45 protein-coding genes and 1 pseudogene (1 of these 46 running past the window's edge) are annotated in these 57,671 nt (G+C 64.5%); 22 read left to right on the top strand and 24 right to left on the bottom strand.

Going from position 1 to position 57,671, the window contains the following annotated elements:
- Both HU738_RS21540 and mnxG read right to left on the bottom strand, forming a co-directional pair.
- Nucleotides 1-416, bottom strand: the beginning of a protein-coding gene (locus HU738_RS21540; RefSeq protein WP_186602959.1) for a cytochrome D1 domain-containing protein. The gene continues 1,570 nt to the left of window position 1, outside the view; the window shows 416 of its 1,986 coding nt (coding positions 1-416); its start codon is at nt 414-416; the stop codon falls past the left edge of the window.
- A gap of 12 nt (nt 417-428) precedes the next feature.
- Nucleotides 429-6,245, bottom strand: a complete 5,817-nt coding sequence (gene mnxG, locus HU738_RS21535) for a manganese-oxidizing multicopper oxidase MnxG (protein WP_186602958.1) — start codon at nt 6,243-6,245, stop codon at nt 429-431.
- A 420-nt stretch (nt 6,246-6,665) separates the two neighbouring features.
- Between mnxG and HU738_RS21530 the strand changes: the two genes are divergently transcribed.
- Nucleotides 6,666-6,953 (top strand): hypothetical protein, encoded by a 288-nt coding sequence (locus HU738_RS21530; RefSeq protein ID WP_054885289.1) that lies wholly within the window; start codon nt 6,666-6,668, stop codon nt 6,951-6,953.
- Nucleotides 6,954-7,037: 84 nt separating this feature from the next.
- Entirely contained in the window at nt 7,038-7,652 is a 615-nt protein-coding gene (locus HU738_RS21525) for a Yip1 family protein (RefSeq protein ID WP_186602957.1), read from the top strand.
- A gap of 18 nt (nt 7,653-7,670) precedes the next feature.
- Here the strand turns inward: HU738_RS21525 and HU738_RS21520 are convergent, their stop codons facing one another.
- The 5 genes from HU738_RS21520 to HU738_RS21500 form a co-directional block, all read right to left on the bottom strand.
- Nucleotides 7,671-7,931 carry a DUF1652 domain-containing protein gene (locus tag HU738_RS21520; protein WP_054885291.1) on the bottom strand — a complete coding sequence of 87 codons (261 nt, stop codon included), beginning with the start codon at nt 7,929-7,931 and terminating at the stop codon, nt 7,671-7,673.
- A 215-nt stretch (nt 7,932-8,146) separates the two neighbouring features.
- Nucleotides 8,147-9,058, bottom strand: a complete 912-nt coding sequence (locus tag HU738_RS21515) for a DNA-3-methyladenine glycosylase family protein (RefSeq protein ID WP_186602956.1) — start codon at nt 9,056-9,058, stop codon at nt 8,147-8,149.
- Nucleotides 9,059-9,196: 138 nt separating this feature from the next.
- A complete protein-coding gene (locus tag HU738_RS21510; RefSeq protein WP_186602955.1) occupies nt 9,197-10,084 on the bottom strand; it encodes a pirin family protein in 888 nt (295 codons plus the stop codon).
- A 96-nt stretch (nt 10,085-10,180) separates the two neighbouring features.
- The gene (locus tag HU738_RS21505) at nt 10,181-11,056 is read right to left on the bottom strand and encodes an alpha/beta fold hydrolase (RefSeq protein ID WP_186602954.1); all 876 of its coding nucleotides are present in this window, start codon (nt 11,054-11,056) and stop codon (nt 10,181-10,183) included.
- 21 nt (nt 11,057-11,077) lie between these two features.
- A complete protein-coding gene (locus HU738_RS21500; protein ID WP_189660613.1) occupies nt 11,078-11,698 on the bottom strand; it encodes a LysE family translocator in 621 nt (206 codons plus the stop codon).
- A 147-nt stretch (nt 11,699-11,845) separates the two neighbouring features.
- Between HU738_RS21500 and HU738_RS21495 the strand changes: the two genes are divergently transcribed.
- A complete protein-coding gene (locus tag HU738_RS21495; protein ID WP_186602953.1) occupies nt 11,846-12,325 on the top strand; it encodes a GNAT family N-acetyltransferase in 480 nt (159 codons plus the stop codon).
- Between the two features lie 15 nt (nt 12,326-12,340).
- Here HU738_RS21495 and HU738_RS21490 read toward each other — a convergent pair whose 3' ends face one another.
- From HU738_RS21490 to HU738_RS21475, 4 genes are read right to left on the bottom strand one after another with little or no spacing between them, the layout of a single operon-like run.
- Nucleotides 12,341-13,270, bottom strand: coding sequence for an aliphatic sulfonate ABC transporter substrate-binding protein (locus tag HU738_RS21490; protein WP_186602952.1), 930 nt, complete (start codon nt 13,268-13,270; stop codon nt 12,341-12,343).
- 3 nt (nt 13,271-13,273) lie between these two features.
- Complete coding sequence (mgrA, locus tag HU738_RS21485) at nt 13,274-14,317, bottom strand: L-glyceraldehyde 3-phosphate reductase (protein ID WP_176510044.1); 1,044 nt, start codon at nt 14,315-14,317, stop codon at nt 13,274-13,276.
- 8 nt (nt 14,318-14,325) lie between these two features.
- Complete coding sequence (locus HU738_RS21480) at nt 14,326-15,648, bottom strand: LLM class flavin-dependent oxidoreductase (RefSeq protein ID WP_186602951.1); 1,323 nt, start codon at nt 15,646-15,648, stop codon at nt 14,326-14,328.
- Between the two features lie 28 nt (nt 15,649-15,676).
- Nucleotides 15,677-17,881 (bottom strand): TonB-dependent receptor, encoded by a 2,205-nt coding sequence (locus tag HU738_RS21475; RefSeq protein WP_186602950.1) that lies wholly within the window; start codon nt 17,879-17,881, stop codon nt 15,677-15,679.
- 257 nt (nt 17,882-18,138) lie between these two features.
- Here HU738_RS21475 and HU738_RS21470 point away from each other — a divergent pair, with 257 nt between their 5' ends.
- The 5 genes from HU738_RS21470 (at nt 18,139) to HU738_RS21450 (ending at nt 24,264) form a co-directional block, all read left to right on the top strand.
- Complete coding sequence (locus HU738_RS21470; RefSeq protein ID WP_186602949.1) at nt 18,139-19,185, top strand: LacI family DNA-binding transcriptional regulator; 1,047 nt, start codon at nt 18,139-18,141, stop codon at nt 19,183-19,185.
- A 108-nt stretch (nt 19,186-19,293) separates the two neighbouring features.
- On the top strand, nt 19,294-20,226 hold the full coding sequence (locus tag HU738_RS21465) for a LysR family transcriptional regulator (protein ID WP_186602948.1): 933 nt from the start codon (nt 19,294-19,296) through the stop codon (nt 20,224-20,226).
- 115 nt (nt 20,227-20,341) lie between these two features.
- Entirely contained in the window at nt 20,342-21,787 is a 1,446-nt protein-coding gene (gene tcuA / locus HU738_RS21460) for an FAD-dependent tricarballylate dehydrogenase TcuA (RefSeq protein WP_186602947.1), read from the top strand.
- Nucleotides 21,774-22,934, top strand: a complete 1,161-nt coding sequence (gene tcuB / locus HU738_RS21455; RefSeq protein ID WP_186602946.1) for a tricarballylate utilization 4Fe-4S protein TcuB — start codon at nt 21,774-21,776, stop codon at nt 22,932-22,934. Before tcuA ends, tcuB begins: the two co-directional genes overlap by 14 nt.
- Before the next feature lie 37 nt (nt 22,935-22,971).
- Nucleotides 22,972-24,264 carry an MFS transporter gene (locus HU738_RS21450; RefSeq protein WP_186602945.1) on the top strand — a complete coding sequence of 431 codons (1,293 nt, stop codon included), beginning with the start codon at nt 22,972-22,974 and terminating at the stop codon, nt 24,262-24,264.
- Nucleotides 24,265-24,295: 31 nt separating this feature from the next.
- On the opposite strand, the gene HU738_RS21445 is transcribed toward HU738_RS21450, so the two are convergent.
- Nucleotides 24,296-25,420: an MFS transporter gene (locus HU738_RS21445; RefSeq protein WP_186603032.1), complete on the bottom strand. Its 1,125-nt coding sequence runs from the start codon at nt 25,418-25,420 to the stop codon at nt 24,296-24,298.
- 271 nt (nt 25,421-25,691) lie between these two features.
- Here HU738_RS21445 and mexE point away from each other — a divergent pair, with 271 nt between their 5' ends.
- The 4 genes from mexE (at nt 25,692) to HU738_RS21425 (ending at nt 32,762) form a co-directional block, all read left to right on the top strand.
- A complete protein-coding gene (gene mexE, locus HU738_RS21440) occupies nt 25,692-26,933 on the top strand; it encodes a multidrug efflux RND transporter periplasmic adaptor subunit MexE (RefSeq protein ID WP_176510036.1) in 1,242 nt (413 codons plus the stop codon).
- A gap of 12 nt (nt 26,934-26,945) precedes the next feature.
- A complete protein-coding gene (locus HU738_RS21435) occupies nt 26,946-30,125 on the top strand; it encodes an efflux RND transporter permease subunit (protein WP_176510035.1) in 3,180 nt (1,059 codons plus the stop codon).
- Complete coding sequence (locus HU738_RS21430) at nt 30,122-31,540, top strand: efflux transporter outer membrane subunit (RefSeq protein ID WP_176510034.1); 1,419 nt, start codon at nt 30,122-30,124, stop codon at nt 31,538-31,540. The genes HU738_RS21435 and HU738_RS21430 overlap by 4 nt, the downstream gene beginning before the upstream one ends.
- A gap of 166 nt (nt 31,541-31,706) precedes the next feature.
- A complete protein-coding gene (locus HU738_RS21425) occupies nt 31,707-32,762 on the top strand; it encodes a tetratricopeptide repeat protein (RefSeq protein ID WP_186602944.1) in 1,056 nt (351 codons plus the stop codon).
- Nucleotides 32,763-32,797: 35 nt separating this feature from the next.
- Here HU738_RS21425 and HU738_RS21420 read toward each other — a convergent pair whose 3' ends face one another.
- On the bottom strand, nt 32,798-34,864 hold the full coding sequence (locus tag HU738_RS21420; protein ID WP_437182036.1) for a response regulator: 2,067 nt from the start codon (nt 34,862-34,864) through the stop codon (nt 32,798-32,800).
- A 209-nt stretch (nt 34,865-35,073) separates the two neighbouring features.
- Between HU738_RS21420 and HU738_RS21415 the strand changes: the two genes are divergently transcribed.
- Together HU738_RS21415 and HU738_RS21410 are read left to right on the top strand one after the other, a co-directional pair.
- The gene (locus tag HU738_RS21415) at nt 35,074-35,760 is read left to right on the top strand and encodes a type 1 glutamine amidotransferase domain-containing protein (protein WP_186602943.1); all 687 of its coding nucleotides are present in this window, start codon (nt 35,074-35,076) and stop codon (nt 35,758-35,760) included.
- 132 nt (nt 35,761-35,892) lie between these two features.
- The gene (locus tag HU738_RS21410) at nt 35,893-36,699 is read left to right on the top strand and encodes a CSS-motif domain-containing protein (protein WP_186602942.1); all 807 of its coding nucleotides are present in this window, start codon (nt 35,893-35,895) and stop codon (nt 36,697-36,699) included.
- Between the two features lie 16 nt (nt 36,700-36,715).
- Here the strand turns inward: HU738_RS21410 and hppD are convergent, their stop codons facing one another.
- Nucleotides 36,716-37,792 carry a 4-hydroxyphenylpyruvate dioxygenase gene (hppD, locus tag HU738_RS21405; RefSeq protein WP_176510030.1) on the bottom strand — a complete coding sequence of 359 codons (1,077 nt, stop codon included), beginning with the start codon at nt 37,790-37,792 and terminating at the stop codon, nt 36,716-36,718.
- Nucleotides 37,793-38,094: 302 nt separating this feature from the next.
- On the opposite strand from hppD, the pseudogene HU738_RS21400 reads away from it, so the two are divergent.
- Nucleotides 38,095-39,681: pseudogene (locus HU738_RS21400) on the top strand (EAL domain-containing protein).
- A 31-nt stretch (nt 39,682-39,712) separates the two neighbouring features.
- Nucleotides 39,713-40,600: an EamA family transporter RarD gene (gene rarD / locus HU738_RS21395; protein ID WP_186602941.1), complete on the top strand. Its 888-nt coding sequence runs from the start codon at nt 39,713-39,715 to the stop codon at nt 40,598-40,600.
- On the opposite strand, the gene HU738_RS21390 is transcribed toward rarD, so the two are convergent.
- On the bottom strand, nt 40,563-42,134 hold the full coding sequence (locus tag HU738_RS21390; protein WP_176510027.1) for a TerC family protein: 1,572 nt from the start codon (nt 42,132-42,134) through the stop codon (nt 40,563-40,565). The two genes, rarD and HU738_RS21390, sit on opposite strands and share 38 nt — an antisense overlap.
- Nucleotides 42,135-42,392: 258 nt before the next feature.
- On the opposite strand from HU738_RS21390, the gene HU738_RS21385 reads away from it, so the two are divergent.
- On the top strand, nt 42,393-42,974 hold the full coding sequence (locus tag HU738_RS21385) for a LysE family translocator (protein ID WP_186602940.1): 582 nt from the start codon (nt 42,393-42,395) through the stop codon (nt 42,972-42,974).
- A 26-nt stretch (nt 42,975-43,000) separates the two neighbouring features.
- Here the strand turns inward: HU738_RS21385 and HU738_RS21380 are convergent, their stop codons facing one another.
- A complete protein-coding gene (locus tag HU738_RS21380; RefSeq protein WP_186602939.1) occupies nt 43,001-43,798 on the bottom strand; it encodes a helix-turn-helix transcriptional regulator in 798 nt (265 codons plus the stop codon).
- 10 nt (nt 43,799-43,808) lie between these two features.
- Nucleotides 43,809-44,351 carry a helix-turn-helix domain-containing protein gene (locus HU738_RS21375; protein WP_176510024.1) on the bottom strand — a complete coding sequence of 181 codons (543 nt, stop codon included), beginning with the start codon at nt 44,349-44,351 and terminating at the stop codon, nt 43,809-43,811.
- 152 nt (nt 44,352-44,503) lie between these two features.
- Between HU738_RS21375 and HU738_RS21370 the strand changes: the two genes are divergently transcribed.
- Together HU738_RS21370 and HU738_RS21365 are read left to right on the top strand one after the other, a co-directional pair.
- Nucleotides 44,504-45,286, top strand: a complete 783-nt coding sequence (locus HU738_RS21370) for an aldolase (protein WP_186602938.1) — start codon at nt 44,504-44,506, stop codon at nt 45,284-45,286.
- A 33-nt stretch (nt 45,287-45,319) separates the two neighbouring features.
- Complete coding sequence (locus HU738_RS21365) at nt 45,320-46,207, top strand: dihydrodipicolinate synthase family protein (RefSeq protein ID WP_186602937.1); 888 nt, start codon at nt 45,320-45,322, stop codon at nt 46,205-46,207.
- A gap of 99 nt (nt 46,208-46,306) precedes the next feature.
- Here the strand turns inward: HU738_RS21365 and HU738_RS21360 are convergent, their stop codons facing one another.
- From HU738_RS21360 to HU738_RS21350, 3 genes are all read right to left on the bottom strand, one after another.
- Nucleotides 46,307-47,725 (bottom strand): short-chain fatty acid transporter, encoded by a 1,419-nt coding sequence (locus tag HU738_RS21360; protein WP_186602936.1) that lies wholly within the window; start codon nt 47,723-47,725, stop codon nt 46,307-46,309.
- A 192-nt stretch (nt 47,726-47,917) separates the two neighbouring features.
- Nucleotides 47,918-48,574: a CoA transferase subunit B gene (locus HU738_RS21355; RefSeq protein ID WP_027916751.1), complete on the bottom strand. Its 657-nt coding sequence runs from the start codon at nt 48,572-48,574 to the stop codon at nt 47,918-47,920.
- A gap of 35 nt (nt 48,575-48,609) precedes the next feature.
- A complete protein-coding gene (locus HU738_RS21350; RefSeq protein WP_054885320.1) occupies nt 48,610-49,308 on the bottom strand; it encodes a CoA transferase subunit A in 699 nt (232 codons plus the stop codon).
- Nucleotides 49,309-49,448: 140 nt separating this feature from the next.
- Between HU738_RS21350 and HU738_RS21345 the strand changes: the two genes are divergently transcribed.
- Together HU738_RS21345 and HU738_RS21340 are read left to right on the top strand one after the other, a co-directional pair.
- A complete protein-coding gene (locus HU738_RS21345; protein WP_186602935.1) occupies nt 49,449-50,354 on the top strand; it encodes a LysR family transcriptional regulator in 906 nt (301 codons plus the stop codon).
- Complete coding sequence (locus HU738_RS21340; protein WP_186602934.1) at nt 50,342-51,163, top strand: aldo/keto reductase; 822 nt, start codon at nt 50,342-50,344, stop codon at nt 51,161-51,163. Before HU738_RS21345 ends, HU738_RS21340 begins: the two co-directional genes overlap by 13 nt.
- 15 nt (nt 51,164-51,178) lie before the next feature.
- On the opposite strand, the gene HU738_RS21335 is transcribed toward HU738_RS21340, so the two are convergent.
- Genes HU738_RS21335 through lexA form a run of 4 tightly spaced genes read right to left on the bottom strand, consistent with a single transcriptional unit; the run spans nt 51,179 to nt 56,909 of the window.
- Entirely contained in the window at nt 51,179-54,259 is a 3,081-nt protein-coding gene (locus HU738_RS21335) for an error-prone DNA polymerase (protein WP_186602933.1), read from the bottom strand.
- On the bottom strand, nt 54,256-55,674 hold the full coding sequence (locus HU738_RS21330) for a Y-family DNA polymerase (protein ID WP_186602932.1): 1,419 nt from the start codon (nt 55,672-55,674) through the stop codon (nt 54,256-54,258). Before HU738_RS21330 ends, HU738_RS21335 begins: the two co-directional genes overlap by 4 nt.
- Before the next feature lie 6 nt (nt 55,675-55,680).
- The gene (gene imuA / locus HU738_RS21325) at nt 55,681-56,301 is read right to left on the bottom strand and encodes a translesion DNA synthesis-associated protein ImuA (protein WP_186602931.1); all 621 of its coding nucleotides are present in this window, start codon (nt 56,299-56,301) and stop codon (nt 55,681-55,683) included.
- A complete protein-coding gene (gene lexA, locus HU738_RS21320) occupies nt 56,301-56,909 on the bottom strand; it encodes a transcriptional repressor LexA (protein ID WP_496198497.1) in 609 nt (202 codons plus the stop codon). The genes imuA and lexA overlap by 1 nt, the downstream gene beginning before the upstream one ends.
- 102 nt (nt 56,910-57,011) lie before the next feature.
- Here lexA and HU738_RS21315 point away from each other — a divergent pair, with 102 nt between their 5' ends.
- Nucleotides 57,012-57,671, top strand: a complete 660-nt coding sequence (locus HU738_RS21315) for an HAD family hydrolase (RefSeq protein ID WP_186602929.1) — start codon at nt 57,012-57,014, stop codon at nt 57,669-57,671.

Here is a 57,671-nt window from a genome sequence, read left to right as displayed (position 1 = left end):
AAGTAGCTGTTCAGGTCGAGCAACGGGCGTGCACCGATGCTGCTCTTGAGGAACAAGGCAACACGGGCCTTGCAGCTCTGGTCGCGGTTGCCGCCGTCTGCCGGTGCCGACTGTGCCGGGTCGATCCAGGCCCCCGGCGCCATGCCCGACAGCGGCTGGCCGCTGGCCTGGTCGGTGACCTTGAAGCGGATGTTGGCGAAGCCCCCTTCACGCAAGTCGCCGCCGGCCAATGGCCGCGCCTCGAACTCCACCGTCACGCCATCGCGGCTGAGCCGGTGCAGGGCCTGCGGGTCGGCGGGCTGCTGCAGCAGTTCGCGCGGGTCGCACCAGAGCTTTTCGTACGCCATGCCCAGGCCGATCAGCGCCGCCCCCATGACCAGGCCCATGTAGGCAGAGCGAATATGCTTGTTGTTCATCTTCGCGCTCCCTTACTGGCCCACGGCGGTTGCCGGCGGCAGTTCATTGGTCACCCGCAGGATGCCCCACAGCCCCGAGAGGTTGCCGTAGGCGGCATAGTCGCGGAACAGGTAGTCGCCGGGCACTGCGTTGGCGCCACCGGCACTGGGCAGCATGAAGCTGAAGTGCGCGGCGGGCAGCACGCTCTCCTGGGCGCCGATGTACATGGCCATCGGGTTGAGGCCGAAGCGCACCGAGCCGATGCCTGGCTGGTTCATCGGGTAGCCGTCGAGGTCATTCTTCTCGGCCTGGTAGCTGTGCAGCGGCCAGATGTGCCCGTCCAGCTGGTAGACCATGCCGCGACTGCCACCGCTGGGCATGACGATGTGGTTGCGCACCGGCTGGCCTGGCTTGGCGTACAGCACCGGGGTCAGCGGGTCGCCACCGACCAGGGCGTTGGCGTAGGCCATGTGAGCGTTGGGCACATCGGCGAAACCCAGGCCGTTGGCGTGGCCGAACGGCGAGTCCGGGGCCATGCCGAAGCGCAGCCACAGCGGTTCGGTGCGGTAGTTGACGGCCATGTTGCCGTTGTCCTGCGGGTCGCCCGCCGCACCATTACCTTCGGCATTGATGCCTTCCACCGGGCGACCATCGGCCCAGCGCATGTTCAGCGCGCGCTGCCAGACCGTGACGAAGTCGCGGTAGTCCGGCTGGCCAGTGACCTTTACCGTGGCCTGGGCGCGAGTGGCCGTGTCTTCGCTCCAGGTGGCGGTCTGCGGCAGGACACTCATGGCACCGACCAGGCCCTTCTGCGGTTGCTTGATGAAGTCCGACGGGGTCAGGTTGAGGCCGCCGAACTCGATCGCCGTGGTGTTGATGTTGTCCACCGTGCGGCCCAGTTGCAGCACTGGCTTGCCTTCACGCTCCAGGTGGCCGGCGTAGTACTGGTACACCTTGCTCGGGTAGGCGCCACTGTTGCCGACCCGGGGCGGTACGGTCTGCACCGGGTTGAGGCCGACGTTGGCACCATCGGACCTGGTGATGTCATAGGCCAGCAACTGGGCGTGCAGGCCGACATGGCTGGACGGGCGCATCAGGTTGTTGGCAAAGGCGGTGGCGCCTTCGCTGTCGAACCGGTCACGCTTGACCACGTTGTGCATCACCGCGGTGCTGGGCAAGTCCGGCATCACCTCGGGCAAGCGGTTCTCCAGGGTGATGCTGATGCAGTCGCCAGCGTTGGCCCGCAGGATCAGCGGCTCCACAGGCACGCCGGCTTTCAGCTTGCCGGTGCTGGCATCGAGGTCGGCCTTGCGCACGTACAGGATGGCCGTCGGGTCGTGCAGCGGCGCACTGTGGCCACCGATGCTGAACGGCATGCCGTCCTCGGGATCGACACCGCTCACCAGCGGGATGCTGGTCTTGCGGTTGTTGAACACCAGGGTGCCGCCATTGGCCTTGAGCGGCCCGCCGACATGCTGGCCGATACCGGCGATATCGTTGATGGCGACGCCGTTGCGGTTGTCGAGGATGTCGTTGGCCAGCGCGGCGACGATCTCGTAGCTGCGCTTGACGGTGGCGCGGGTGCCGATGCCGTTGGGGTTGGCCGTGGTTTTCGGGCAGATACCGTCGAAGTTCACGGTGTTGCGCATGGCCACCGGCTGCGGGTTGTTCGGCAGCGGGAACAGGTCGGCACGCTGGGTGGTGTAGTTGCGCATGATGCCCCAGATGCCGTTCCAGTAGCCTTCCAGCGCTGCGTCCAGCGAATACAGGTAGTCACCATTGGTGGCGGCGGAACTGGAAATCATCGACACCGGAGCCAGGAAGCCAAGCTGCTCGGAGATGCCGATCATCTGCGATGACTTCCACCCCGAGTTGGAGCTGTTGCCGAAACCGGAGCCATTCTGCAGCCATTTCACGCCGTGCAGCGTCACGTTGTGCTCCTCTTCATGGCCGCCGGCATGCATGCGCAGGCGCACGTTGTCGCCGCTGTAGGTGCGCAGCATCGGCGTGAACGGGTCGCCCGGCTCGCTGCCGCCCCGGTTGATGTGCGGTGGGAACAGCGTGGTGCCACCGGTTGGGCCGACCGCCGAGGTGATCGCCGAAGGCGCCAGGTTCAGCGCCGGTATGGCACGGTCGGTGCGGGTCTGCAGCGCGTAGCTGAGGTCACCGCCAAGGCCCTCGGCCTGCATGCCGCGCTTGCCGTCCGGGCCGACCTTGTTCGGGTCGAACACGCGCAGGGCCAGCGGTTCGTTACGGTAGTTGACGACGAACATGCCGGGGTCATCCACCGAGATCGCCTGCGGGCATGGCCGGCTCGGGCAACCCGGCGTGATGCCCCCACGTTCCTCGACGATGGCTTCCAGCAGGTTCGACGCCTTGCCGCGTACCGGCGGGTTGATGGCGTAACGGAAGCTGTCGCCAGTGGCCGGGAACGACTGGGCATTGGGGATGCCATCCGGGCCGGCGCCAACGTACACCCCCGCCTCGTAGGCATGCTGGAAGTCGCTGTACTCCAGGAAGAACTCGCGGTAGCTGTCGTTCTTGCCGTCACCGTCGTTGTCGCCGGTGTGGATCACCGCTTGCCACGAGGTCGGGCCGCCATCCTGGCGGGTGGCCGGGTTGTACAGCTTCTCGCCAGTCTCGGCGTGGTACCAGGTGGAACCGGCCGGCTCGGCCAGCACGGTGGCGTACAGCCCGAGTTGCTGGTGGGTCGATGGGCCGAGGTGGTCGTGGGTGAAGATGGTGCCCAGGCCACGGTCGACGTTGAACACGTTGACCAGCGGGTCGGCGAACCAGCGCTGCATGGCGGTGCGCGCGCCCAGCCAGTCGGCCCGGCCGAAGCGGCCGAAGTACGGGTGCTGCCTGGCTTTCGGGCAGGCAGCGGTGCCGTCGCGAGGGTCGCCCTCGGTGCAGTTGTTGAAGGCACGGATGGCCTGCACGCGCTCGACCACACTGCCGGGCGAGAGGATGCCGTCTTCGTAGTTCCAGCCATTGGCCGAACCGTCGGCAGCGGTCAGGTCCCACTTGGGCAGGTGGATGTGCTGGCCGATCACGTCGGTCGGGGTGCGCACCTGGTAGTCGTCCATTTCATAGAACGACGGGATCAGGTTGGTGTGCTGGTACATCGTGCAGTCGAAGGTGTTCATGCGCATCACCAGTGGCTCTGGCGGGCGCTGCTTGGTGATCACCGGCCAGGCGTCTTCCCACAGGGCGATGATGCGCGCCTGCGGGAAGTGGTAGCCGACCTTGTTGTACACCGCGTCGAACTGGATGTTGGCGCCCTTGTAGATGCGCGGGCGATCGGCAGTGAAGGCAGACGCGCCACGGAAGTTGATACCGCTCAGGCTTTCGCCGCTGAAGAATTCGCCCGCGCCCGAAGACTGGGTCAGGCGTTTGCCGCGGTCATCCATGCACGGCTCGTAGAAGGGGGCGCCTGCGGTTGGCAGCGCGCCGTTGGTGCGGAACGCCTTGGGCACCGGCTGGCTGCCAGGGACCAGCGCGTAGCTGGGGTGCTCGGCTGCCGCATGGAACTGCATGGCGGCCTGCTCGACGTCGGTGCCCTCCTCCGGCAGGTAGATCGGCTTGGCCCGGTGCACCACCTTGGAAAAATCCAGTTTGGTGGTGGTGGTAACGGCTTCGCCGCCAGCGGATACACCGTCCAGCGCATGGCGCCCGAGTCCACCGTCCCAGCCATCGACCTGGTTGGGGTCGAGGTTGGCCCACAGGGCTTTGCCGCTGTCCTTGAGCTGCCGGGCCAGGGTCGGGTCGAGCATGTCCAGAGGCGGGGTCGGCGGGCGGTTGCCAACGCTGCTTTCCATGCCGCCGATCCAGAACGGGTAGCCCGGGTTCTTCAGCGTACCGTCGGCATTGCGGTTGGCCTCGCTGCGGTCGACCAGGGCCAGCGAGCCGATCGCCTTGGCAGCGCCAGGCGGCTGGGCGTGGTCATCGTCGTTGGCGACCACCTGCTCGGCAGCGAGCTTGGGCACCACCACCACCTTGCCAGGCATCGGCGCCATGGCCTTGCCTGGCAACGGCACGATGGCCGGGATTGGCGTGCCGGCAACGATCTCGCCGTCTGGCAGTGCCCGGGCGCCTGGCGCTGGCTTGCCGCTGCGCAGTGCGAACGGCGTGCTGTGGAAGCCGTTCTCGCCCTGCCCGCTGACATCCAGCCGGGTGCCTTCCTCGAACACGTCATGCACCCGCCACATGGCCCACATGCCTTGGGCGAAATGCGGGTAGAAATGGCAATGATAGATGGCATCGCCGGCCACCCGGTTGCGGTTGCCCGAGCCACCGTTGGCGATCTCATAGGTGTAGCCGACGCCGGCACCGATACCCTGGGCATCGATGTAGTCGGAATTGTCGTCGTTGGGGTTGAACAGCCACTGGTGCCCGTGCAAGTGGAAGATGTGCTGCTCGTGACCGTTGTGGGTGTTGCGGAACTTGGTGAAGTCACCGATATAGCTATGGTGCACATTGGCCGGTTCCGCCGGGTACAGGGCCATGCTGGCCTTCACCCCGGTGGCACTGGCCGGCGGCACTTCGCCGGGGCGGATATGTTCGAGGCCGACGTTGGCCGGCACATCGACCAGGGTGCCAATATCGCCCACGGTGTGCGCACTGAGGAAGAACTCTTCGTAGGCGCACGACAGGCAGTCATGCATCGGCCCCACGCCGAGACGGTTGGCAACCACCTCGGCGCCCATGCCACCGGAGCCGTAGTTGATCATGAACGCGTCGCGTGCCGGTTCCAGTACATGCCCCATCACCGGGTCCGCCCAGTAACCGGGGAAGGCCTGGGTGCCGGCCACCTCATCGGCGAACTGCGAGGCGAAGTCGCGGAACGCTTCGAGCCGGTTGGGCAGCGCCGGGTTGCGCTTGCCGATGCTTTCCAGTGGGTAGGTGGACTTTGGGAAGCTGCCATCAGGGTTGGGGCCCATGACGATGGCGTCGGTTTCGCTGCTGAGGATCTGGTTGCCGTCGATCATCGCGATGATCGGCTTGCCGGCCTTGCCCTCGGTGATCCAGGGCTCGCGCTGTGGGTAGCGGGCCTCGTAGTCGATCACCGGCTGGCCAGCGGCGGTGCGGCCGGTGGTGGCCAGGCGCATTTCTTCTTCGGTCAGGGTGTTGCGGTAGGTTCGCCCACCTTTGGGGACCACCACCACCTGGCCGAACAAGCCGTTGGCGACGTTGCCGGCAGCCCCTTCGCCGCCAAAGGTGGCGGCCTTGCTGGTAGCGACGAAGGCCCCTTCGCGTTCGGCAAACAAGGTGTAGCTGCGGGTGCTGCCGGGGCTGACCAGGAAGTTGCCGTTGCGGCCGGTGTTGGCAGAGATGTCGGCGATGCTGTTGACCGCCTGCATGCCGTTGACCTGGAAGCCGACCATGCGCTCGGCGACTTGCTCGTCGGCGACGAAGCCTTCGGCAGCCGGGTCTTTCGGCAGTTCGACGCCTTCGACGTGTTCCGCCTCGATGCCATGCTTGTTGGGGTTGGCCCGGTAGTCGAGCAGGTTGGTGAGGTTGACCGTGAGGCAGTCCCCGGCGGCCACGCGCAGCACGATCGGCCGTGGGCGCTTGTCAGGGCGCAGGGTCACCTTGCCCGGCACCGCGGCACCGCCCTTGCTCAGCGGAACCTGACGCTCGTCCACCACATCCTCGCGCAGGGCGAAGATCATGCCGTTGGCGTTCTGCGCGCCCAGGCGGTTGAACATCAGCGGCTGATCCAGGGCCACCACGTTGGCCACCAGCGTGCGCTGGCACTGCACGGCAGCCTCACTGTCGCCGGACGCTTCCCAGCCAAACAAGGCCAGGACCAGTGATGTCAGGACGGGGCCTTTGGACGGGGTCGACATGCTGCACCTCCGGGACACAGAAACACTGCAGAGAGGGCAGCAAGGTGTGTGCCATAAGGAAATAGCGTGCTATTTCAGTCAGTTAGTAATGGAAACGGACCCATTTGGGGAGGATCCCCCATGGAAATTCCCCGAATCGGGGGGATGATATGCATTGTCGTTTCGGAAGATGGCAGCGGGGCTTTTTCGGGCAGGCGTGAACGCAGATGATCCCCTGCAAGCGGCTGACTGACGACGCACCGCGCCACGCGGCCCTTCGTCGGCCCACTGCAAAAAAACCGTGAAAACCCATGAAACAAGTTGAACATACAGCTGCGGTAGGCTTCCAAAAGATGATACGTGCCATCCTTTTGCCAGGAGCCTGCCGCCAATGCCTAACCCGTCTTCCCTGCTGTGCCAGCGCCCAGGAGCCCTGCGGCCATGAAGATGCCCGGCCGTGCGCCCAATTCCAGCCTGCAACTCGACTACGTCCGTGACACCCTGTTCGGCCCGGTCGCCCTGAGCGTGGAATGCCAGTGCCAGCTCGCCCCTCTCAATCTGCAGGGCCGCCCTGGCCTGCGCCTGCATATCTGTCCACCCTTGCCAGACAAGGTCGAGCGCGCCCACAGTGTGGCGTTCGTATGGGACGGGCGGAGCTATCATGGCGTGGTCCGCGATCAAGGCAAGTGCGGCGATGGCGGCTTGAACCTGCTGCTGGAACTGCAATAAGCCGATCAACGGCCACGCGTCAGGATGAACCTGATACAAGCGGCGGATCTCCATAACTACAAGGCTTGCCTTCTGGAGAACGCCATGAACAGCCCGTTGCTCAAACTCTTCACGCGCCCCTCCGACGCCTGGATCGACATCCGCCGCGCCGAAGAAGATCATCCGCAGCAATACCTGCCGCGCCTGTTGGCGCTGGCCCTGATCCCTGCCCTGTGCCTGTTCGTCGGTACCACCACCTTCGGCTGGAGCCTGGCCGCAGAGGACCGCGTACGCTTGAGCATGGCCAGCGCCGCGCAACTGGCCGGGCTGCTGTACGCCACCACGGTGGTCGGGGTGATGCTGATGGGGGTGATGATCCGTTGGATGTCGCGCGGTTTCGATGCGCAACCGACGCTCAACCAATGCATCGGCTTTGCCGCCTACTGCGCTACGCCGTGGTTCTTCGCCGGCGTCGTTGGCCTGGTGCCGGTCCGCTGGCTGGCACTGCTGGCGCTGGTCGCCGCGTCAGCCTACGCCACGGTGTTGCTGTACGGCGGCTTGCAGACCTTCCTGCGCCTGCGCAAAGAGCAGGCCATGCTGTTTGCCAGCTGCGTGTGGGGGGTGGGGTTGCTGTTGCTGGTGACCATCCTGGTATCGATGATCCTGTTCTGGAGCCACGGGCTGATGCCCGAATACGTGCGCCCGGCCAGCCTCGGCTGACCGGTACGCATCGGGTGCTCAGGCGATGGCCCTGAGTGCCGCCGGGTGGCTGTCCCGCAGGGTGTGCAACTGACCGACAAGATTCACCAGGTCGCGACAACTGTTCAAGCTCTGCAATGAGACCCCGGAGAGGGTCACGCCCTCCTCCAGGCTTTGCCCCTGACCCAGGCGAATGGTCAGGGTGGTGCCGTCCGGGCAGCTGACTTCGCAGCGGTCGGGCAGGCAAGCCTGCTCGATGATCTGCCGCATTTCCAGCATCGAAACTCCTATCAACGACATAGTACGACCCTCTCTGTACTGGATGGCCTGTTGTGTGTGAGTACGCCTTTGGCAGGCAGGGTGCCAATTGATATTGCGCATGCCCAAGCGGCCGTCCATGCGCCGGGGCAATGATCATGCGGGGAATCCCTTAGCACCTTAGTGGAAGAACGGCGGGGAGCACTGCTCGTTCGATCGAATGCTGGCAGTTCGCGACAGGCGGTCGCTGAGGATGCCTAAGTGTCAGCCAGGGACGCCCACAGATGCTGCGCGGCATAGGCACGCCAGGGGCGCCAGGCCTGGGCGCGTTCGGCCAGTCGGCTGTCAGGGCCTTCCAGTAGGCGCAAGGCCTTGGCCAGCGCCACATCGCCCAACGGCAATGCATCGCTGGCGCCGGCCTGGCGCAGTGCCAGGTACTGGGCACTCCAGGGGCCGATCCCTTTCAGCCGGCAGAGCTCGGCCACCAGCGGCTCCAGCGCCTGGCCGTTACGCAGCAATCCGGTTTGTTCCTTCAGCGCACGCGCCAGCGTTCCGAGGGTGGCAGCACGTGCGCGAGGCATGCCCATGTTTTCCAGGTCGGCAGCGGCGAGCACGTCCGCCGTCGGGAACACATGCGTCAGGCCGGCGGCCGGAACACGCAACGGCTGGCCGTGGCGCACCACCAGGCGCCCTGCCAGGGTCATGGCGCCCGCCACGCTGATCTGCTGACCGAGCACCGTGCGCATGGCCTGCTCACAGGCGTCCCAGCCTTGCGGAACGCGCAGGCCTGGGCGTACGGCGAGCAGCCTGGCCATCAACGGGTCGCGGGACAGCTCGGCGGCGATGCGCGCCGGGTCGGCGTCCAGGTCGAAGAAACGACGGATACGGGCGATCAGGAAAGGGACGGCTGAGGCAGGCACACCGCTGAGCTGGATGTACAGGCGGTTGCCACTGGCAGGCCTGGCTTCGAGTACAGCGTGTTGGCCAGCCACGGAGAGACTGCGGCGATAGAGGCCATTACTGAAGGTCTCAACACCGGGAATGCAGCGGGCGGCCAGGAAGGCCTGGGTCGATGGCCAGTGATAGGGCGTAGGGTAACGCAGCCACAGCGTGTGCTGGCGGCAGGCAGTGAGTGAGCGCTGAACGGCGTGCAGTCGGGACTGTGGCATCACTGCATCATGCCAAGGTTTGCCGGAGTTTGTACCGGCCTCTTCGCGGGTAAACCCGCTCCCACAGGATCGTCACCGCCTTGAGCGGAGTGAGCATTCCGCGGAGCGGGTTTACCCGCGAGAGGCCGATTCAGGCAGTCAATGATCCAGGCCAGCACCCTCGTCCGCCATCTGCCCGAAGCGCCCGGCGTGGAAGTCATCGAACGACTCGGCAATCTCTGCCTGGCTGTTCATCACGAACGGGCCATAGCCTACGATCGGCTCATCGATCGGCTCACCGCTGAGCAACAGCAGACTGGTGCCTTCGAGCGCCTCGATCGCCACATCCTCGCCAGCGCGCTCCAACAGCACCAGGCTGGCCGGGCCGGCTTCGCGCTCGCCGTTGACGCGTACGCTACCGCGCAGCACCACCAGAGCGGCATTGTGGCCGTCGGCGATCGGCAATTGCAGGCTGGCACCCGCCTTCAGGCGCATGTCCCAAACATCCATCGGGGTAAATGTCCGCGCCGGGCCTGCGTGGGCCTGATAGCTACCCGCGATGACCCGCAGGCTGCCGGCGTCACCCTCCAGTTGCACCACCGGAATGTCCTTGGCCAGCAGCGTCTGGTACCCCGCCGCCGCACGCTTGTCACGCGCCGGCAGGTTGACCCAGAGCTGCACCATCTCCAGCGAACCACCACTGCGGGCAAAGGCCGGTGAATGGAACTCTTCGTGGATGATGCCATTGGCAGCGGTCATCCACTGCACGTCACCGGGACCGATCAGGCCACCGGCGCCGGTCGAGTCGCGGTGCTCCAGTTCGCCCTGATAGACGATGGTCACGGTCTCGAAACCACGGTGCGGGTGCTGGCCGACACCGCGTCGCGCGCTGGTCGGGCTGAAGTCGTACGGGCCGGCATAGTCGAGCAGCAGGAACGGGCTGATCTTGCTGGCCAGGTTGTCATACGTGAACAGGCTGCGCACCGGGAAGCCATCACCCACCCAATGGACGTGAGGGCTGCGGTGGATACCCAGGATCTGTTTCATGAGAAGTCTCCTCTCTTGGCTGGGTTAACCTTACCAATGAGGCCAATAAGCCGGTAGCCAGTTGAAATGGCACTCATCGTTCCACGAACAGAACAATCATTCTGCTTTCAGGTAGTCCAACACCTGTTGTGCAGCCATGGCCGGGTCCTCCTGCATGAAGCAGTGCCCGCCAGGTACCTGGCGGGCGCTGACTGCAGGGTTGAGGCGGGCCAGGCGCTGCACCGAATGCGGCACGAAGGGATAGGTGTCTTCGCCGTAAAGGACCAACGTGGGCACCTGGAGGGAAGCCAGCTGCGCCCACATGCGCGACGGGAACGAGCTGAAAATCTCCACTTCGCGGCTGGGCCGACACTTGAGCACCACCCCCTCGCCGCAGTCCCCGATCGCGTGCTCGACATACGCTTGCAGCGCCGCGTCGGTCCAGCCCTTGAAGATGCCACGCCCATGCAGCGAGGCCCGCGCCGCGTCCCGGTCTGGCCAATGGCTGCGTCGGCTGGCAGCCTTGCGCGCCAAGGCATGCCGGCGGTGCAGGCCGAGCAGTGCAGCGGCGCCCATCACGCCGATCATGCGCCGGCTGAAGAGCACCGGGTCGAGCAGTACGGCACGGGCAAACAAGCCCGGCTGGCTGGCCAGCATCAACCCGGTCAGCACGCCACCGAAGCTATGCCCCACGGCGTACCGGGGAACCTCGCCATATTCACCGCGGCCGGCCTCGAAGGCCTCTACCGCCAGCGCGGCGGTACGGTTCCAACCACGGAAGGCCCCACCATGGTCGCTGTCACCATGGCCCTGGACATCGCAGAGCCACAGATCGAAATCTTCGCTCAGGCTCATCAGCAAAGGCTGGTAGGCCAGGCAGCAGAAGCCGTTGCCGTGCAGGAAGTGCAGCAAGGGCTTGCCACTGGCTGGCGAGCGCCAGCCACGCAGGGTGAAGCCTTCGGCGCTGTCAAAGGACCAGGGAATCAACTGCATCGGTTTGCTGTACTCATCGCGTCATGAAAACGCCGATTCTACAAACAGCAGCGGGTACAGTGATATCACCAGCAGCAAGGCCATCAGGACATTGAACAGCATCAGCCAGCGCGGGTTCTGCAGCAGGTTGCGCAGGGCGCTGCCGAACATCACCCAGACACCGACGCTGGGCAGGTTGACCAAGGCGAACAACGCGGCGATGACGATCACATTCATCACGTAGCCCTGGGCGGGCGTGTAGGTAGTGATTGCCCCGACCGCCATCACCCAGGCCTTGGGGTTGACCCACTGGAATGCCGCCGCCCCCCAGAACCCCAACGGCTTGCGCGCGCTCGGCGAGTCAGCGCCAAGCGGCCCTGAAGTGGCGATCTTCCAGGCCAGGTACAACAAGTAGGCCGCACCGGTGTAACGCAACACGGTGTACAGCACTGGCCAGGCCTTGAACACCTCACCCAGGCCCAGGCCCACGGCCAGCACCATGACCATGAAGCCGACGCTGATGCCCATGGCATGCGGGATCGAACGGCGCACGCCGAAGTTCACGCCCGAGGCCAGCAGCATGGTGTTGTTAGGCCCAGGAGTGATCGAGGACACGAAGGCAAACAGCACGAAGGCGGTCAGCAGGTCGGCAGAGGCAAGCATGGCAGGCACTCCAGAAGTATTGCAGGAGCTGTCACACTAACGGAGTCGCCTTACCCTGCGACCGGTACAGCTGCATTAAATTATGCACATACACATTACTGTACCGTTCACCAAGCGCACCCTCAGCCAAGCACAAGGAAGCCCTGCATGAGCTTGACCATCCGCCCCGCCGTTCGCGCCGATGCCGCGCAGATTCTCGCCTACATCACCGAGCTGGCGGACTACGAGCGCGCCCGTCACGAAGTGGTCGCCACCCTGGCCGATATCGAGCACAGCCTGTTCGATGAGGGCAGCACCGTGCACAGCCTGATCTGCGAGCGCGATGGCCAGGCCATCGGCTTTGCCGTGTACTTCTACAGCTACTCGACCTGGCAAGGCCGCAACGGCATTTACCTGGAAGACCTGTACATCACCCCTGAACAACGTGGCGGCGGCGCAGGTCGGGATGTGCTGCGGCACATCGCTCGCGAAGCCGTGGCCAAAGGGTGCGGACGCTTCGAGTGGAGCGTGCTGGACTGGAACGAGCCCGCGATCGGTTTCTACCGATCGCTGGGCGCCGAACCGCAAGCGGAGTGGGTGCGCTACCGGCTGGAGGGCGACAGGTTGTTGCAGTTCGCCCAGGGCTGAGCTTCGGTCAGCACGTCAATCCTGACGCCAGACCGCACCGGCAATGTCGACCCGCTTGGGCAACAGCCGGTTCTCGTAGAACAGCTGCGCCGTGCGCTGCTGCGCGGCGACGATGTCCTCGCTCACCGGTATCAACGGCGATGCCGGCCGATGGCTGAAACTGCGCCGTACCACCTCCTCCGGCAGCCCCATGAACTGCGCCAGTACACGGATGCTGCCGGCCTCGTCAGTGCGCGTCAGCGCCTCAGCCTCGGAGATCTGCGCCAGCAAGCGCTTGATGAAATCGCCATTGGCTTCGACATAACCACGCGCCCCCAGCATGAATGGCCCGATCAACCCCAACCCCTCGCCATCCGCCAGCAGCCGTGCCTTGCCTTCCAGATCGATGGCCGAATAGTACGGGTCCCAGATCGCCCAGGCATCGATGCTGCCACGCTCGAAGGCTGCCCTGGCGTCAGCGGGCGCCAGGTACACCGGTTGCACGTCGCGCATGCTCAAGCCCACGCTGGCCAGGCTGCGCAACAGCAGGTTGTGGGCGCTGGAGCCCTTCTGCAGGGCGACACGCTTGCCTTTGAGCTCAGCCAGCGAAATGATCGGGCTGCTTTTGGGTACCAGAATGACTTCGGCCTTCGGCTTTGCAGGTTCGGCGCCGATGTACAGCAGGTCTGCACCTGCGGCCTGGGCGAAGATCGGCGGAATGTCCCCGGTGGAACCGATATCGAGGCTGCCAATGTTCAGCGCTTCGAGCATCTGTGGCCCCGCCGGGAACTCGATCCACTGCACATGCGTATTGGCGAACCGCTGTTCCAGCAGCCGGTGCTGCTTGGCCAGCACCAGGCTGATCGAGCCTTTCTGATAGCCGATGCGCAGTGTCGCAGGGTCCGCGGCATGAACGGCACCCGCCAGCGCCAGCAGCACGAGCGCGGCAAAGCGTAGTACGCGCATGGCTCACTCCTTCCAGTCGGTCGAGGGCTTTTCCCACAGGTTGATCCCGCCTTCAACGGCATGGCGGTCGATTTCGGCGAGCTCTTCGAGGCTGAATGCCAGGTTGTCGAGTGCTGCGACATTCTCGGTGATCTGCTCCGGCCGGCTGGCACCGATCAGCGCCGAACTCACCCGCGGGTCGCGCAAGGTCCAGGCCAGCGCCAGTTGCGCCAGGCTCTGCCCACGGCGACGGGCAATCTCGTTGAGCGCACGGGCGCGGGCCAGGTTGGCCTCGGACAGGTGCTGCGGCAGCAGCGAGCCGCCACCGGGGCGGTTGACCCGTGCATCAGCGGGAATGCCATCCAGGTACTTGTCGCTGAGCAGCCCCTGGGCCAGTGCGGTGAATACGATGACACCGGCGCCCAACGCCTCGGTGGTGTCCAGCAAGTCCTGCTCGATCCAGCGATTGAACAGGTTGTACGACGGCTGGTGAATCAGCAGCGGGACCTTCAACTCGGCCAACAGCGCGGCGATCTCGCGGGTTTTGTTGGCGGAATAGGAAGAAATGCCGATGTACAGCGCTTTGCCCTGGCGCACGATATCGGCCAGGGCGATCGCGGTTTCCTCCAGCGGCGTTTCGGCATCGAAGCGGTGCGAGTAGAAGATGTCCACATAGTCCAGCCCCAGACGCTTGAGGCTCTGGTCAAGGCTGGCGATCAGGTACTTGCGTGAGCTGCCGCCCTGGCCGTAAGGCCCCGGCCACATATCCCAGCCGGCTTTGCTGGAAATGATCAGTTCGTCACGGTAGCTGCGCAGGTCTTCTCGCAGAAGGCGGCCGAAGTTGCGCTCGGCACTGCCATAGGGCGGGCCGTAATTGTTGGCCAGGTCGAAATGGGTAATGCCGGCATCGAAAGCCGTGCGCAGCAAGGCACGCTGGGTGTCGATCGGCGTCGCATCGCCGAAGTTGTGCCACAGGCCCAGGGACAGGGCCGGCAACACCAGGCCGCTGCGGCCGACGCGACGGTAGGGAATGCGCGCGTAGCGCTCAGGGTTGGCGATGTAGCTCATGCGTGACCTCACTCGGCAAAATAGGGATTGACGGGCCGCTGCAGGCCCAAGTGCTCGCGCAGGGTGTGGCCCTGATACTGGCGGCGGAACAGGCCCCGGCGCTGCAACTCGGGCACCACCAGGCTGGCGAAATCTTCGAGCCCCTGCGGCAGGTGCGGGACCAGCACATTGAAGCCGTCGGCCGCGTGGCCTTCGAACCAGGCCTGCAGCGCATCGGCGATCTGCGTCGGCGTACCGATCAGGCTGTAGTGCCCTCGCCCGCCAGCGATGCGCCGTCCCAGCTCGGCGAGGGTCAACTGCTCCTGCCCCGCCAGTTCGGTCAGCAGTCGCTGGCGGCTGCGCTGGCCATCTTCAGTCAGTGGCAGTGCCGGTAGCGGGCCGTCCAGCGGGTAGCCGGACAGGTCGAAGTTGCCGAGCATGCGGCCGAGCAAGGCAACCCCCACACGGGGGTCAACCAGGTCCTGAAACTGCTGGTACTTGGCCTGGGCTTCGGCGGCACTGCGGCCGACCACGACGAACACGCCCGGCATGATCTTCAGTTCATCGTCGCTACGCCCGTAGCGGGCCAGGCGCCCCTTGAGGTCGGCATAAAACGCCTGGGCGCTGGCCAGGCTGGGCTGCGCGGTGAACACCACTTCGGCACTTTCGGCCGCCAGCTCGCGACCGGCTTCGGACGACCCGGCCTGGACCAGCACCGGTCGGCCCTGAGGTGAGCGAGCCACGTTGAGCGGACCGCGAACCCGAAAGTGCGCACCCGCATGGTCGATGCTGCGCACGGCCTGCGGCCGGTGAAACTCGCCGCTGGCCTTGTCCCGGACGAAGGCGTCATCCGCCCAGCTGTCCCACAAGCCCTGCACCACCTGCTGGAACTCGCGGGCCCGGGCGTAACGCTCGGCATGGGGAATATGCGCATCGCGGCCGAAGTTGCCGGCCTCGGCGGCGGCGTCGGAGGTCACCAGGTTCCAGCCGGCACGGCCGCCCGAGAGATGATCGAGCGAGGCGTACTTGCGTGCCACATGGTAGGGCTCGTTGTAACTGGTGGTGGACGTGGCGATCAGGCCAATGCGCTCGGTCACCATGCTCAGCGCCGAGAGCAGGGTCAAGGGTTCGAAATGGACTGATCGGGCGCTGCGGCTGGCCAGCGCATCGCTGGGGGCGGCAACGCTGTCGGCGACGAACAGTGCGTCGAAGCAGGCCGCTTCAGCGATTTGCGCAGTACGCCGGTAGCTGGCGAAATCCAGCGGGTCGGCGGGCACGTCCGGGTGACGCCAGGCGGCGACATGGTGCCCGGTGGCCATGAGAAAGGCCCCCAGGCTCATTTGACGACTCATGCTCTGTCTCCTTGCAGTGCTCGCACAGTCAGAAATCCTTGCGCAGCTGAACGCCGAAATAACGCCCGTCATCACGCGGCACGGCCCGGTAGATATAGTCGCCGCCACTGGCCAGCATCTGCGCGTAGGACTTGTCACCCAGGTTCTTGCCCAGCAACGCCACGCGCCAGCCGTCGTTGTAGTCGGCCAGGGCGATGCTGGCGTTCCAGATGCCATAAGCGCCCTGCACGGTGTCCGGGTTCTGGTCCAGGCTGAACTGCACCGAGTCCTGCCAGCTGTAGTCGCTGGCCAGCTCCACATCCAGGCCGTTCTCCAGCGGGATCACGTAATCGGCGCGCACATAGGTCTTCCAGTCCGGGGTGAACGGCAGGCGGCCGCCGTCGATGTTGCAATTGGCCGCCGCCCCGACCGGGCAGTTGAAATGATCGACCCGCGCCTTGGTGTAGGCCGCAGCGGCGGAGAACTTGAGCTGACGGGTAGCCTGGAAGCTGGCATCGAGCTCGACGCCCTGGGTCTTGACCTTGCCGGCGTTGACCAGGCGGGTCACCACCTGGTTGGCCACGGTGTCGAAGAAGTTGGCCTGGTAGTTATCGTAATCGGTGTGGAACACCGCCAGGTTGGCCATCAGGCGGTTATCCAGCGCGGTGCCTTTCAGGCCGACCTCGTAGGCGTCGGATGTTTCCGGCTTGAGCGCCTGGGTATCACGCGGTTGCATGTTGAAGAACACGTTGTACGCCGGCCCCTTGTAGCCGCGCGAATAGGTGACGTAGCCGGTGAGGTTGTCGTTGAAGTCGTACTGCAGGCCGGTACGGCCACTCCAGCCGTCTTCGTCCACCGAGCCGGAACTGGCGGTCGACGGCTGGATGCCGGTGACCGCCGTGGCTGAAGTCGATACGCGACGGTGGTCGTACTCGAGGTCATCATGGGTCCAGCGCAAGCCGAAGATGGCGCGCAAATCGTCGGTGAAGTTGAAGGTGTTTTCACCAAACAGCGCGACGCTGTCGTTGGTCGTCGAGTAATCCGCCCTGCCCGTGTTGGCCACCCCGCCGTTGACCGAAAGCCGCTGATAGGTCTCGTTGGAGGTGCCGTGCATGTAGAAGGCGCCCAGCACGTACTCATTGAACTGCCCCTTGGGCGACGTCAGGCGAAACTCCTGGCTGTACTGGTCATAGTCCACGGTGCCTTTGTCGTGGGAGGCCGTGACCGGCAGCACAGCGCGACGGTCACCATCCTGGTACTGGGTGTTGTCCCAGCCACGCCAGGCGCTGATTGAGGTGAGCGTGTAGTCGCCCAGCTGCCAATCGAGCTGTGCCGACAGGCCCTGGTTCTCGTCTTCGACGTGGGTCTTGAAGTCACTGTTGATGTCGCGGTTGTGCGCGCTGGGGACAACCGGGCGCAACTGGTTGGCGATGGCCGTGCTGGCGCTGGTGATCACCCCACTGGGCAAGCTGTCCTCGCCTTTCATGTAGTCGGCGATCAGTGTCAGGCGCAGGTCATCGCCGGGCTCGAACTCCAGCTTGCCGCGGGCGCCCTTGCGTTGGTAGCCATTGACGTCGTGGCCATTGGCGACGTTTTCGACATTGCCGTCGTAGTCGCCCCACAAGGTGCTCAACGAGCCTTTTAACTGCTCGTTCAGGCGGCCACCGATGCCGAAGCGCAGGCGGTTTTCGTCACCACCGCCGAAGTGCGAATAATCCACGTAGCCTTGAGTCTGTTCAGGGATGGCCTTGCTGACCACGTTCAGCACACCCGCCGAAGCATTCTTGCCAAACAGCGTACCCTGCGGGCCGCGCAGTACTTCGATACGCTCCAGGTCGAGCAGGTCGAGGGTGGACTGACCAGGGCGGCCGAACACGACGCCATCGACCACGGTCGCCACGGTCGGCTCGACGCCGGGCGAGGTGGAAATGGTCCCCACCCCGCGAATGAACAACGAGGTGTCCTTGTTCGACGCGCCGGCGCGGTAATTGAGCGTGGGTACCTGCTGAACGATGCTGGCGACGTTGTTGCGATTGTCGCGTTCGAGCTGTTCGCCATCGATCACCGAAACGGCCACCGGCACCTCCTGCAAGGTCGACTCGCGGCGGGTGGCGGTCACGGTCACCGCGTCCAGCGACGTGGCCTGCGGCGCGGGTTCGGCCGCTTGCGTGGGTTGGCCGATGGCAGCCAGCAATACAGCGGCGGCCAGTGGTTGGCGTTGCTTGAACGGGAATGCCTTGCGGTGTTTGTGCATGATGCGACTGCCTTGAAAGACCAGACCATGGCCCGCACGGGGCCGACACGGGTATTGCTGTGGGTGTCTGGTCTCGCTCGTGCGAGTGGCAGGCGCTTGCCAACAGCCGCGCTTGTTAGCGCTAACATCAACAAGTATCAGAGGCCCATGCTTAGCAGGTCAAATACTTAAAAATACGATTTATATTCCATAAAGCTATTTGCCATATCGGCCTTCGTTAGCGCTACCATCGCGGCATTTCCCATCGAGGCCAGCCTGTGAGCCAAGCCAAGGAACCCACCCGCAAGCGCCGTGGCGCGGGCCGTGTCACGCTCGCGGACGTGGCGCGGGCCGCCAACGTGTCGGCCATCAGCGTGTCGCGCTACTTCAACCAGCCCGGGCAGGTATCCCCACCCCTGCGCGAACGCATCGAGGCCGCGGTACAAGCGCTAGGTTATGTGCCCAACCTGGTGGCGGGAGGCCTCGCCTCTGCCCGTGGCCGAATCGTCGGCATGGTCATTCCGAACATTTCCGGGCCGATATTCGCCCAGACCATCCAGGCCTTCAGCGACACCTTGACCCGGCATGGCTACCAGCTATTGCTGGCGTCCAGCTATTTCAGCGAGGCCCAGGAAGAAAGCGCCGTGCGGGCCTTTCTCGGCTGGTCGCCGGCAGCGCTGGTGGTGACCAGCCATTTCCACAGCCCGGCCACCGAAAAGATGCTCACCGAGGCCGAAGTACCGGTGGTGGAGATCTGGGACTATCGCCCGGAACGGTCGCCGCTGCAGGTTGGCTTCCGCCATCACCAGGTGGGTGTGCAGGCGTGCCGCTATCTGCTGGGCAAGGGCCACCGGCGCATAGCCTTCGTGCAGAACAGCGCGGCGGGTGACCTCAGCGCGCTGGAGCGGCGCGATGGCTATATCGAAGCACTGCGTGAAGCCGGGCTCGAGCCTTGGGTGTTCGTGCCGTCGACTGACTGCGCGCCGTTTGAAGCCGGCAAGCAGGCGATGCAGGCGCTGATCCGTCGCGACCCTCGTCCTGAGGCGATCATCTTCGCCAACGACAACCTGGCCGCCGGCGCACTCCTGGCCGGCCAACGTGCCGGGCTGCGCTTGCCCGAGGACATGGCCATCGTCGGTTTTGGCGACTACCCCTTCGCCGAGATGCTGTTACCCAGCCTGACCACCTTGCGGCCCCCATCGCGGCAAATTGGCGAATTGGCAGCCATGCGGGTGTTGCAGCATCTGGGATGCGTGGCCCATGAGGGTGAAGTGGAACGCTTGAACCTGCTGCAATGCGAATTGATTACCCGGGAAAGCGCATGATCCGGTAACGGCAGCTGCGGCTGCAGGGCACCGAGCACAAGCCTGACGCAGCAGGCACGTTACACTAACGCCCAACCCTCATTCCCTCTGCCTTCGTCAGGAGCCCCCTTGGAACTCAGGCAACTGCGCTACTTCATCAAGATCATCGAGCACGGCAGCCTTGGCCGCGCCGCGCTCGAACTGGAGGTCGGCGTCTCTGCCCTGAGCCAGCAGATCGCCAAGCTTGAAAGCGAGCTTTGCACCCGCCTGCTCAACCGCAGCAGCACAGGTGTCACGCCCACCAGCGCCGGCATGGCGTTTCTGCACCATGCCCAACTCAGCCTGCGCCAGGCCGAGAACGCCATCCTGGCCGCCCACCGTGGGCGCATGAGCGGCTACGTCACCGTCGGCCTGCCACCGACCACTGCGACCGTGCTCGCGCTGCCGCTGATCAGTGCCATGCGCGAGCGCTACCCCGACATCCAGCTGCACCTGGTTGAGATGCTCTCCGGGCACCTCGCCGCGCAGCTCAACGCCCGCCAGATCGACCTTGCGATCCTGTTCCAGCTCGAGGGTGGCAAACGCTGGAGCGTGACGCCGCTGCTGGATGAAAAGCTATTCGTCATCAGCCCGCCACAGCTGGCCCATGCGCCGGTAAACAGTGTGCAACTGGCCGACCTGGGCCAGCTGCCGCTGGTCATGCCCAGTGTCCAGCATGGGCTGCGCTCGACCCTGATGACCGCATTCGAACGCTCCGGCCTGGTGCCCAACATCATCATGGAAGTCGATGGCCTGGCCGTGCTGATGAACGCCGTGCGTGCGGGCCATGCCGCGACCATCCAGCCCGGAGCCGCAGCGGCGCTCAGCGGTGAAAGCGGGCTGCGGGTCGCGCAGATCAGCGACGCCCACGTTGGCCGGCGCAACCTGCTGGCGACCCTGGCGGAGGATGAGCTGTCCCCTGCCGCGCTGGCCGCACGACGGGTGATCATCGACGTTGCTCACCAGCTGGTCAGCCAGCGGCAATGGCCAGGGGCGACCTGGATCGAAGAGGCCAGCCTTTAGTAAAACTGAACACCTCATGCCGTAACCCGCCTTTCGACGCCTCGCCGACCGCCCTATTTTCTGCTCACTCGCAAGGGGCTCTTCGTTCATGCCTCCTTGCGACCGAGGAGCGAAAATGATCGATGTTCTTGTAATCGGCGGCGGCAATGCCGCCCTCTGCGCCGCGCTGATGGCCCGTGAGGCCGGCGCCAGCGTCATGCTGCTGGAAGCCGCGCCCAAGGCCTGGCGTGGCGGCAATTCGCAACACACCCGCAACCTGCGCTGCATGCACGACGCGCCCCAGGATGTGCTGGTCGACGCCTACCCTGAAGAGGAGTACTGGCAAGACCTGCTCAAGGTCACCGGCGGGCTGACCAACGAAAAACTCGCGCGCATCGCCATTCGTGCCTCCTCCAGCTGCCGCGACTGGATGCGCAGCCACGGTGTGCATTTTCAGCCGCCGCTGTCCGGCGCCCTGCATGTGGCGCGGACCAACGCGTTCTTCATGGGTGGCGGCAAGGCCCTGGTGAACGCCTATTTCCGCAGTGCCGAACGGCTTGGCGTGCAGGTGCGCTACAACGCCCAGGTCTGCGATATCGAGCTGCAAGACGGCAGGTTCGTCGCCGCTCACCTGCCCGCCCGCGAGGTCGAGGGCCGGCAACTACCCGCAGAACGCATCCAGGCCAAGGCCTGTGTGCTGGCGGCGGGCGGCTTCGAGTCCAATCGCCAGTGGTTGCGCGAAGCCTGGGGCCAGAACGCCCGTGGCGAATGGCCGTCGGACAACTTCCTGATCCGCGGCACGCGCTTCAACACCGGCATCCTGCTCAAGCGCCTGGGCGAACTCGGCGCCGATATCATCGGCGACCCGACCCAGGCGCACATGGTCGCGATCGACGCCCGCGCACCGCTGTATGACGGCGGTATCTGCACCCGTATCGACTGCGTGTCGCTGGGCGTGGTGGTCAATCGCGACGGCGAACGCTTCTATGACGAGGGCGAAGACTTCTGGCCCAAGCGTTATGCCATCTGGGGCCGCCTGGTAGCTGGCCAGCCGGGCCAGCAGGCCTATTCGATCATCGACCAGCAGGCCATCGGCCGCTTCATGCCACCGGTGTTCCCAGGCACCACGGCCAACTCCCTGACGGAACTGGCGCGCAAGCTGGGCCTGCCAGAGGCGCCGTTCTGCCAGACCATCGAGGCGTTCAACAACGCCTGCCAGGTCGGCACCTTCGACCATACCGCGCTCGACGACTGCCACACCGCCGGCCTGACCCCGGCCAAGACCCACTGGGCCCGCCCGCTGGTCAAGCCACCGTTCTACGCCTACCCGCTCAAGCCGGGCGTCACCTTCACCTACCTGGGCCTGGCGACAGACGAAAGCGCTGCGGTGCATTTCGCCGGCAAGCCCAGCCCCAACCTTTTCGTCGCAGGAGAAATGATGGCCGGTAACGTACTGGGCAAGGGCTACACCGCCGGTATCGGCATGGCCATCGGCACGGCGTTCGGCCGGATTGCCGGTGTCCAGGCGGCTGCCAGCGCCGGCTTTGTCGACACCCGGGAGGTACGTCATGCAGCTGTTTGATCCGCAGGCCCAGAAAAGCGAACTGATCCCGGTGCTGAACGTGCACGAAAGCGAAGTGCAACGGCAGATGAGCATCTGCAATGCCTGCCGCTACTGTGAAGGGTTCTGCGCGGTGTTTCCGGCGATGACCCGGCGCCTGGAATTTACCCAGGCCGACATCCACTACCTGGCCAACCTGTGCCACAACTGCGGCGCCTGCTTGCATGCCTGCCAGTACGCCGCACCCCATGCGTTCGAAGTCAACGTGCCCAAGGCCATGGCCAAGGTGCGCCTCGACACCTATGCCGAATACGCCTGGCCGCGTGCCCTGGGCCGCCTGTACCAGCGCAATGGCCTGACGCTGGCGCTGGCCAGCGGCTTCGGCCTGGTGCTGTTCCTGTGCCTGACACTGCTGGCCATGGGCAACCTGTTCACGGCAATGCCCGGCGGCAACTTCTACGGGATCTTCCCGCACAACACCCTGGCACTGATGTTCGGCGCGGTGTTCGGCTTTGCGCTCATCGCCCTGGGCCTGGGCGTGCGGCGCTTCTGGCGCGACGTCTCGCCCCCTGCGGCAGGCGCCGGGCTAAAGACCGCCGCAGCCCTGGAGGCGACGGCCAGCGTGGCCAGGCTCAAGTATCTGGACGGTGGCCACGGCGAAGGCTGCAACAACGCCGATGACCGCTTCACCCTGTGGCGGCGGCGCTTTCACCACCTGACCTTCTACGGCTTCCTGCTGTGCCTGGCCGCGACCGGCACCGCGACGCTCTACCACTACCTGCTGGGCCTGGCGGCGCCATACCCGGTGCTGAGCCTGCCGGTCCTGCTGGGTATTGCCGGCGGTCTCGGCCTGCTGGCAGGCCCCGCCGGCTTGCTGTACCTCAACCTGCGGCGCAACCCCGACCACGGCGACGCCGAGCAGAAGCCCATGGACCGCGGTTTCATCGCCCTGCTGTTGCTGGTCAGCGCCAGCGGCCTGGCCCTGCTGGCGTGGCGCGAGACCAGCGCGCTTGGCCTGCTGCTGGCCATGCACCTGGGGCTGGTGATGGCGTTCTTCCTGACCATGCCTTACAGCAAGTTCGCCCACGGCATCTTCCGCAGCGCGGCGTTGCTCAAGCACGCCATCGAGAAACGCCAGCCCAACCCGATCAATGCCGGCAGCGATTGAACACTCAAAAACAACAAAAGCGAGCAAAACGGTAGCCATGATGAAAACAACAACACAGACCAGGGGCGCCAAGCTGGGCGCCATCCTGCGGGTGACCAGCGGCAACTTCCTCGAACAGTTCGACTTCTTCCTGTTCGGTTTCTATGCCACCTACATATCGCAGACGTTCTTCCCGGCCAGCAGCGAGTTCGCCTCGCTGATGATGACCTTCGCGGTGTTCGGCTCAGGCTTCCTGATGCGCCCGCTGGGCGCCATCGTGCTGGGCGCCTACATCGACAAGGTCGGCCGGCGCAAAGGGCTGATCGTGACGCTGTCGATCATGGCCGCCGGCACCGTGCTGATCGCCCTGGTGCCGGGTTACGCCAGCATTGGCATCCTCGCCCCGTTGCTGGTGCTGCTGGGCCGACTGTTGCAGGGCTTTTCCGCTGGCGCCGAGCTGGGCGGCGTTTCGGTCTACCTCTCGGAAATCGCCACGCCGGGGCGCACCGGTTTCTTCACCAGCTGGCAATCGGCGAGCCAGCAAGTGGCGATCGTCGTGGCGGCAGCGCTGGGCTATGGCCTCAACGCCTGCATGGCCACCAGCGAAGTGGCGGCCTGGGGCTGGCGCATTCCTTTCTTCATCGGCTGCGTGATCATACCGTTCATCTTCGTCATTCGCCGCTCGCTGCAAGAGACCGACGCGTTCAAGGCCCGCGGGCACCACCCGGGCGCTGCTGAAGTGTTCCGCTCGATGTGCGACAACTGGCGCACGGTGCTGGCGGGCGGGCTGCTGGCGGCCATGACCACCACGACGTTCTACCTGATCACGGTCTACACCCCGACCTTCGGCAAGACCGTGCTGCAACTGAGCACTACCGACAGCCTGGTGGTAACCCTGCTGGTGGGGGTTAGCAACTTCATCTGGCTGCCCATCGGCGGCGCGCTCTCCGATCGCATCGGCCGGCGCCCGCAGCTGTTGGCGATTTCCCTGCTGTGCGTGCTGACCGCCTACCCGGCCATGCACTGGCTGGCCGAAGCCGCCAGCTTCGAGCGCCTGCTTGTGGTGTTGCTGTACTTCTCGTTCTTCTTCGGGATGTACAACGGCGCCATGGTCGCGGCGCTGACCGAGGTGATGCCGGCGAACGTGCGGGTGGTCGGTTTCTCGCTGGCCTTCAGCCTGGCCACCGCGCTGTTCGGCGGCTTCACGCCAGCGGTCTCGACGCTGTTGGTGCAGGCCACCGGGGACAAAGCGTCGCCGGCCTACTGGCTGATGTTCGCAGCGGTCTGCGGGTTCACCGCGACGACCGTGCTGTATCGTCGGGCCAAGCCAGTAGCGGCGCGTAGCTGCTGAACCCGGTAGCCAACCGGTGGTGCCAGCAGCCTCAGCTGCTGGTTCGCACCCGATGCATCACCATGCCCACCAGCAGCACATTGGTCAGCGCCAGCAGGCACAAGGTCAGCAACACCCCCATCGAGCCAAAGTGCTCGAACAGAAAGCCCCCCACCACGGGCGTGAGTGCCTGCCCGATCAGCGACGGCCGAGACATGCGCCCCATCAGCAGCACGTACTGCGCGGGTGGCATCATCGCCAGCGGCAGCAACCCACGCACGATCGCCCGCAGGCCGTTGCCACAGCCGAACACCAGCAAGCCCACCGCAGTGGCGGCCGGCACAAAGGTCACCATCAGCAACCCGAGCAGCACCAGGCCCACCCAGGCCAGCGCGGTCCAGATCGGGTGGCGCTTGCCAGCCAGGATCTGCAGCACCCGCGACGCCACCTGGCTGGGGCCGAGCATCGCCGCCAGGCCGATGGCCACCGGCAGCGAATGCCCCAACCCCTGCAGCACGGCCACCAGCTGTACGGCGATGGCGGTCATGATGATCGCGCCAATGGCGAACATGCTGGTCAGCAGCAGGTACAGCGGGGGGTCCACGCCGGCCGCTGCGCCTTGCGCCTGTGCCTTGGCCGGCACCTCGACCCGCCCGCCCGCTGGCAGCACCCGCCAGTACAACGGTGCCACCACCACGATCAGCACCAGCGCATAGCACACGCAGGTCGCCCGCCAGCCGACCTGTTCGATGGCCATGGCCACGGTCGGCCATGAGAGGGTCGAGGCGAAACCGGCAATCAGGGTAATACCCGTAATGGCCTTGCCCGCGCCTTCGCCATACAACCCGCCCAGGGTGGCGAACAACGCTTCATACAACCCCATGGCCATGCCGATGCCGATCACCGCCCAGGCCAGCAGGAACAGCCCGAGGTTGTGGCTGGCGGCCATGATCAGCAACCCCACCGCCACCACCGCGCCGCTGGCGGCCATTTGCGGGCGGCCGCCGTAGCGGGCGACCAGTCGGCTGGACAACGGGGCCAGCAGCGCCGAGACCATCAGGCTCAGGGACAACGCGCCATAGACCCATTGGCTGGGCCAGCCGGTGTCGCGGCTGATCGGGTCGGCCATCACCGCCATGAGGAAGAACGAGCCGCCCCAGACCAGGATTTGCAGCACGCCGAGCAGGACGATGCCAAGGGGGCCGGGCAGGCGGTGGTAGGTGTGCAAGGTGGGGCCTGTTTCAGTCGCTGTGCGGGGGTTTCTGCCTGGCCTATTCGCCGGCACAGGCTTTGGAGAGCTTACCCGCAACCGCCGTCACATGCCCGCCATCGATGATTGATCCAGACATATCATTGCGCGTGATATTAACCTTCGCTCCGTTCGATTCGTGCGTCGCGCGCAAGACACTCACACTCCGCCCACTACTAATACATTGGCGGAGTTCTCCATGGATCACTCACTCAAACCCTTGCGCTTCCCCCTCGCTGCCCTGGCAGTGGTGGTGCTCAGCGCTTGTGGCCGCACCCCCGACGCCGTGCAGGCTCCCGCCGCGCCCAAGGTCAGCGTCGCCAAGGTCATCGAGCAGCCGATCAACGAATGGGACGAGTTCACCGGCCGCCTGGAAGCGCCGGAAACCGTCGAAGTGCGGCCACGGGTCTCCGGCCAGATTGACTTGGTGGCGTTCACCGAAGGCGCCCAGGTGAAGAAAGGCGACCTGCTGTTCCAGATCGACCCGCGCCCGTTCCAGGCAGAGGTGCGCCGCCTCGAAGCCCAACTGCAACAGGCCAAGGCCACCGCCATCCGCAGCGCCAACGAAGCCCGCCGTGGCGAGCGCCTGCGTGACAGCAACGCCATTTCCGCCGAGCTGGCCGAGTCGCGCAGCAGCGCCGCCGCCGAAGCCCGCGCCGGGGTCGACGCGATTCAGGCCCAGCTCGACCTGGCTCGCCTGAACCTCAGCTTCACCCGCGTCACCGCGCCGATCAGCGGCCGTGTCAGCCGTGCCGAATTCACCGCCGGCAACATCGTCACCGCCGATGTCACGCCACTGACCAGCGTAGTGTCCACCGACAAGGTGTACGCCTACTTCGACGCCGACGAGCGCGTGTACCTGAAGTACACCCAGCTGGCACGCGAAGGCCAGCGCGGCCAGAGCACCCCGGTGTACCTGGGCCTGACCAACGAAACCGGCAACCCGCACCTGGGCCAGATGAACTTCGTCGACAACCAGGTCAACCCGCGCACCGGCACCATCCGCGGCCGTGCCGTGTTCGACAACCGCGACGGCCAGTTCACCCCAGGCCTGTATGCACGCCTGAAACTGGTGGGCAGCGCCCAGTACGACGCCGTGCTGATCAACGACGAAGCGGTCGGCACCGACCTTGGCAAGAAGTTCGTGCTGGTCATGGACAAGGACAACAAGGCCGCCTACCGCGCCGTGGAACTGGGGCCGAAGCTCGAAGGCCTGCGCATCGTCCGTAGCGGCCTGGCCAAGGACGACCGCATCGTGGTCAAGGGCCTGCAGCGCGTGCGCCCTGGCTCGCCGGTGACCCCGGAAGAAACCCCGATGGCCAGTGAACAGACCCTCGCCGCCCTCGCCCAGCAGCGCCAGGCCCTGGAGGCCAGCAACCCGGCGCCGAAAGTGGCCGGCTCCACCGAAAAAGTCGCCAGCGCCCAGGCGCCACGCGGTTAAGGGACCCCACCGATGAACTTTTCGAAATTCTTCATTACCCGGCCGATCTTCGCCGCGGTGCTGTCGCTGGTGCTGCTGATCGCCGGTTCGATCTCGCTGTTCCAACTGCCGATCAGCGAATACCCCGAGGTGGTACCGCCGACCGTGGTAGTGCGCGCCAACTTCCCCGGGGCAAACCCCAAGGTCATCGGCGAAACCGTCGCCGCGCCGCTGGAGCAGGCCATCACCGGTGTCGAGAACATGCTGTACATGTCCTCGCAGTCCACCGCCGACGGCAAGCTGACCCTGACCATCACCTTTGCCCTGGGCACCGACCTGGACAACGCCCAGGTGCAAGTGCAGAACCGCGTCACCCGCACCCAGCCCAAGCTGCCGGAGGAAGTGACGCGGATCGGTATCACCGTCGACAAGGCTTCGCCTGACCTGACCATGGTCGTGCACCTGACCTCGCCGGACAACCGCTACGACATGCTCTACCTGTCCAACTACGCCATCCTCAACATCAAGGATGAGTTGGCGCGCCTGGGCGGCGTCGGTGACGTGCAGCTGTTCGGCATGGGTGACTACTCGCTGCGCGTGTGGCTCGACCCGAACAAGACCGCGTCGCGCAACCTGACCGCCAGCGATGTGGTGGCCGCGATTCGCGAGCAGAACCGCCAGGTCGCCGCCGGCCAGCTGGGCGCCCCGCCCGCCCCCGGCTCTACCAGCTTCCAGCTGTCGATCAACACCCAGGGCCGCCTGGTCAACGAGGAAGAATTCGAGAACATCATCATCCGCGCCGGTGCCGATGGCGAAATCACGCGCCTGAAGGACATCGCCCGGGTCGAGCTGGGCTCCAGCCAGTACGCCCTGCGTTCGCTGCTGAACAACCAGCCGGCGGTGGCCATCCCGATCTTCCAGCGCCCAGGCTCCAACGCCATCGAAATCTCCGACGAAGTGCGGGCCAAGATGGCCGAACTGAAGAAGGACTTCCCGGAAGGCATGGACTACAGCATCGTCTACGACCCGACCGTGTTCGTCCGTGGTTCCATCGAAGCCGTGGTGCACACGCTGTTCGAAGCGCTGGTGCTGGTGGTGCTGGTGGTGATCCTGTTCCTGCAGACCTGGCGCGCCTCGATCATCCCGCTGATGGCTGTACCCGTCTCGCTGATCGGTACCTTCGCGGTCATGCACCTGTTCGGCTTCTCGCTCAACGCGCTGTCGCTGTTCGGCCTGGTGCTGGCCATCGGTATCGTGGTGGACGACGCCATCGTCGTGGTGGAGAACGTCGAACGGAACATAGGGCTGGGGTTGAAGCCCCTGGAAGCCACGCAAAAAGCCATGAGCGAAGTGACCGGGCCGATCATCGCCACGGCGCTGGTGCTGTGCGCGGTGTTCGTACCGGCGGCATTCATTTCTGGCCTGACCGGGCAGTTCTACAAGCAGTTCGCGTTGACCATCGCCATTTCCACCGTGATCTCGGCGTTCAACTCGCTGACCTTGTCGCCAGCGCTGGCTGCCGTGCTGCTGAAAGACCACCACGCGCCGAAAGATCGCTTCTCGCGGTTCCTCGAGCGGCTGCTGGGCAGCTGGCTGTTTGCCCCGTTCAACCGCTTCTTCGACCGCGCCAGCCACGGCTACGTCGGTGGCGTACGCCGGGTCATCCGCTCCAGCGGCATCGCCCTGTTCGTCTATGCCGGGCTGATGGGCCTGACCTACCTGGGCTTCGCCTCCACGCCGACCGGTTTCGTACCGGCGCAGGACAAGCAGTACCTGGTGGCGTTCGCCCAGTTGCCCGACGCCGCCAGCCTCGACCGTACCGAGGCGGTGATCAAGCGCATGAGCGAAATCGCCCTGGAGCAACCGGGCGTAGCCGATTCGGTAGCCTTCCCGGGCCTGTCGATCAACGGCTTCACCAACAGCCCGAACAGCGGCATCGTGTTCACCCCGCTCAAGCCGTTCGACGAGCGCAAGGACCCGAGCCAGTCGGCTGCGGCGATTGCCGCTGCGCTGAATGCCAAGTTCGCCGACATCCAGGACGCCTACATCGCGATCTTCCCGCCACCGCCCGTGCAAGGCCTTGGCACCATCGGCGGCTTCCGCCTGCAGATCGAGGACCGCGGCAACCTGGGCTACGAAGCGCTGTACAAGGAAACCCAGAACATCATCGCCAAGAGCCACAATGTGCCGGAACTGGCGGGCCTGTTCACCAGCTACCAGGTCAACGTGCCGCAGGTCGATGCCGCCATCGACCGGGAAAAAGCCAAGACCCACGGCGTGGCGATCACCGACATCTTCGACACCTTGCAGGTTTACCTCGGCTCGCTGTACACCAACGATTTCAACCGCTTTGGCCGCACCTACCAGGTCAACGTCCAGGCCGAGCAGCAGTTCCGCCTCGATGCCGAACAGATCGGCCAGTTGAAGGTGCGCAACAACCTGGGCGAGATGATTCCGCTGGCAACCTTCCTCAAGGTCAGCGACACCTCCGGGCCTGACCGGGTGATGCACTACAACGGTTTCATCACCGCCGAGATCAACGGTGCCGCAGCCCCAGGCTACAGCTCCGGCCAGGCCGAGGCGGCGATCGAGAAGCTGCTCAAGCAAGAACTGCCCAACGGCATGACCTTCGAGTGGACCGACCTGACCTACCAGCAGATCCTCTCGGGCAATACCGCGCTGTTCGTGTTCCCGCTGTGCGTGCTGCTGGCCTTCCTGGTGCTGGCCGCCCAGTACGAGAGCTGGAGCCTGCCGCTGGCGGTGATCCTGATCGTACCGATGACCCTGCTGTCGGCCATCACCGGGGTGATCGTGTCGGGTGGCGACAACAACATCTTCACCCAGATCGGACTGATCGTGCTGGTGGGCCTGGCGTGCAAGAACGCGATTCTGATCGTCGAGTTCGCCAAGGACGAACAGGCCAAGGGCCTCGACCCGCTGGCTGCGGTGCTGGAAGCCTGCCGCCTGCGCCTGCGGCCGATCCTGATGACCTCGATCGCCTTCATCATGGGCGTGGTACCGCTGGTGTTCAGCTCCGGTGCCGGCTCGGAAATGCGCCATGCCATGGGTGTGGCGGTGTTCTCGGGGATGATCGGCGTGACTGTGTTCGGCCTGTTCCTGACCCCGGTGTTCTTCTTCCTGATCCGCCGTTTCGTCGAGCGTCGCCAGGCCCGCAAGGCCGAACACGCGCCCGTGCTGGAGAACCATGCATGAACCTGCTCAAACCCCTGACCCCGAGCCTGCTGGCGCTGGCCCTGGCAGCCTGCGCGGTCGGCCCGGACTACAAGGCCCCGGACACCGAAGCTGCGCAGTTCGACAGCACGGATGTGCAGGCCAAGGCCTTCGACCGCAGCCGCTTCGAAAGCGTGTGGTGGAAGCAGTTCGACGACCCGGTGCTGAACCAGCTGGTGCAGGCATCGCTGGATGGCAACCGTGACCTGCGCGTGGCCTTCGCCCGGCTCAAGTCGGCACGGGCGATACGTGATGACGCCGCCAACGACCAGTTCCCGGTGGTCACCAGCCGCGCCAGCAGCGAGATCGGCAAGGGCCAGATTCCCGGCCAGACCACCCAGCGGGTCAATCAGGAACGCTACGACCTCGGCCTGGACATGGCCTGGGAGCTTGACCTGTTCGGCCGCATCCAGCGCCAGATCGAGGCCAGCGAAGCCCAGGAAGCAGCAGCCCAGGCCGACCTGCAACAGCTGCAGGTGAGCCTGATCGCTGAACTGGTGGACGCCTATGGCCAGCTGCGCGGGGCGCAACTGCGCGAAAAGATCGCCATGGCCAATCTCAAGACCCAGCAGGAGTCTCGCAGTATCACGCTGACCCTGCGCGACGCCGGGGTTGGCAACGATCTCGACGTCGTCCGTGCCGATGCCCGCCTGGCGGGGGTCGAGGCCACCGTGCCGCAGTTGCAGGCCGAACAGGCCCGGGCGCGGCACCGCATCGCCACCCTGCTCGGTCAGCGCCCGGACGCGCTGAGCGTCGACCTGTCGCCCAAGGCCTTGCCGGCGATCGCCAAGGCCTTGCCGGTGGGTGACCCGGCCGAGTTGCTGCGCCGCCGCCCGGATATCCGCAGCGCCGAACGCCAGCTGGCCGCCGCCACCGCCAATGTCGGCGTAGCCACTGCCGACCTGTTCCCGCGGGTAAGCCTCAGCGGCTTCCTCGGCTTTACTGCCGCCCGTGGCTCACAGATCGGCTCCTCCGCGGCCAATGCCTGGTCGTTGGGGCCTAGCATCACCTGGGCCGCCTTCGACCTGGGCAGCGTGCGGGCCCGCCTGCGCGGGGCCAAGGCTGACGCCGAAGGCGCCCTGGCCAACTATGAACAGCAGGTGCTGCTGGCCCTGGAAGAGTCGGCCAACGCCTTCAGCGATTACGACAAGACCCAGCAGCGGCTGTTGTCGCTGATCCGGCAAAGCGAGGCCAGCCGCAAGGCAGCCGACCTCGCCTCGGTGCGTTACCGCGAGGGCACGGTGGATTACCTGGTGCTGCTCGATGCCGAACGCGAACGCCTGAGCGCGGAAGATGCTCAGGCCCAGGGTGAAGTCGAGCTCTATCGCGGCATCGTCTCGATCTACAAGGCCCTCGGCGGTGGCTGGCAGCCGGAAACCGTCGCCAGCGCCCACTGATCCGCTGTTTGCAACGACTCCTTTGGTTGGTTCCTCCCCCAACCGTTTGCCCCGCCGGCCTTGGTCTGCGGGGCTTTTTTATGGGCCGCTGACGACCCGTTCGCTTGCAGCCCAGGGCATTCTGCCCCAAGCTCTGCCTTCCGACTGCCATGGACCGCTGCGTACGATGCCCAGACGCCACCGCTACCTGATCGCCGTGTTGTTGCTGATCCTGGTGTCGCTCGCCATCGTTTTCCTGCGCCGGGACGACAGGCCCGCGCCACCGGTGCTGCCGCCTCACAGCTACGGCAAGGCACTGCGCCAGGCCCATGACGGCCTGCCCGGTGCCGCCCGGGTGCTGTACCAACAGCTGCAACGCGATGACCTGACGCCGATCCGCCGCGCCGCGCTGTATGCCGAATTACCCAACTACCCCTCGCCGCAAGCACTCAAGCTGGCCCGCCTGGACCTGGAAAACGAGGACCCGCTGGTGCGTCGCGCAGCCATTGCCAGCATCCGCAAGCTGCTGCCGCCCTCTCAGCGCAGCCTGGTGCTGGGGCCGTTGCTGGACGATGACGAGCAGAGCGTGCGCTTCGCCGCCGTGGACGCATTGCTCGGTCTCGACCCCGATGCCATCGGCCTGTACTTCGGCCCGTTGCAGACCGCACTGGAGCAATACCAGCAAGCCCTGGAAAAACAACCCGACGACGCCGAGGCCCAGGTGCACCTGGCGCGCCTGTACTTGCACGAGAACGACTACGATCAGGCTGCCGCGGCCCTGCAGCGCAGCCTCGCGGTGGCCCCGGAAGGCCTCGACGCCCTGGCCACCCAGGTGCGCCTTCTGGAGCGCCAGGGCCAGCACGAGCAATCCCGCCAGGTGCTGGCCAAGGCCCTGGCGCTGCGTCCGGACTCGGCATTCCTGCAATACGAGCTGGGGCTCTGGCTGATCCGCCATGATCAGCGTGAATACGCCCTGCTCGCCTTGTCCCGCGCGGTGGAACTGGAACCGGAGAATGCCGACTATCGCTACACCCTGGCGGTCACCTTGCATGAGCTGGACCAGTCCGATGCTGCGCAAAAACAACTGGAAACCCTGCTCAGCCGCCAGCCAGCCAACCGCAAGGCGCGGGTGCTGCTGATCCAGTACTGGAAAGCGTCCGGCCAGTTGCAGAATGTCCAGGTCTTGCTGGCTGAACTGGAGCGGCAGAACCCGGACGATCCCTTCCTGCAGCAGGGTCTGTGACTGGCATTGGCCAGTGGGTTGTCGAGGGGACCGGTTCAGTCGCTCAGCATCAGCAGGGCCTGGTTCATCAGGCTGGCCAACGCGAACGGCTTGAGCATGAGCGCCGTGCCGGGCGCCTCGGACAGTTGCGGGTCCAGCGGTTGGTCATTGAACCCGGTGATGAACAGAATTTTCTGCTCCGGCACCAGCATGCGCATCGCCCTGGCGACCTGCCGCCCACTGAAACCTCCGGGCAGGCCGATGTCGGTGATGACCAGGTCGAATGGGCCGTGGTGGCGGAAGCGGTCAAGCGCCGAATTCGCATCCCTGGCATCGCACACGTCGAAACCACGTTCCTGCAGATACTCCTTCATCACCGAACGCAGGTTTTCTTCATCATCTACCAGCAGCACCCGTTGGCCACTGGCCCAGGTTACCGCCGGAACCGGCTGCGGGGCTTGCTGCGCCATGTGTTCAAAGCATCGCGGGAACAACATACAGACCTTGAAACCGTGATCAGGTGCTGATTCAAGCCACACGTGGCCACCCGACTGGCCGACGAAGCCATACACCATCGCCAGGCCCAACCCGGCACCGTGGCCCATGGGTTTGGTGGTGAAGAACGGCTCGAATGCCCGAGCCAGATCCACTTGGGGCATACCATGGCCATCGTCGATCACATACAAGGCGACATAGTCACCAGGCGGAACGCCTTGGTCGTCGGGGAACGCCGCCTCCAGGCGCTTGTTGATCGTACGCAACGTCACCACGCCACGGCCAAGGCACGCCTCGCGGGCGTTGGCGAACAGGTTCACCATGGCGGTTTCCAGCTGCGCAACATCCAGGCAGACGGTCCAGGGTTGTACATCCAGCTCCCAGCTCAGTCGCATTTCAGTGCCTAGCACCTGATGCAACAGCGGCTCCATGGCGGCCAGCTGACGATGGATGTCTACCGGCTTGGGTGACAGCGGCTGATGACGCGAGAACGCCAGCAGACGGTGTGTGAGCTTCATGGCGCGCTGTACAGAATCGCTGGCCAAGGACACATAACGGTCGATGTGCTCCAGGCGCCCTTGCTCCATGCGTCGTTGCAACAACTCCAGGCTGCCGCCAATACCCGACAGCAGGTTGTTCATCTCGTGGGCCATGCCTCCGGCCAGATGGCTGACCGCTTCCAGCCGCTGGGTTGCCCGTAGAAGGGTGTCGGAGTGGCGCAACGTATCTTCATGTTCCTGCGAAATGTCCCGCCCTACGGCCGTCAGCAGCGTGCCGTCGAAACTCGCCGTCCAGCGGAACAACCGGTAGTGCCCGTCCTTGTGGCGTAACCGCGTCTCGAGCTGCTCAAGCCCGCGGTCGTTGACGAACTCCAGCACCGCCACTTCCACTTCGGCTCTGTCCGCAGGATGGACCAGTTGCAGAATCGGCCTGCCGACCACCTCCTCTTCAGTCCAACCCAGCGCGCGTTGCCAGGCCGGGTTGACCGCTTGCAGCCGCAGGTCGGGGGTCACGACGATCATCGCATCGCGAGACAGTTGCCAGATGTGATCACGATCGGCCATGACGGACTGGATCTTGCGCTCGAACGCCAACGCCTGCTCGCGCCATTGAGCATGCGCGTCGACGCTGGCGCTGGTTTCGATCACCGTATGCAGGAACCCGACCACCTCGTGCTGTTCATCGCGTAACGGTGTGTAGCTGAAGACATAGCAGGCTTCGTTGCCCGTTTGCTTGTTCTTCAGCCACAGTGGCTGGTCTTCGCCAAAGATCGAGCCACCTTCAAGCACCTCGAATACGCAAGGGCCGATGACCTTCCAGGCTTTTGCCCACAGCCTGTCGAACGCCTGCCCCAGGGCGTGACCGTCACATTCGAGCAAATTCGCGTACGCATCATTGTGAACCACGCTCATCCCGGCGCCCCAGACCACCGCGCAGGGAAACGGCGAAAGCACCATCATGTCGACGGCGATGCGCAACGGGGCCTGCCAATGCGGCAGCGGCCCGAGCGCACTGTAACGCCAGTCGAACCGCGTGACCTGCTCAGCCATGCCCGCTGCCGTTGCCGGCCGCGTGGCGAGCTCCATGCCTTGCGCTGAAGGTTTGCGCGGCGTGTCGTTTAACAGCACTGTCGTGATTCCACCGTTGCGTTGGGATGAAGATTCCGTTTGCGCATCATCTGCCCGACGTTTTGCCACTGCAATAGCTGCGCAGGCATCGACCACCAGCATAGAGCCATTACCGAAATAGCGCCTTGGCGAACGGAAGCTATGCTTAACAGGTTTTCCCCGCGCCACTGAACCCATTGCCCCACGACGACAGACCCGGGAGCGAGGTGATGAGCAAGAAGATTCTGGTAGTACTGACCAACACGGCCAAGTACCCGACCCTGAAGCGGGCCACGGGCCTATGGCTGGGGGAAGCCGTGCACTTTGTCGCGGTCGCGCTGAAAGCTGGGTATGAAGTCGATTATGTGAGCCCGAATGGCGGCTATGTACCCATCGACCCGCATAGCCTGCAAATGGCCCCGGAGCTGGACTGGCAATGGTATGACGACAAATCGTTCATGAACCGTCTGGGCGCAACATCAAGCCCAGGCGAGGTCAGGGCAAGTGATTACTGCGCCATCTACTACACGGGCGGCCACGGTGTCATGTACGACTTCCCCGACAACTCGCCATTGCAGGAGCTGGCACGCAGCATCTATGAAAACAACGGCATTGTTGCCGCCGTCTGTCACGGCGTGGTCGGCCTCTTGAACATCAAGCTCAGCGACAACAGCCTGTTGCTCAAGGACCGGCAGGTCACCGGGTTTTCCAATACCGAAGAAAAACTGGCAGAGCTGGACAAGGTGGTGCCCTTTCTCACCGAGAACGAACTGATTGCCCGGGGCGGCAACTACAGCAAGGACGACGACCCGTGGAAGCCGTTCGTGGTTTGCGACGACCGGCTGATTACCGGGCAGAACCCAGCCTCGACGAGCCTGCTGGCCGAGGAGGTCATTGCTGCCCTCTCGCGACGATGACTCCTACACCTCAGCAGCGTAGTTCAGCAAGCACGCATGGCTTCGGATTACAGCAGGCACCGTGATTGATTCATAGGCTCACCACTGGGGCTGCCCATCTCGGGCAGCTTGGAAACTGGGGGCCGAACATTCATGTCGAGAATCAAAACTGCCGGGCAGGGTTTGATAGAACTGTTGCTGACTTTGGCAATCAGCCTGCTGCCGGTCGGCACCGGGCTGATGGTCATGCTTTATCAGCAGGACAAGAAGCTTGAGGAAACCGCACGAATCTCCGTGAAGGAAGCGATCTACTCCGTGGACCTGGCACTGGATCGCATACATGCGTCCGCGTCTGCTGCAATGAAATTGGCAGGAACTGCCTGCGAGAGTGCCCAGCCACGATTGGTCGATCAGGTTACCAAAGCACCGCATCTGCGCTCGTTGGCATTGACCATTGATCGCCGCACCTATTGCAACACCTTGAAAACGCCGTTTCCACCCGATGACATCTTCCCTGATGCTCGATCGCAATTTCGCCTGGTGCTGGATACGCCTGCAACACCCAATGCGGTGCTGCTCGCCTACCAGCTCAGTGAGCAAAACAGGGGGGTCATTGCCACATCCTATGGCATGTTACTGCGCAATGAGTTGCGCGCGTTTCAGACGGGTCTGACGTTATTGCTCGAATTCGAGGAGTTCTACATCTGGGCCGACGGCGATAGCCGCGATTCAGCGCGCCCATCACAAGTCGAGTTTTTCCAGGAGGGGGTCTCGAGCAAGTATGGCTATGCCGTCAAGGCAGGCTATGCCCAAGGTTATGCGGCACAACAGACACACCAGACATTGAAACAGCTTTTCCCTATCTTGGCGCTGATAGGCGTCATTACCGGTTCGATCACGTACTGGGGCCTGTTCAGGCAACGTCGCCAGCGTGCTCGTAGCGCCGCCAGCAAAGGCTGACGGCGCCACAATTCACTTATTCGGCATTGAGCACGCCGCGGCGTACCTGGTCACGCTCGATGGACTCGAAGAGGGCTTTGAAGTTGCCTTCACCGAAACCGTCATCCCCTTTACGCTGAATGAACTCGAAGAACACCGGGCCAAGCAGGGTTTCCGAGAAAATCTGCAGCAGCAGGCGCTTGTCACCCGCCTCGGAAGCGCCATCCAGCAGGATGCCACGGGCCTGCAGCTGGTCGACTGGCTCGCCATGCCCTGGCAGGCGCTCTTCGAGCATTTCGTAATAGGTCTTTGGCGGTGCGGTCATGAATCGCATGCCAAAGCCCTTGAGTGCATCCCAGGTCTTGAGCAGGTCATCGGTGAGGAAGGCCACATGCTGGATGCCTTCGCCGTTGAACTGCATCAGGAACTCTTCGATCTGCCCTGCCCCCTTGGATGACTCTTCATTGAGCGGAATGCGGATCATGCCGTCAGGCGCGGTCATGGCCTTGGAGGTCAGGCCGGTGTATTCGCCCTTGATATCGAAATAGCGGATCTCGCGGAAATTGAACAGCTTCTCGTAGAAGCCAGCCCAGTAGGCCATGCGCCCGCGATAGACGTTGTGGGTCAGGTGATCGATGATCTTCAGGCCGGCACCCGCCGGGTTGCGATCAACACCCTCGATGAAATTGAAGTCGATATCGTAGATCGAGCTGCCTTCATCGAAACGGTCGATCAGGTAAAGCGGCGCTCCACCAATGCCCTTGATGGCCGGCAGGCGCAGTTCCATCGGGCCGGTTTCGATTTCGACTGGCTGTGCGCCCAGCTCCAGGGCCCGGGCGTAGGCTTCATGGGCGTTACGCACACGGAACGCCATGCCGCACACCGACGGGCCATGCTCGGCGGCAAAGTATGAGGCGATGCTCTTTGGCTCATTGTTGAGGATCAGGTTGATGCCGCCCTGGCGGTACAGGTGCACGTCCTTGGAACGGTGAGTGGCCACCTTGGTGAAGCCGAGCATCTGGAACACCGGCTCCAGTACGCCTGGTGTCGGCGAAGCCAGTTCGATGAACTCAAAGCCCATCAGGCCCATTGGATTGTCAAAGATATCAGCCATGTTCGTACCCTCATCTGCAGCGGAAATTGATGATTGCGTAGGATGTGGAACGGCAATGGTGGAGAGCATGGAATACCGCGCACGCTGCGGGCGAGGAAGTCACCAATGATCAGCTTGAACCCATGGTATGTCATATGGACCCATTCTCGGCGAGGGTTGACCCTTCAGCAACGAAGGACCTTATTGTTGTATTCGTAAACCGATTCTACAGTGCGTAAATTGCTTTGTCGCGCTTTAGTTCGCCACCTGCGCCGACAAACGGCTATCCTCATCAGCTCAGTCACCAGGAAGATCACCCCAGCATGCCGCTCACCGTCAAACGCCCCGCTCGCTGGAGCTGGCGCACGCTGCTGCCGTGGATCGTCGGCGTGGTGCCGCTTGTCTGCGGCCTGGCGGTCATGAACTGGCAGATCGAGCGCTAATTGCGCGCCAGCAGCGAGGCGACAACACGCCAGGTGATCGAGCATGTCGACCACATTCTGGACAACCTGGCCAATGCCGCACTGGCCCTGCTGCCACTGGCTGGCACCCCCTGCGCCGATGCCCAGCTGGCCTTGCGCAGCCAGGTCACGCGCAATGCCTTCGTGCGTTCGACCAACCTGTTCCAGCACCATAACCTGTACTGCAGTTCGCTGTTCGGCGATTTCGACGAACAGGTCGAGGCCAATGACTACACCGATGGCCGGCTATGGCTGATGGATGGCAATTCGGTAACGCCTGGCCATCCCCTGCTGGTCTATCGCGCCAGCGATGGCGACCGCGGCGCGATCACCACCGTGGATGGCGACCATCTGCTCACCGCCTTGCGCCTGATTGGCCCGGAGGAAGCCCTGCAGATCCGCGTCGGCAAGGCCTGGATGGGCAAGGACGGCGTGGTGCATGACGGCGTGCCACCGGCCGCCGCCGCCGCCAATGTGACGTTGGGCTCGACCCGCTATCCGTTCAGCGTGCACGGCGGCTACGAAGCCGGCAAACAAGGTGAAGTGCTACGCAGCCACTACCCCGCCCTGCTCAGCCTGCTGCTGGTGCTCGGCGTGGTGGCCGGTTGCGCCTGCCGCTGGCAGATTCGCCGGGCCAGCTCGCCGCGTGCCGAACTGCGCCGGGCCCTGGAGGCGGACGAGTTTCTGCCGTACTTCCAACCCGTGGTGCGCAAGGGCGACTACCGCTGGGCCGGGGCTGAAGTGCTGATGCGCTGGAACCATCCCCGTGAGGGCCTGGTGCGTCCGGACCTGTTCATCCCCTATGCCGAACACAGTGGGCAGATCGTCGCCATGACCCGCGCCCTGATGCTGCACACTGCGCAAAGTCTTGCGCCCTACACCGCGCTGTTGGAGGACGGTTTCCACATCGGCATCAACATTACCGCCGATCACTGCCGCGACCTGAGCCTGCTCGACGACTGCCGCACCTTCCTCCAGCATTTTCCGCCAGGGCGAGTCCGGCTGACCCTGGAGCTGACCGAGCGCAAGCTGCTTGAAGCCACACCGGTAGCCCTCGAACTGTTCGCCAAGCTGCATGACATGGGGGTGATGATCGCCCTCGATGACTTCGGCACCGGCCAGTCGAGCCTCAATTACCTGCGCCAGTTCAAGGTCGATTACCTGAAAATCGACCAGAGTTTCGTGGCCATGATCGGTGGCGACGCGCTGTCGCAACACATACTCGACAGCATCATCGAGCTGTCCGCCAAGCTGGGCCTGGGCATCGTTGCCGAAGGGGTGGAAACCGACGTGCAGCGTGACTACCTGGCACGCAGCGCGGTGGACTTCCAGCAAGGCTATCTGTTTGCCCGGCCGATGCCGGCGGCCGACTTCCTCAAGGCACTCGCTACCCACCCGGCGGTTGCGCGGTTGCCGCAAGACGCGGCCCCTGAGATCATGCGCGGCTGATCCACCCGCTCACTCCCTATCCGAGGCATTCGTGTCAAAAGGCATTATTTCGTCGGTCATGGCGTCCTGTCTGTTCGCCGTGATGTATTTCTATACTTCCTTGCTGTCGCCGCTCGATGGCGAAGAGATCTTCGGCTGGCGCACGTTGTTGACCCTGCCCTGCCTCACCCTGTTCATGTTGGCCAGCAAAGACTGGAAGCGCGTCGGCGAACTGCTCGCCCGCGTGCGCCAGACGCCGACCCTGCTGCTGGGCATGGTCGGTACCTCGTGGTTGATGGGGGTGCAGCTGTGGCTGTTCCTCTGGGCGCCGTTGCACGGGCGTAGCCTGGAAGTGTCGATGGGCTATTTCCTGCTGCCGCTGGCAATGGTGCTGACCGGGCGCCTGGTCTATGGCGAGCGCTTGTCACGCCTGCAACAAGTGGCGGTCGGCTGCGCCGCGCTGGGTGTCGGGCACGAGTTGTACCAGAATGGCAGCTTCGCCTGGGAAACCTTGCTGGTGACGATCGGCTACCCGATCTACTTCGTCTTGCGGCGACGCTGCCGCACCGACCACCTGGGTGGCCTGTGGTGCGACATGTGCCTGTTGCTGCCCTGGGCACTGTATTTCGTCACCCAGGGGCCGTTGACGACGGCTGATCTGCACCAGCACCCGGGCCTGTATGCTCTGATCCCACTGCTAGGGGCAATCAGCGCCTGCGCACTGATCGCCTACGTGCTGGCCAGCCGCCTGTTGCCGTTCAGCCTGTTCGGCCTGCTCAGCTACGTCGAGCCGGTGTTGCTGGTGGGGGTCGCCCTGCTACTGGGCGAAACCATCGGCCCGGATCAGTGGCTGACCTACCTGCCGATCTGGGCCGCAGTGCTGGTGCTGGTGCTTGAAGGCTTCAAGCACCTGCTGCGTCAGCGTCGGCGCTCGGTGTAAGGCGCACCTGGCGTACCCGGCGCTCCTCTACCGCCACCACGGTCATGCGCCAACCGTTCCAGGCCAGCTGGTCACCCACCACCGGCAGGCGATCCAGCAAGCTCATCACCAGCCCTGCCAGGGTCTGGTAGTCTTCGGTGGCGCGGGCGCTGAAGCCTGTCCGCGCCTGGACCTGGCTCAGGTTCAGGGCACCACTGACGACAAAGCTGCCCTCTTCCTCGATGATCGCCGGGCCTTCTACCTCGCTGGCATCCGGCAACTCACCGGCGATCGACTCGAGGATGTCGGTCATGGTCAGCAGACCCGTGAAATCACCGAACTCGTTGATCACGAAGGCAATGTGCGTCGACTGGCTACGCATCTGCTCGAGGGCGTTGAGGATGCTGAAACTCTCCAGCAGGTTCAACGGCGCCCGGGCCATGCGCTCCAGGTCCGGCTGGCTGCCAGACAGGAATTCCTTGAGCAACTCCTTCTTGTGCACGAAGCCCAGCGGTTCCTCGATATGGCCGTCGCGAATCAACGGCAGGCGTGAATAAGGCGAGTGGGCCAGCGCCTCGGTAATGGCCTGCGCGGGTTGCGCCAGGTCGAGCACGTCGACCTCGGCACGCGCGGTCATCACCGTGCGGATCGGCCGCTCGGCCAGGTTCAGCACGCCGCTGATCATCACCCGCTCACGGCGGTCGAACAGCACCTGCTCTTCGCCCCCTTCGACCAGGTCGGCGATTTCTTCGCCTACCTCGTCAGCCTCGACCCGGCGGCCACCCAGCAGGCGCAGTACCGCATGCGCGGTACGCTCACGCAGTGGCCGGTGCTGCTGCAGGCTGCGCTTGCGGCGGGCACGGGCCAACTGGTTGAACAGCTCGATGAGGATCGAGAAGCCAATGGCCGCGTACAGGTAGCCTTTCGGGATATGGAAGCCCAGGCCTTCGGCGGTCAGGCTGAAACCGATCATCATCAGGAAGCCCAGACACAGCATGATCACCGTCGGGTGCGCGTTGACGAAACGGGTCAATGGTTTGCTGGCGACGATCATGATGCCGATCGAGAAGATCACTGCGATCATCATCACCGACAATTCTTCGACCATGCCAACGGCCGTGATCACCGCGTCCAGCGAGAACACCGCGTCGAGCACGACGATCTGCGCCACGATCGGCCAGAACAAGGCATGCCGCACGGCTCCCGTAGCCTGGGTGGCATGCCCTTCCAGGCGCTCGTGCAATTCCATGGTCGCCTTGAACAGCAGGAACACACCGCCGAACAGCATGATCAGGTCACGGCCAGAGAAGCTTTTGCCGAACACCTCGAACAGCGGTGCGGTCAGGGTGACCATCCACGAGATACTGGCCAACAGGCCCAGACGCATGATCAGCGCCAGGCTCAGGCCGATGACCCGCGCGCGGTCGCGCTGATGCGGTGGCAGCTTGTCGGCGAGGATGGCGATGAACACCAGGTTGTCGATACCCAGCACCAACTCGAGGACGATCAGCGTCAACAGGCCTAGCCAGGCCGTGGGATCGGCTAGCCATTCCATTAGCGGGTACTCACGAAGAAGGCGTCACGTAGACGGAGGGGGGATGGCCGGGATGGCCAGGGACTGGGGGGTTCCGCGAAGGTGCTCATAGGGGCCTTGATTGAAAAAGGAAAGACGATGCTACAAGCACAGCAGGTTTTTCTGATAGCGCGAAACTATTACAAAACCTGTAAACAGCTCGCAGGGGACTTTTCTTCAATACCACCGCGGCGCAAGGCTACAGGATGGCGGCATTCATCCATCCACGGAGTTACGGAAATGAGCCTGTCCCTTTCCATGGCCGCATTCGCCCTCGCCGCTTCGATCTCGCCCGGGCCGGTCAATGTCGTCGCCCTTGGCAGCGGTGCCCGCCATGGCTTGCGAGCGAGCATGTGGCATGTAACAGGCGCGACGCTGGGCTTTTGCCTGCTGCTCGTGCTGGTCGGCCTGGGGTTGCATGAACTGCTGTTGCGCTGGCCGCACCTGGAGCTGGCGCTGCACTGGGGTGGCGTGGCGTTTCTGCTGTACATGGCCTGGAAGCTGGCCTGCGATGATGGTCAGCTGGGTGGCTCGGATCAGCCGCGTGCTCCCTCGGCCTGGCATGGCGCAGCGATGCAATGGCTGAACCCCAAGGCCTGGCTGGCTGCGGTGGCGGGGGTGGGCGCCTACACCGGTGGCGAACAGCATCTGTTGTGGTTGTTCACCTGGATCTATGGGCCGATCTGTTTCGTCTCGGTCGCCTGCTGGGCCTGGGCCGGGAGTGTGATCCGCCACTATCTGCGGGAGCCGCGGTATCTACGGTTGCTGAATCGGGGGCTGGCGGTGTTGCTGGTGGGGAGTGCGGTCTATCTGCTGGTTTGATGTCGCCAGTGCCGGCCACTTCGCGGTTAAAGCCGCGAAGAGCCCGGCACTGCATCTCGGTAATGCCCGGGTGTCGCCGCCAGGTGCTGCTTGAACGCCCGCTGAAGATGCGCCTGGTCGGCAAAGCCCGCCTCCAGTGCCACTTCGGCGATCGCCCTGCCCTTGCGCAGTTGCGCCCGGGCATGCTGCACCCGCTGATCCAGCAAATAACCGTGAGGGGTCAGGCCGAAGCGCTGGCGGAACGCACGGATCAGGTAGGACCGGGACAGGCCGCACGCCGCGCAGATATCTGCCAGGCCAAGCGGGTCGCTCCGGTGCGCACGAATGAATGCCGCAGCAGCATCCAATTGCGGATGCTCGCTTGGCAACTTGTGCGCATTGGGGTGCAAATAGCCGGGAAGATCGGCAAAAAAGGCGGCCAGCCGTGCTTCTCGATCATCCAGCTCGGCGTCGAACAGGTCGGCAAACAACTGCAGCAGCCGGCTGTACAACCCCGCAGAAGCGCTGAACGTCTGCGCAGGCAGGACGAAGCCCCGAGCCAGCAACCACGGCATGTCGACGAACAGCATCAGGTACGACCAGGGCTGGCCGGCGATCGGGTTGCAAGTGTGCACCACTCCCGGGTTCATCAAGACCGTGGTACCGGCCATCACCTCGACCTGACTGGCGCCGCTCAGGTAGGTACTGCGCCCGCCAGTGATCACGCCGATGGAAAAGCTCTCATGGGAATGCGCGGCATAACAGACCTTGCGCCCATCCCCCACGCGCCGCGCTTCGACGAAGGGCAATGCCGGATCCCGCCAGAACCGCGACACCTCGATCATCACCCGGCCCTCATTCGCCGCTGTGCTGCACCACTACCAGCAGTTGCGCCGGATGCGCGCCGACCGAACGCAGGCGGTGCGGTGTCTGGGCATTGAAGTGCAGTGCATCGCCCTGCTCCAGCAACACCCGCTCATTGATGAAGTCGACCTCCACCTGGCCGGCGTGGACGAACAAGAACTCCTCACCGTCATGCTCCTTGAAGGTCGGGTCGCTGAACTCGGTCGGCGGCTGGATCAGGAACGGCAACAGGCTGTGCTGCCCGAACTGGCGGGTCAAGGCTGCGTAGCCCGGCCCGTGGCCATCGCCCACCAGCGGCTGACGCTCGCCCTGGCGTACCAGGCTATAGCGGCTCTGCGCGGCCTGCTCCTCGGCGAACAGTTCTTCGACGTTGACATTCAGCGCCCGCGCCAGCTTCAGCGCAGCAGCGATCGACGGCGTATTCAGGCCACGCTCCACCTTGGACAGGTAGCTCTTGGTCATGCCGGACTTTTCGGCCAGCACCTCGAGTGTGACCCCCAGTTTTTTTCTCAACACTTTCAATCGGTTAGACATGCGACGCGATTTTCCCAGGTCCACTGGCTTGCTTATGACACTTTGTGTCATATAGGATTATTTGTGTCGCACGCTGGCAGATTCCTCGACCGACCAAAGCTTCGGAACCGGCCAGCGCTGACATCGCTCATCACGCCACAGAGGAAAACCCCATGGCCAAGACCCTGACACTCAGCAAGGACCAACTGGTCCAGCAGGCGCTGACGCAGATGCAAGGCTCGCTTGCCGATAATACGTGGACTGTACGAGAAAAGCTGGCCCTGACCTGCCGAATTCTGTTCGATCACGGCCACGACTCCGGCCTGGCCGGGCAGATCAGCGCCCGCGGCCCGCAACCCGGGACGTTCTACACCCAGCAGCTGGGCCTGGGTTTCGATGAAATCAGCGCCAGCAACCTGTTGCTGGTCAACGAGGACCTCGACGTGCTCGAAGGCCAGGGCATGCCCAACCCGGCCAATCGCTTCCACAGCTGGGTGTACCGCGCCCGGCCGGATGTGAACTGCATCATCCATACCCACCCGACCCACGTTGCCGCCCTGTCGATGCTGGAAGTCCCGCTGCAGGTCTCGCACATGGACCTGTGCCCGCTGTACGACGATTGTGCCTTTCTCGATGCCTGGCCTGGCGTGCCGGTGGGCAACGAGGAAGGCGAGATCATCAGTGCCGCACTGGGGGACAAGCGCGCCATCCTGCTCTCGCACCATGGCCAGCTGTCCACCGGCATCAGCATCGAGCAGGCCTGCGTGTACGCCCAGTTGATCGAGCGCGCCGCTCGCCTGCAACTGCTGGCGATGTCGGCTGGCACCATCAAGCCCATCGCCCCGGCCCTGGGCCGCGAAGCCCACGACTGGATTGACCGGCCCAAGCGCCACGCCGCTGCCTTCAACTATTTTGCCCGGCAGAGCCTGCGTGCCCACACCGACTGCCTGAACTGACCCCTGAATGCCTTGCTTGCGGAGCCTATCACCATGACCACTGAATTCCACGGCATCATCGGCTACACCATCACCCCCTTCAGCGCCGACGGCAAACAGCTTGACCTGCCCGCACTGGGCCAATCCATCGAGCGCCTGATCGACGGCGGCGTGCAGGCTATCGCGCCACTGGGCAGTACTGGCGAAGGCGCCTACCTCAGCGATAGCGAATGGCAGCAGGTGGCGGAATACAGCCTGGCCCAGATCGACAAGCGCGTGCCCAGCATCGTCAGCGTCTCCGACCTGACCACTGCCGGTGCCGTGCGCCGCGCCCGCTTTGCCCAGGCACAGGGGGCCGACGCGGTGATGGTGCTGCCGGCCGCCTACTGGAAGCTCAGCGAAGCCGAGATCCTCCAGCACTACCGCGCGATCGGTGAGGCCATCGATATCCCGATCATGCTCTACAACAACCCCGCCACCAGCGGCACTGACATGTCGGTGGAGCTGATCCTGCGTATCGTCCGCGAAGTGGCCAACGTGACCATGGTCAAGGAAAGCACCGGCGACATCCAGCGCATGCACAAGCTGCGGTTGCTGGGTGAAGGCCAGGTACCGTTCTACAACGGCTGCAACCCGCTGGCGCTGGAAGCGTTCGTGGCCGGTGCAAAAGGCTGGTGCACGGCAGCGCCGAACCTGATTCCGGCACTGAACCAGGCGCTTTACCAGGCAGTACGCGAGGGAGACCTGGCGCGCGCCAGGGCACTGTTCTATCGGCAACTGCCGTTGCTCGATTTCATTCTCAAAGGCGGGTTGCCAGCGACCATCAAGGCAGGCCTGGGGCTGACCGGGTTGCCGGTGGGTGAACCACGTCGGCCGGTGTTCGGGCTGGATGAGCCAGGGCGAGCGACCCTGGCGGCATTGTTGGCAACGCTGGCTGAGTAAATCCTGAACCGGCCTCTTCGCGGGTAAACCCTAAGGGCGCTGGAGTACCTGTAGGAGCGGGTTTACCCGCGAGAGGCCGGTTCAGGCAACGCAATGACTTCAGGGCATTACTGGCGGCACGTATTGCAAGGTAGTGCCCAGCGCCCACAGCAACACCAGCACCAACGGCACATGCACCAGCAACTGCACGAACGAGAAGCCGATCAGGTCACGCGCCTTGAGCCCTAGCACGCCCAGCAGTGGCAGCATGTAGAACGGGTTGATCAGGTTCGGCAACGCCTCGGCGGCGTTGTAGATCTGCACCGCCCAACCCAGGTGGTATTGCAGGTCATTGGCCACCAGCATCACGTACGGCGCCTCGATGATCCACTTGCCACCGCCCGACGGGATGAAGAAGCCCAGCACGGCGGAGTACACGCCCATCAACAGCGCGTAGGTGTCATGGGTGGCGATCTGGGTGAAGAACAGCGAGATGTGGTGGGCCAGGGTCTGTTCATCCACACCCTTGACCTGGGTGAGGATCGCTGCAATCGAGCCGTACAGCGGGAACTGGATCAACACCCCGGTGGTGGTCGGCACGGCGCGGGCCACGGCATCGAGGAAGCTGCGCGGGCGCCAGTGGAGCAAGGCACCGAGCATGATGAACAGCAGGTTGTAGGTGTTCAGCCCGGAAATCGCGGTGATCGCCGGCTTGGTGGCGAACTCCTGGTACAGCCAGCCACCGGCCAGGGCCACCAGCATCAGGATGAGGATCGGGCTGTGCTCCAGCCACTCACCCGGGCGGGTACGCTTGGGTGCCGGTGGCGCGGTGAAGCTGGGGTCGACGCCACAGTCTTCGGCGCTGCGCGCACTGTTCGGGCCCGGCGCGGTGGCGTAGGCGATCACCAGCGAGACAACCACCAGGGCCGCCAGCATCACACCGGACTGCCAGAGAAAAATGGTCTCGGTGAACGGGATCACGCCAGTGATCGACAGGATCGATGGCGGCAGGCTGGCCGGGTTGGCCTGCAACTGCGCAGCCGACGACGACAGGCCCAGCGCCCAGACAGCGCCCAGGCCCAGGTAGGCGGCTGCACCTGCGGCGCGATAATCCATCTTCAGCTCGGTACGACGGGCCAAGGCACGGACCAGCAGGCCGCCAAACACCAGCGACAGCCCCCAGTTGAGCAGCGAGGCCAGCATCGAGATCAGCGCAACCCAGCACACCGCCGACCGGCCATTGCCGGGGATGCGCGCCAGCCGGTCGATCAACCGGGCCGCCGGTGGCGAGCTGGCCACCACGTAGCCGCCGATGACCACGAAAGCCATTTGCATGGTGAACGGGATCAGGCTCCAGAAGCCATCGCCGAACGCTTTGGCAGTGTCGGTCGGCTTGGCGCCCATGGCCAGGGCGCCGATGCACACCAGCAACACGGCGAGGGCGGCAAATACCCAGGAGTCGGGGAACCAGCGTTCGGCCCAGTTGGAACAACGCAGGGCAAAGCGGGCGGAGCGGCTGTCTTGGATTTCAGCGGCCACGGTTACTTCCTTTTATTGGTTTTATCGGATAAATCAGCAGAAACACAAAATCCCTGTGGGAGCGGCCTTGTATCGCGATAGGGCTGCCTGGCAACCCCACGATTTCAGCACCGACACTGAGATTGTGGGGCCGCTTCGCGGCCCTTTCGCGACACAAGGCCGCTCCCACAGGGTGAGGGACAGTGTGACGTTCTAGAAGGTCATTTCCTTTACATCGTCCGGCACGATCAGCTTGCCGGCGGTTTTCTCGATGATTTCTTCAACGCTCACCCCCGGCGCGGTCTCGCGCAGGATGAAAGCGCCGTCTTCGATCTCCAGGTAGGCCAGGTCGGTCAGCACCTTGCGGATGCAGCCGGCACCGGTCAGCGGCAGGCTGCAGCGTGGCAGCAGCTTGGACTCGCCATCCTTCGAGGCGTGGGTCATGGTGACGATGATGTTCTCGGCACCGGCGACCAGGTCCATGGCGCCGCCCATGCCCTTGACCAGTTTGCCAGGGATCATCCACGAGGCGATGTTGCCTTCCACATCCACTTCGAAAGCGCCCAGTACGGTCAGGTCGACGTGGCCGCCACGGATCATGGCGAACGATTGCGCCGAGTCGAAGATCGACGCGCCACGGCGGGCGGTGACGGTCTGCTTGCCGGCGTTGATCATGTCGGCATCGAGGGTGCTTTCGGTGGGAAATTCGCCCATGCCGAGCAAGCCGTTTTCGGACTGCAGCATCACGTCCATGTCGGCCGGTACATAGTTGGCCACCAGGGTCGGGATGCCAATGCCGAGGTTGACGTAGTAGCCGTCCTTCAGTTCACGGGCGACGCGTTGCGCCATCTGTTCGCGGGTCAGTGCCATGGTCAGGATCTCTTTGTTGTTCTGATGGACGGCGCTCAGGCCTTGACGGTGCGCTTTTCGATGCGTTTTTCGAAGGTGCCGACGATCACCCGGTCGACATAGATGCCCGGGGTGTGGATTTCGCTGGGCAGCAGCACGCCAGGCTCGACGATTTCTTCCACTTCGACCACGGTGATCTTGCCAGCGGTGGCCGCCAGCGGGTTGAAGTTCTGCGCGGTGTTGCGGTACACCACGTTGCCGTAGTGGTCGGCCTTCCAGCCCTTGACGATGGCGAAGTCGCCGGTGATGGACTCTTCGAGGATGTACTTGCGGCCCTTGAACTCGCGCACTTCCTTGCCGTCGGCAACCGGGGTGCCGTAACCGGTCGCGGTAAAGAAGGCCGGGATACCGGCACCGCCGGCGCGCATCTTCTCGGCCAGGGTGCCTTGCGGGGTCAGTTCGACTTCCAGCTCGCCACTGAGCAACTGGCGTTCGAATTCGGCGTTCTCGCCAACGTAGGAGGCAATCATCTTGCGGATCTGCCGGTCTTCCAGCAGCACGCCCAGGCCGAAGCCGTCGACACCGCAGTTGTTGGAGACCACGGTCAGGCCCTTGACGCCAAGGCGCTTGATTTCGGCAATCAGGTTTTCGGGGATACCGCACAGGCCGAAGCCGCCGGCCAGTACCGTCATGTTGTCGGTCAGGCCTGCCAGGGCCTCTTCATAGGTTGCTACGCGCTTGTCCAGTCCGGCCATGCTGATCCGCCTTTTGTAGTTGTTGAACCGACGAGGCTGTCGGTGAGCGTGTGAAGCCATCTTCACCGCTGGCGACTGATTTGTTAATTTTGTTTTCATCATCGATTGATAACTTTTCCAAAACAGCGCGCGAGGCTGTCATGAACGTCAAGCAACTGCGTGCCTTCGTCACCGTCGCCAAGTACCAGAGCTTCGCCCAGGCCGGTGAACACTTGCATGTGTCGCAACCGGCCCTGAGCCTGACCATCAAGGCGCTGGAGGACAACCTCGGCGGCGCCCTGCTCACCCGCACCACACGCAGCGTCAGCCTGACTGCCGAGGGCGAGGTGCTGCTGCCGCTGGCCCGGCGCCTGCTGGCCGACTGGGACGACACCGAAGAGATGCTGCGCCAGCGCTTCACCCTGCAGCTTGGCCGCGTCTCGGTGGCGGCGATGCCAGCCTTTGCCGGCAACCTGCTGCCGCAATCGCTCAAGGTGTTCCGCCAGCGTTATCCCAAGGTCAACGTCACGGTGCACGACGTGATCAACGAACAAGTGCTGGAACTGGTGCGCCATCGCCGCGTCGAACTGGGCATCGGTTTCGAGCCGGATAACAGCGAAGGCCTGAATTTCCACCCGCTATACATGGACCGCTTCGTCGCCGTGGTGCCGGCAGACTCGCCACTGGCCTTGCAGGCCGAGGTCACCTGGGCGCAGTTGCTGGCCGAAGACTTCATTGCCTTGCAACGCCCGTCGGCAGTGCGTCTGCTGCTGGAGCAGAACGTCGCGGCGCACCACGGCAAGCTGGCGGTGGCCTTTGAAAGCCATCAGCTTTCGACCATCGGCCGCATGGTTGCCAGTGGCCTTGGCGTGAGCGCTGTGCCTGCGCTGTGCATCAACCAGATGCAGGAACTCGGCGCACGTTGCGTGACGCTGGTAGAACCCACGGTCGAACGGCGCATCAGCGTGATCGCCCTGGCCGACCACAAGCTTTCCACTGCAGCCCAGGCGCTGCTCGACGTATTGCTTTCCCATACCCAGACTCCGGAGGTGACATGCGTTACGTGAAACTGGCAGGTTGCAGCGTGCCGGCCATTGGCCAGGGTACCTGGTACATGGGCGAAGACCCGGCGCACAGGGCCGCCGAAGTGGCGGCCTTGCAACAAGGCATCGAACAGGGCCTGACCCTGATCGACACCGCCGAGATGTATGCCGAAGGCGGCGCCGAAGCCGTGGTCGGCCAAGCCATTGCCGGGCGCCGTGACCAGGTGTTTCTGGTCAGCAAGGTCTATCCGCACAACGCCAGCCGCCGCGGTGTGGCTGAAGCCTGCGAGCGCAGCCTGAAGCGCCTGGGCAGCGATATGATCGACCTGTATCTGTTGCACTGGCGCGGCCAGTATCCGCTGGAGGAAACGGTCGAAGCCTTCGAGCGCTTGCGCGAGCAAGGCAAGATCGGCCGCTGGGGGGTGTCCAACTTCGATGTCGACGACCTGCGCGAACTGCACAACCCGGATTGCGCCACCAATCAGGTGTTGTACAACCCGGCGCAGCGGGGTATCGAGTTCGACCTGTTGCCGTGGAGCCGCCAGCGCGGCTTGCCGACCATGGCCTATTGCCCGCTGGCCCAGGCCGGGCGGCTGTTGCAGCACCCGGTGCTGAGCGAAATCGCCGAGCGCCATGGCGCAACGCCGGCGCAGGTCAGCCTGGCCTGGGTGACGCGGGAGAATGATGTGATTGCCATTCCCAAGGCAGTGTCGTCGGAACATGTGCGGCTGAATGCAGCTGCCGGAGCGTTGACCTTGACCAGCGAGGACTTGCGGGCGATCGACCGCGCTTTCCCGGCACCGACGCGCAAGCAGCCTCTGGCGATGGTCTGACGGACACCATTCACGTCAGTGGAAGTCCCGGCTCTTGACATCCAGCCCTTGCAGCAAAGGGCTGATGTCTTCCAGGCGCCGGGCAATCAGATGCCGCACCCCGTTGTCCTGCTCAAGCCGCCCACTCACCTTGAGCAACTGCGACCCCACCAGCGCCCGCCGCTGCCGCTCGGCCAGGTCACGCCAGACCACCACGTTGACCATGCCGAACTCATCCTCCAGCGTAACGAATGTCACCCCGCTGGCGGTCTGCGGCCGCTGCCGCCCCACCACCAGCCCGGCCACGGCAATCGCATCGCCATGCTCGAGCCCCGCCAGCTCGCCGCAACTGCGACACCCCAACGCCCGCAGCCGTGAGCGCAACAGCCTGAGCGGATGCGGGCCCAAGGTGGTCCCCAAGGTGGTGTAGTCAGCAACCAGGTCTTCGCCGACCGTGGGAGCGGGCAATGCTACCTGTACTTCCGGCACTGCCTGCACCTCGGCGAACAGCGGCAACTGCGCCTGCACCGCCGCCACCTGCCAGCGCGCCTGGTGACGGTCGCGGGCCAGGGCTCGCAGTGCCCCCGCATCGGCCAGCCGGGCACGGGCACGGCTGTCGAGCCCTGCGCGCAGGCACACGTCTTCGACATCCCGCCAGGGGCGTTGCGCCCTCGCCTGCTCCAGCCGGCGGGCATCCGCCTCGCTGAAACCACGGATCTGTCGCAGCCCAAGGCGAATGGCCAGGACCCCGTGCTGATCGGGCTCCAGCGTGCAGTCCCATTCGCTATGGAACACATCCACCGGACGTACTTCGATGCCTTGTCGCCGCGCCTCCTGCAGCAGCTGATCCGGGCTGTAGAAGCCCATCGGCCAACTGTTGACCAGGGCACAGGTGAAGATCGCCGGTTCATGGCACTTGAGCCAGCTGCTGGCATAGCACAGCAAGGCGAAGCTGGCCGCGTGCGATTCAGGGAAGCCGTAACTGCCAAAGCCTTTGATCTGTTCGAAGATGCGCTCGGCGAACGCCAGGTCGTAGCCGTTGCGCAGCATACCCTCCACCAGCCGCTGGCGATGGGGCTCGAGCCCGCCATGGCGCTTCCAGGCCGCCATGCTGCGGCGCAGCTGGTCGGCCTCGCCGGGGCTGTAGTCGGCAGCGACCATGGCCAGCTCCATCACCTGTTCCTGGAACAACGGCACGCCCAGGGTGCGCTCGAAGACTTCCTTGAGCTTTGCCGAGGGGTAGGTCACCGGCTCCTGCTTGAGGCGCCGGCGCAGGTAAGGGTGAACCATGTCCCCCTGGATTGGCCCGGGGCGCACGATGGCGACCTCGATCACCAGGTCATAGAAGGTCTCGGGCTTGAGCCGCGGCAGCATGGCCATCTGTGCCCGCGACTCGATCTGGAACACGCCCATGGTTTCGGCGCGGCTGATCATCGCATAGGTCGCCGGGTCTTCGCCGGGGATGGTCGCCAGGGTCAGCTGCCGACCGCGGTGCCGCTGCAGCAGGTCGAAACAGCGGCGCAGGGCGCTGAGCATGCCCAAGGCCAGGACATCGACCTTGAGCAGGCCGACCATGTCCAGGTCGTCCTTGTCCCACTGGATCACCGTGCGCTCGGCCATGGCGGCGTTTTCCACCGGCACCAGGTGGGCCAGCGGCTGTTCGGAAATGACGAAGCCACCCGGGTGCTGGGACAGGTGGCGTGGAAAGCCGATCAGTTCACCGGCCAGCACCAGAATGCGCCGCAGTGAAGGGCTGCCGGGCTCGAAACCGGCCTCGGCCAGCCGTTGCTCGTCCGGGATACGGTCGCTCCAGCGGCCGCAGCACTTGGCCAGGGCATCCACCTGGTCGGCCGGCAGGCCCAGCACCCTGGCCACATCGCGAACAGCACCGGCAGCATGGTAGGTATTGACCACGGCGGTCAGCGCAGCGCGATGCCGGCCGTAACGGCGGAACACGTACTGGATCACCTCTTCGCGCCGGTCATGTTCGAAGTCCACGTCGATATCGGGAGGCTCGTTGCGCTCGCGCGACAAGAAGCGCTCGAACAACAGCCGATGCTCCATCGGGTCAAGCTCGGTGATGCCCAATACGAAGCACACCACCGAGTTGGCTGCCGAGCCACGGCCCTGGCAGAGAATATGCTGGCTGCGGGCAAAGGCGACGATGTCGTGCACGGTCAGGAAATAGCTTTCGTAGCCCAGTTCCTCGATCAGCGTCAGTTCTTTGTCCAGCACCGCACGGACCTTGCTGCTCGGCCCTGACGGCCAGCGCTGCGGCAAGCCCCGCTCGCACAATGCGCGCAGCCAGCTGGCGGGTGTCTGGCCCTCGGGCACCAGTTCGCGTGGGTACTGGTAGCGCAGTTCGGCCAGGTCGAACTGGCAACGTTCGGCGATGGTCAGGCTCTCGGCCAGCAGATCTGCCGGGTACAGCTCGCCCAGCTGCTCCAGCGAACGCAGGTGACGCTCGCCATTGGCGAACAGGTGGCGCCCTGCCTCGGCCACGTTGCAGTGATGGCGAATGGCGGTCATGCAGTCCTGCAGGGCGCGCCGGCCCCGCACGTGCATATGCACGTCACCACAGGCCACAGCGCGGACACCCAGCTGCGCCGCCCGTTCACGCAAGCGGGCCAGGCGCCGGGCATCATCGCTGCCCCGGTGCAGGTGCACGCCCAGCCACAGGCGCTCGACGAACATCTCGCACAGCCATCGGCCTGTCGCCTGATCGTCGGCATCATCAGCGATCCACAGCGCCAGCAACCCTTCGTGGTGTAGCTCAAGATCGTCAGCGAACAATTGGTAGCCACCCTTTTCGGCCCGCCGTCGGGCACGGGTGATCAAGGCACAGAGGTTCTGGTAACCCGTGAGGTTCTGCGCCAGCAACACCAGTTTGGGGCCATCCTGCAGGCGCACTTCGCTGCCGACGATCAGGCGCATCTGCTGGTCTTTTGCAGCTTGCCAGGCGCGCACGATACCGGCCAGGGTGCACTCGTCGGTGATCGCCAGCGCCTGGTAACCCTGCTCGCGGGCGCGGCGGAACAGCTCTTCGGCGCTGGATGCACCGCGCTGAAAACTGAAGTTGGACAGGCAATGCAACTCGGCGTAGCCCACAGTACTCATGCGAACCAGCCCTGCAGCCACAGCGGGCCGGGTTGAGCCAGGTCGCGATAGGCCCAGCCACGCAGGCCATCGCGGGTTTCGATGCGGTAGTAGTCACGGCGTACGTCGCCACCGTCCCACCAACCTGACTCGATCCGTTCGGCCGGGCCCAGCAACTTGTGGTCAGCCGTATCCAAGGCCTGCGGTGTGGGCAACAACCAGCCTGGGCGGCTACCCGGCATCACCGGCAGGTTACCCTGGGCGCCCTGCTCCGCCTGCTGCCAGGCGCACTCGGGGCGGTGGTCAGCCTCGGCACGCAACCCATTGACGGCTTCATCACCGAGGCGAGCGCGCAGGCGTTCGCGCAGTTGCTCCCAGGGCTGGGCCTGCTTGGCGCGGGGGTCGAACAGTGCCTGATGCTGGGGCACGAAGGCAGGCAGGTCATCGGCGACCAGCCGCAGGTTGCGCACCGGTGCCGGGATGCGCAGTGGCTCAAGGCGCCCGCGGGCCAGTTCGAACAGCAGGCCGGCATCCCGCTCGGCAGACAGCAGCCCAACGTGCAGCAGGGTGTCCGGCCCTTCGACGTGCTCCAGGTGCAGGCTGAAGCGCTGCACACCGCAATCGCGCCCGGCCAGGAAGGCCGCCAGGTCATTGAGCATGCGCCGCAACGGGAACAGCAAGGCCTGATGTGATTCAACGTCGAAGTTCAGTTCCAGGCGCGATTCGAAGCGGTCCGGCGGCTGATAGAAGTCCAACCCCATGGAGCGCAGCCCGAGCAATCGGTCCAGGTGCAACTGCACATCGGCGGAAAACCGCCTGGCCAGCGCATCGCGCGGCAAGGCCAGCACTTGGCCCAACTGGCGCAGGCCCATGCGCGCAAAGGCCTGGGCAGCGTCCGCTGGCAACCCCACCCGGTCGACAGGCATGCGCGCCAGTGCCGACCGGGTTTGCTCGGCGCAGGTCAAAGCCAAGCCATCATGGCCGTTGGCAAGCATGCGAGCCGCGACCGGGTTGGTCGCGAGCACGATGCGCTGGCGCAAGCCCAGGGCAGTCAGCTCTTCGCGCAAGCGGGCCTCGAACAGTGGCCATGGGCCGAACAGCTGCAAGCTGGAGCCGACTTCAAGCAGCAAGGCGCGCGGGTAATGCAGACTGACCTGGGCACTGAACCGGTAGGCCCAGGCCGCGAGCAATTGCTGCAACCGCTCGATGCGGGCCGGGTCGGCCTCGACACAGTGGAAGCCATCGGCCAGGGCCCGTGCTGCCGTCAGCGTCTGCCCCGCCCGCAGGCCAAGCGCCGCCGCCGCCGGGTTGACGGCTTGCAGCAGGCGACGCTGAACAGGGCCGCCGATCAGCACCAGTGGCGTATCGGCGTCGTCCCGTTCGCGCAGGATCGAGTCCAGCGCCAGCTGGGGCAGGAGGATGCAGGCCCAGAGCATGCTGCATCAGCCCCGCCCTGGGCAGGCGATGGGCAGGGCCGGGGGCATGCCGCCACGGCACTTGAGTACACGCCATTGTGCCGGGCGCGTATCCACGGCAATACGCAGCGCAGCGGGCGACGGGTTGTGCGCAGCCTGTTGCGGCCGACAGGCGAAGGCCAGTGCCTGCCCTGTTTCGGCGGCCACCTGCAGGCGGCGCAAGGCACGGTCATCGGCGCGCTCCGGCCAGCACAGCACTGCCGCGCAGCTGCCGGAGCGCAAGCACTGTTCGGCCGCCCACAGGGCATCGGCCTGACCGGCATCGACCTGCACCAGCCAGCGCAGGTCTACACCTGCTGCCTGCCAGGCCGGTGCATAGGGAATGAACGGCGGCGCCACCAACACCACCCGCCCGCCCTCAGCCGTCAGGCGTGACAGGGCTGGCCAGAGCAGCTGCAACTCGCCGCAGCCCGGGCTGGCCAGCAGCAGCTCGCTGAGGGCTGCGGCTGGCCAGCCGCCGTCGGGCAGGCACTGATCGAGCAGCGCATGGCCGGTGGGCTGCAAACCGGCCGGGCGCACCTGGCCCTGCCGCCCCCGCCAGACCTGGCGCTGGTCGAGCAGCCGATCGAGATCGACCACCGCGCCCATCAGTCGCGCCTCAACAGGCCACAGAACACGCCTTCGATGAAGAATTCGCGCTCAGGCCCCACATCGATTGGCGCATAGGCCGGGTTGCGCGGCAACAGCCGGTAACCGCCGGGCTGGCGTTGCAGGCGCTTGATGGTCACCTCGCCGTCCAGCCGCGCAACCACGATCTGGCCATCACGTGCCTCGCCCTGCTGGAGGATGCCCACCAGGTCACCGTCGAAGATGCCGTCCTCGATCATCGAATCGCCGCGCACCTTGAGCAGGTAATCTGGCGTACGGCGAAACAGGCTGGGGTCGAGCAGCAGTTGTTCGTGAATGCCCAGGTCCGGGCCGATCGGCGCGCCGGCAGCCACTTGCCCGAGCACGGGGATTTCGAGGATTTCCGGCCGGCGCAAGGGCTCGGCCAGGCGAATGCCCCGCGCCTGGTTGGGGGTGACGTCGATGTAGCCGGCCTGGCACAACGCGGTGATGTGTTTGCGCGCGACGCTACGCGAGGCAAAACCGAAGCGGCTGGCGATATCGGCCAGGCTCGGTGGCTGGCCGTGGTCGGCAATGCGCTCGCGAATGAAATCGAGGATTGCACGGCGTTTTGGGGTGAGATTGTCCATGGAGCACATTTGTACTCTTTTCGATGTGCGCTGAACAGCCCCCTTTGTCGTCAGGTTTGGTTATCATCCCCTGGCGTTTGTTCTTCAATCCCTGGATACCTGATGCTGACTGCCCTGCTGTTCGATCTCGATGGCACCTTGACCGACACCGATACCCTGCACTTGCAAGCCTTCCGTCAACTGCTGCACGACCATGACGGCCGCGAGCTGACCCAGGAACAATTCGATGCCCAGGTCAGCGGCCGAGCCAATGGCGAACTGTTTGCCGAACTGTTTCCACTTGCTGGTGCGTCCGAGCGCCAGGCGCTGGCCGACCGCAAGGAAGCGCTTTTCCGCGACCTGTCACCGGCGCTGCAACCCATGCCCGGCCTGCTGCGGCTGATGGACCATGCGCGGGCCTGGAACATCGGCATGTGCGTGGTGACCAATGCACCGCGGCTGAATGCCGAGCATATGCTCACGGCCATGGGACTTGGCGATCGCTTCGAACATGTATTGGTGGCGGAGGAGCTGGAGCGGCCCAAGCCTGATCCGCTGCCTTATCTGACCGGGCTGCAGCGCCTGGAAGCGGTGGCTGGCGAGGCGCTGGCGTTCGAGGATTCGTTGCCGGGGGTGACGGCTGCGAGTAGGGCCGGGATCTTTACCGTGGGGGTTGCCACGACGCAGACGCCGGAGCGATTGCTGGCTGCAGGGGCCAGGCTGGTGGTGGAGGATTTCAATGATCCAGCGCTGTGGGAGTTGATCAAGACCATGCACGGATGA

Origin of the sequence: Pseudomonas vlassakiae (genome assembly GCF_014269035.2) — a bacterium.
GTDB classification, from domain to species: domain Bacteria; phylum Pseudomonadota; class Gammaproteobacteria; order Pseudomonadales; family Pseudomonadaceae; genus Aquipseudomonas; species Aquipseudomonas vlassakiae.
The sequence above is the reverse complement of the archived record's forward strand: the minus strand, read 5'-3'. Positions and strand labels throughout refer to the sequence as shown.

What these genes read in the sequence shown, in the direction of transcription:
- mnxG (WP_186602958.1), bottom strand. Translation starts at nt 6,245, where the DNA reads ATGTCGACCCCGTCCAAAGGCCCCGTCCTGACATCACTGGTCCTGGCC.
- HU738_RS21530 (WP_054885289.1), top strand. Translation starts at nt 6,666, where the DNA reads ATGAAGATGCCCGGCCGTGCGCCCAATTCCAGCCTGCAACTCGACTAC.
- HU738_RS21525 (WP_186602957.1), top strand. Translation starts at nt 7,038, where the DNA reads ATGAACAGCCCGTTGCTCAAACTCTTCACGCGCCCCTCCGACGCCTGG.
- HU738_RS21520 (WP_054885291.1), bottom strand. Translation starts at nt 7,931, where the DNA reads ATGTCGTTGATAGGAGTTTCGATGCTGGAAATGCGGCAGATCATCGAG.
- HU738_RS21515 (WP_186602956.1), bottom strand. Translation starts at nt 9,058, where the DNA reads ATGCCACAGTCCCGACTGCACGCCGTTCAGCGCTCACTCACTGCCTGC.
- HU738_RS21510 (WP_186602955.1), bottom strand. Translation starts at nt 10,084, where the DNA reads ATGAAACAGATCCTGGGTATCCACCGCAGCCCTCACGTCCATTGGGTG.
- HU738_RS21505 (WP_186602954.1), bottom strand. Translation starts at nt 11,056, where the DNA reads ATGCAGTTGATTCCCTGGTCCTTTGACAGCGCCGAAGGCTTCACCCTG.
- HU738_RS21500 (WP_189660613.1), bottom strand. Translation starts at nt 11,698, where the DNA reads ATGCTTGCCTCTGCCGACCTGCTGACCGCCTTCGTGCTGTTTGCCTTC.
- HU738_RS21495 (WP_186602953.1), top strand. Translation starts at nt 11,846, where the DNA reads ATGAGCTTGACCATCCGCCCCGCCGTTCGCGCCGATGCCGCGCAGATT.
- HU738_RS21490 (WP_186602952.1), bottom strand. Translation starts at nt 13,270, where the DNA reads ATGCGCGTACTACGCTTTGCCGCGCTCGTGCTGCTGGCGCTGGCGGGT.
- mgrA (WP_176510044.1), bottom strand. Translation starts at nt 14,317, where the DNA reads ATGAGCTACATCGCCAACCCTGAGCGCTACGCGCGCATTCCCTACCGT.
- HU738_RS21480 (WP_186602951.1), bottom strand. Translation starts at nt 15,648, where the DNA reads ATGAGTCGTCAAATGAGCCTGGGGGCCTTTCTCATGGCCACCGGGCAC.
- HU738_RS21475 (WP_186602950.1), bottom strand. Translation starts at nt 17,881, where the DNA reads ATGCACAAACACCGCAAGGCATTCCCGTTCAAGCAACGCCAACCACTG.
- tcuA (WP_186602947.1), top strand. Translation starts at nt 20,342, where the DNA reads ATGATCGATGTTCTTGTAATCGGCGGCGGCAATGCCGCCCTCTGCGCC.
- tcuB (WP_186602946.1), top strand. Translation starts at nt 21,774, where the DNA reads ATGCAGCTGTTTGATCCGCAGGCCCAGAAAAGCGAACTGATCCCGGTG.
- HU738_RS21450 (WP_186602945.1), top strand. Translation starts at nt 22,972, where the DNA reads ATGATGAAAACAACAACACAGACCAGGGGCGCCAAGCTGGGCGCCATC.
- mexE (WP_176510036.1), top strand. Translation starts at nt 25,692, where the DNA reads ATGGATCACTCACTCAAACCCTTGCGCTTCCCCCTCGCTGCCCTGGCA.
- HU738_RS21435 (WP_176510035.1), top strand. Translation starts at nt 26,946, where the DNA reads ATGAACTTTTCGAAATTCTTCATTACCCGGCCGATCTTCGCCGCGGTG.
- HU738_RS21430 (WP_176510034.1), top strand. Translation starts at nt 30,122, where the DNA reads ATGAACCTGCTCAAACCCCTGACCCCGAGCCTGCTGGCGCTGGCCCTG.
- HU738_RS21425 (WP_186602944.1), top strand. Translation starts at nt 31,707, where the DNA reads ATGCCCAGACGCCACCGCTACCTGATCGCCGTGTTGTTGCTGATCCTG.
- HU738_RS21415 (WP_186602943.1), top strand. Translation starts at nt 35,074, where the DNA reads ATGAGCAAGAAGATTCTGGTAGTACTGACCAACACGGCCAAGTACCCG.
- HU738_RS21410 (WP_186602942.1), top strand. Translation starts at nt 35,893, where the DNA reads ATGTCGAGAATCAAAACTGCCGGGCAGGGTTTGATAGAACTGTTGCTG.
- hppD (WP_176510030.1), bottom strand. Translation starts at nt 37,792, where the DNA reads ATGGCTGATATCTTTGACAATCCAATGGGCCTGATGGGCTTTGAGTTC.
- HU738_RS21390 (WP_176510027.1), bottom strand. Translation starts at nt 42,134, where the DNA reads ATGGAATGGCTAGCCGATCCCACGGCCTGGCTAGGCCTGTTGACGCTG.
- HU738_RS21385 (WP_186602940.1), top strand. Translation starts at nt 42,393, where the DNA reads ATGAGCCTGTCCCTTTCCATGGCCGCATTCGCCCTCGCCGCTTCGATC.
- HU738_RS21380 (WP_186602939.1), bottom strand. Translation starts at nt 43,798, where the DNA reads ATGATCGAGGTGTCGCGGTTCTGGCGGGATCCGGCATTGCCCTTCGTC.
- HU738_RS21375 (WP_176510024.1), bottom strand. Translation starts at nt 44,351, where the DNA reads ATGTCTAACCGATTGAAAGTGTTGAGAAAAAAACTGGGGGTCACACTC.
- HU738_RS21370 (WP_186602938.1), top strand. Translation starts at nt 44,504, where the DNA reads ATGGCCAAGACCCTGACACTCAGCAAGGACCAACTGGTCCAGCAGGCG.
- HU738_RS21365 (WP_186602937.1), top strand. Translation starts at nt 45,320, where the DNA reads ATGACCACTGAATTCCACGGCATCATCGGCTACACCATCACCCCCTTC.
- HU738_RS21355 (WP_027916751.1), bottom strand. Translation starts at nt 48,574, where the DNA reads ATGGCACTGACCCGCGAACAGATGGCGCAACGCGTCGCCCGTGAACTG.
- HU738_RS21350 (WP_054885320.1), bottom strand. Translation starts at nt 49,308, where the DNA reads ATGGCCGGACTGGACAAGCGCGTAGCAACCTATGAAGAGGCCCTGGCA.
- HU738_RS21345 (WP_186602935.1), top strand. Translation starts at nt 49,449, where the DNA reads ATGAACGTCAAGCAACTGCGTGCCTTCGTCACCGTCGCCAAGTACCAG.
- HU738_RS21340 (WP_186602934.1), top strand. Translation starts at nt 50,342, where the DNA reads ATGCGTTACGTGAAACTGGCAGGTTGCAGCGTGCCGGCCATTGGCCAG.
- HU738_RS21335 (WP_186602933.1), bottom strand. Translation starts at nt 54,259, where the DNA reads ATGAGTACTGTGGGCTACGCCGAGTTGCATTGCCTGTCCAACTTCAGT.
- HU738_RS21330 (WP_186602932.1), bottom strand. Translation starts at nt 55,674, where the DNA reads ATGCTCTGGGCCTGCATCCTCCTGCCCCAGCTGGCGCTGGACTCGATC.
- imuA (WP_186602931.1), bottom strand. Translation starts at nt 56,301, where the DNA reads ATGGGCGCGGTGGTCGATCTCGATCGGCTGCTCGACCAGCGCCAGGTC.
- lexA (WP_496198497.1), bottom strand. Translation starts at nt 56,909, where the DNA reads ATGGACAATCTCACCCCAAAACGCCGTGCAATCCTCGATTTCATTCGC.
- HU738_RS21315 (WP_186602929.1), top strand. Translation starts at nt 57,012, where the DNA reads ATGCTGACTGCCCTGCTGTTCGATCTCGATGGCACCTTGACCGACACC.